At 32.0% G+C, this 41,586-nt stretch carries 27 protein-coding genes and 1 riboswitch (1 of these 28 running past the window's edge); of the genes, 3 read left to right on the plus strand and 24 right to left on the minus strand.

Translation table 11 applies throughout. The features are described 5' to 3' along the window. The 23 genes from OREMA_RS18190 to uvrA all read right to left on the minus strand — a co-directional run. Positions 1 to 1,608 carry the 5' portion of an alpha-amylase family glycosyl hydrolase gene (locus OREMA_RS18190; RefSeq protein WP_018247928.1) on the minus strand. Its footprint begins 1,344 nt before the window's first position, so 1,608 of the gene's 2,952 nt are visible here — the first part of the coding sequence; the start codon lies at positions 1,606 to 1,608; its stop codon lies beyond the left edge, outside the window. 88 nt (positions 1,609 to 1,696) lie between these two features. Next, entirely contained in the window at positions 1,697 to 5,026 is a 3,330-nt protein-coding gene (locus OREMA_RS18195) for an alpha-amylase family glycosyl hydrolase (protein ID WP_018247929.1), read from the minus strand. Between the two features lie 227 nt (positions 5,027 to 5,253). Then, positions 5,254 to 6,903, minus strand: a complete 1,650-nt coding sequence (locus OREMA_RS0103670) for an Ig-like domain-containing protein (RefSeq protein ID WP_018247930.1) — start codon at positions 6,901 to 6,903, stop codon at positions 5,254 to 5,256. Between the two features lie 210 nt (positions 6,904 to 7,113). Continuing rightward, positions 7,114 to 7,199, minus strand: a riboswitch (cyclic di-GMP riboswitch). A gap of 162 nt (positions 7,200 to 7,361) precedes the next feature. Beyond that, positions 7,362 to 9,182 (minus strand): alpha-amylase domain-containing protein, encoded by a 1,821-nt coding sequence (locus OREMA_RS0103675; RefSeq protein ID WP_018247931.1) that lies wholly within the window; start codon positions 9,180 to 9,182, stop codon positions 7,362 to 7,364. A gap of 112 nt (positions 9,183 to 9,294) precedes the next feature. Beyond that, a complete protein-coding gene (locus OREMA_RS0103680) occupies positions 9,295 to 11,430 on the minus strand; it encodes a starch-binding protein (RefSeq protein ID WP_018247932.1) in 2,136 nt (711 codons plus the stop codon). A 331-nt stretch (positions 11,431 to 11,761) separates the two neighbouring features. After that, positions 11,762 to 15,334: a pullulanase-associated domain-containing protein gene (locus OREMA_RS17110; RefSeq protein WP_018247933.1), complete on the minus strand. Its 3,573-nt coding sequence runs from the start codon at positions 15,332 to 15,334 to the stop codon at positions 11,762 to 11,764. Between the two features lie 457 nt (positions 15,335 to 15,791). After that, on the minus strand, positions 15,792 to 18,176 hold the full coding sequence (locus OREMA_RS18200; protein ID WP_018247934.1) for an alpha-amylase family glycosyl hydrolase: 2,385 nt from the start codon (positions 18,174 to 18,176) through the stop codon (positions 15,792 to 15,794). A gap of 951 nt (positions 18,177 to 19,127) precedes the next feature. Then, entirely contained in the window at positions 19,128 to 20,729 is a 1,602-nt protein-coding gene (locus OREMA_RS0103695) for a carbohydrate porin (protein WP_018247935.1), read from the minus strand. An 884-nt stretch (positions 20,730 to 21,613) separates the two neighbouring features. After that, on the minus strand, positions 21,614 to 22,081 hold the full coding sequence (locus OREMA_RS0103700; protein ID WP_018247936.1) for a HutP family protein: 468 nt from the start codon (positions 22,079 to 22,081) through the stop codon (positions 21,614 to 21,616). A 50-nt stretch (positions 22,082 to 22,131) separates the two neighbouring features. Beyond that, the gene (gene hprK / locus OREMA_RS0103705; RefSeq protein WP_018247937.1) at positions 22,132 to 23,049 is read right to left on the minus strand and encodes an HPr(Ser) kinase/phosphatase; all 918 of its coding nucleotides are present in this window, start codon (positions 23,047 to 23,049) and stop codon (positions 22,132 to 22,134) included. A 72-nt stretch (positions 23,050 to 23,121) separates the two neighbouring features. Beyond that, a complete protein-coding gene (locus OREMA_RS0103710; RefSeq protein WP_018247938.1) occupies positions 23,122 to 23,436 on the minus strand; it encodes a PTS lactose/cellobiose transporter subunit IIA in 315 nt (104 codons plus the stop codon). 80 nt (positions 23,437 to 23,516) lie between these two features. Then, entirely contained in the window at positions 23,517 to 24,485 is a 969-nt protein-coding gene (locus tag OREMA_RS0103715; RefSeq protein ID WP_018247939.1) for an ROK family protein, read from the minus strand. Between the two features lie 58 nt (positions 24,486 to 24,543). Then, entirely contained in the window at positions 24,544 to 25,251 is a 708-nt protein-coding gene (locus OREMA_RS0103720) for a DUF624 domain-containing protein (protein WP_018247940.1), read from the minus strand. Positions 25,252 to 25,421: 170 nt separating this feature from the next. Next, positions 25,422 to 26,462, minus strand: coding sequence for a nicotinate phosphoribosyltransferase (locus tag OREMA_RS0103725; RefSeq protein WP_018247941.1), 1,041 nt, complete (start codon positions 26,460 to 26,462; stop codon positions 25,422 to 25,424). A 127-nt stretch (positions 26,463 to 26,589) separates the two neighbouring features. Beyond that, positions 26,590 to 27,609 (minus strand): alpha-hydroxy-acid oxidizing protein, encoded by a 1,020-nt coding sequence (locus OREMA_RS0103730; protein ID WP_018247942.1) that lies wholly within the window; start codon positions 27,607 to 27,609, stop codon positions 26,590 to 26,592. A 208-nt stretch (positions 27,610 to 27,817) separates the two neighbouring features. Further along, entirely contained in the window at positions 27,818 to 28,618 is an 801-nt protein-coding gene (locus tag OREMA_RS0103735) for a Cof-type HAD-IIB family hydrolase (RefSeq protein ID WP_018247943.1), read from the minus strand. Between the two features lie 231 nt (positions 28,619 to 28,849). Beyond that, positions 28,850 to 29,251, minus strand: a complete 402-nt coding sequence (locus tag OREMA_RS18205) for a SoxR reducing system RseC family protein (protein WP_018247944.1) — start codon at positions 29,249 to 29,251, stop codon at positions 28,850 to 28,852. Between the two features lie 43 nt (positions 29,252 to 29,294). Then, positions 29,295 to 29,567 carry a metal-sensitive transcriptional regulator gene (locus OREMA_RS0103745; protein ID WP_018247945.1) on the minus strand — a complete coding sequence of 91 codons (273 nt, stop codon included), beginning with the start codon at positions 29,565 to 29,567 and terminating at the stop codon, positions 29,295 to 29,297. Positions 29,568 to 29,710: 143 nt separating this feature from the next. Continuing rightward, entirely contained in the window at positions 29,711 to 29,917 is a 207-nt protein-coding gene (locus OREMA_RS0103750) for a heavy-metal-associated domain-containing protein (protein WP_018247946.1), read from the minus strand. 459 nt (positions 29,918 to 30,376) lie between these two features. After that, entirely contained in the window at positions 30,377 to 31,867 is a 1,491-nt protein-coding gene (locus OREMA_RS0103755) for a DUF3794 and LysM peptidoglycan-binding domain-containing protein (RefSeq protein ID WP_018247947.1), read from the minus strand. A gap of 178 nt (positions 31,868 to 32,045) precedes the next feature. Next, on the minus strand, positions 32,046 to 32,384 hold the full coding sequence (locus OREMA_RS0103765; RefSeq protein ID WP_018247949.1) for a phage holin family protein: 339 nt from the start codon (positions 32,382 to 32,384) through the stop codon (positions 32,046 to 32,048). A gap of 28 nt (positions 32,385 to 32,412) precedes the next feature. Further along, positions 32,413 to 34,227, minus strand: coding sequence for an excinuclease ABC subunit UvrC (uvrC, locus tag OREMA_RS0103770; protein ID WP_018247950.1), 1,815 nt, complete (start codon positions 34,225 to 34,227; stop codon positions 32,413 to 32,415). Positions 34,228 to 34,534: 307 nt separating this feature from the next. Continuing rightward, positions 34,535 to 37,348, minus strand: a complete 2,814-nt coding sequence (gene uvrA, locus OREMA_RS0103775; protein ID WP_018247951.1) for an excinuclease ABC subunit UvrA — start codon at positions 37,346 to 37,348, stop codon at positions 34,535 to 34,537. Between the two features lie 525 nt (positions 37,349 to 37,873). Here uvrA and OREMA_RS0103780 point away from each other — a divergent pair. From OREMA_RS0103780 to OREMA_RS0103790, 3 genes are all read left to right on the plus strand, one after another. Further along, the gene (locus OREMA_RS0103780) at positions 37,874 to 38,185 is read left to right on the plus strand and encodes a late competence development ComFB family protein (RefSeq protein WP_018247952.1); all 312 of its coding nucleotides are present in this window, start codon (positions 37,874 to 37,876) and stop codon (positions 38,183 to 38,185) included. Positions 38,186 to 38,419: 234 nt separating this feature from the next. Next, positions 38,420 to 38,680 carry a YfgJ family double zinc ribbon protein gene (locus OREMA_RS0103785; protein ID WP_018247953.1) on the plus strand — a complete coding sequence of 87 codons (261 nt, stop codon included), beginning with the start codon at positions 38,420 to 38,422 and terminating at the stop codon, positions 38,678 to 38,680. Between the two features lie 62 nt (positions 38,681 to 38,742). Continuing rightward, positions 38,743 to 39,906: an iron-containing alcohol dehydrogenase gene (locus tag OREMA_RS0103790; protein ID WP_018247954.1), complete on the plus strand. Its 1,164-nt coding sequence runs from the start codon at positions 38,743 to 38,745 to the stop codon at positions 39,904 to 39,906. A gap of 77 nt (positions 39,907 to 39,983) precedes the next feature. Here the strand turns inward: OREMA_RS0103790 and OREMA_RS18210 are convergent, their stop codons facing one another. Then, complete coding sequence (locus tag OREMA_RS18210) at positions 39,984 to 41,444, minus strand: outer membrane protein assembly factor BamB family protein (RefSeq protein ID WP_018247955.1); 1,461 nt, start codon at positions 41,442 to 41,444, stop codon at positions 39,984 to 39,986. Between the last annotated feature and the right edge of the window lie 142 nt (positions 41,445 to 41,586).

Raw genomic sequence — 41,586 nt, forward strand, 5'->3', positions numbered from 1 at the left:
TATCTCTCCAGTGGCATAATTGTATTTTGTAGCAAAATCATAGAAAGGCATAATCTGTACATGAGTAACTCCTAGCTCCTTTAAATGGTCAATTCCAGTTTTAACACTAGAATAGCTAGTACCTTCCTCTACAGCTCCTAAGAATTTACCCCTTTTGTCAGAGCTAACACCAGAAGTACTATCAATCGTAAAATCCCTGATACTCATTTCGTAGATAATAGAATCTTCTCTTTCCTTAAGTTCAGGTCTTGGTGACCAATCAATATCGGTTCTAGATAAGTCCATAACAATATTTACACTACTACCTACATTAGTCCTAATACTAACACCTTGTTCCTGACCTTCTTTTCCTTCATTTCCATTGGCTAATTCGGCATCATATTTAGCCATTACCCCATAAGGGTCTCTTACTGGCTGACCATTAATCTTGAATTGATATTCCTTAAGATGCAAATCGCCTTTTACTGTTACACCATAAATATTACTATATCCATCCACACTGACTGGCTGACAATCATACTCGTCTCCATCTACTTCTACCGTAACATTACTAGAATCAGGCGACCAGATTCTAAAGTCTGTTGCTGTTCTAGAATATACTGCTCCTAGTTTAAATGGATGTTCTCTACTATTATTCTCGATCTTTGAAAACTCATAGCTTTGACTCATCTCACCTAGATCATTTTCTCCATATAATCTAAGAGTTTTGATCTCACCGGCAGACATATTCTCGCCAATAGTAATCGTATCTCCATTACTATAATCAATTCCATCAGTAGCTGGATTACTACCATCTAAAGTATATCTACTTACTTCTATATCACTTCCACTAACATATAAAGTTATTTCTTGGCTATCTAGAAATTCTGCACCAGCTGGATCAGCTGAAACTACTACTTCTTGTGGTTCTCTTTCCCATTTTTCAATAATCTTTAAATTGCCTGCTACACCTAGATCTATTGGATCGGTAATAGTAAGTCGTCCAGGGAATATACTAATTTCCCCTGCTTTTCTTAATATTTCTTCTCCACTACTATCAAACAGCTGAACCACTAAGGTGTAATCGTTAGCAAGAATCTCTTGATCTAATACTGCTTGATCATTAATAATTTCTGCTTCATACTTTGAATTAATTAATTTTACCGTTCCTGAATCATAATCAAGATCAGTGTCAATATTAACCTCTAAAGAATCAGCAGTTAATAACTTCAAATCAACAGGGACAATTGTAACTTCAGACTTAGAAATTGTTGCAACATTACTTCCTTGATATACATCATAGCCAGGTTCATCTAAAGCCTTAACCTCTACATCATATATATTTCCTACAGCTAATTTATCAATGTTAAAGATAACACTACCTGAAGAAACCTTTTGGCTCTCTGTATGAACATCATCAGGATCATTCTGATTAGTAAGTTTAACTTCAACTGTTTCAACTAATGCATCGGTTATAGCCAATGTAGAAACAGGTACAGGAATTTCTAATGTTAATTTACCAGTTTTATTAAGACTACTATTGTTTCCATCACTACTACAAGCTGTCAACAAAATCAACAACATAAGTAGCCCTATAAATAAAGAGCTTCTTTTCTTAATTAAGCTCATAATGCTCCCTTCCTTTCTAATATAATTTCCTATTATTTAGAATCTCGGGAAGACATTAATGTCTTCCCTACATTAAATATTGAAATTACTAATTTACTGCTTCAATTAAGATAACTCCGTTATCAAAGTCAAACTCTACTGTACTATTACTTACTGTAGCAGTATCACCATCGTAAGCATCTCTTACTTGGGTTCCATCAGCAAAGATTCCTTCTACATTTACACTTGTAGTTCCACTTCCACCAATTGCAATTACAACTTTATCTTCCATAGCATTTCCACTATAAGTTCTACCATAAGTGTTATTTCCTAGATCAGTTTGTTGACCTGCACCTACAGCAGGATGGTCATGTCTAAATTGACCAACTTTCTGCCAATGGGCTAAAATATCTTGATTAGTGTTCCATTGATAATCTGATCTTGTAGGCTGATTTGCATCGCCATCAACCTCTGGTCCAAGCTCTCTAGAGTTCTCATCTCCATAATAAATCTGTACTCCACCAGGCAATAATAGTAGCATTGTTCCCATATCTTTATTAGTATCATACCAATTATAGGTATCCCTAGCATCATGAGAATTAATATAAGTTAACACATTCCAATCTCCATTATTAATCCGATTAGCATAATCCTGCCAAACATCTCCTACATTAGATATTGATGGAGGATTCTGGTTGAAAGAAAAATTAATTACTGATTCAAAGTCCTGTGTACCATCTCCATCATTATCATTGAAATAATCACTTCTACCTACACCATGACCAAAGTCTTCAGCAGTCATCCAAAAATCTTCATCCCATTCTGCTCCTGGGGCATTAGAATTCTCAGCCCTCCAAGTATCTAATGCATCTTCTGCGGCACCTTTCAATTGTCCCCATCGCCATTTTTCAACGTGTTTAGCAGTATCTACTCTAAACCCATCAATTCCAAACTCTTCTACCCACGCAGCTAACCATTTGATAATATAGTCAGCTGGTGCACTATTATTTAAATTCTTTCTTAACTCTTCAGCAGCTGGTACAATCCATTGATCATATCCACTTTGTTCCATTGACCATTTAGTCTCTAGTATTGGTGCTAATCCAATACTATTAGTTATTTCAGTTTTAATATCAGGCAAACCAGAATCAGGAAGCTGTTTTAAAGGTGGTTCCCCAAGTGGTTCATATCCAGGTAAACCTGCTCTAACCCAACCATTCCACCAATTACTCCAAGCAGATTTATTATCATAATCAATATAATGATCATGGTAACTGTGCCAATTCTCACCGGAAGATGGTCTCCAACTCATTACTTCTTCTTCACTAGCATCTATTCCACCAAATCCATATTGTACTCCATCCAGCATAGTGTTATAACCTGGATGATTCATTACAACATCCATTACAACTCTAATCCCTTGACTATGAGCAGTATTTACAAAATCCCTAAACTCTTCTATTGTACCCATATTTTTATCCATCATCGTCCAATCAAGCGCATAATAACCATGGTAACCATAATGAGGGAAACCTCCAGAACCGCCACCACAAAAACCATGCATCTGTTCATATGGAGCAGTAATCCAGATTGCATTAACACCTAAGTCTTCAAAATATCCTTCCTCTAACTTTTCAGTTAATCCAGCAATATCTCCCCCATGGAAAGTTCCTGTATTTAACTTATCACTACCATAATCAGTGATCCGTCCATAAGAATTATCATTACTTGGATCTCCATTAAAGAATCTATCGGTCATAACAAAGTAAACACTTGCATTATCCCAAGTAAACTTATCAACTACCGCTCCATCATCTCTAGTGTAATCATAGCTTACTTCAGTTGTTCCTTCTGAGTTAGTAGCACTTGCTGTTAAAGTACCCTTCTCACCATCAGCTACATAGTCACTTATTTTAATTTCAGTAATTTCAGTAGTAGAAAGTGTAAATGTTTCACCAGCAAATTCACAACTACTAGAAGTTATACTAGCACCACCATCATCAATAGGTCCTACCTCAATTACTGTATCTCCTTTATATGTTCCACCTTTAGGAGATACTGGAATCTTTGGTTCAGATGGACCATTAAGATTATCTGTTGTCCAATCACTTCCATCCCACCAGTATTGGCCTAAATCCTTAATTTCAGTATCGCCACCAGTTAATTTATTTCCACCATTAGCTGAATCTGTAATTATTATTCCAAAGCTAATTCCACTTTCATAATTATTTAAATTATCTTTACTTATAGTTAATTTATACCAACCATTGCTTTCTGAGTCCATAGCAGTTTGATTATTCCAACCACCAGTAGGCTCATACTTAGTTCCATCAGTACCTGTATACCAGCTATAAACATATGGTGTAGCACTAGAATCAGATTTAAAGTGTAAAGTAATTCCCTCTGGCGCTGGAGTAGTTTCACTAACTGAATCACTTAAATCACTAGCCAAAGCATCAGCATCATAGGCTCTTACCCAGTAATAATAAGTTGTGTCACCTTGAACATCTGTATCACTATAATTATGAGTAGTGATCGCTTTCTCCATTAAAGGAAGCTTCTCTGCCTCACTTGTTCCTCGATAGACTAAATACTTATCTGCACTATCATCCCAAGTTAAGTCTATTGCACCAGTACTTTCATTATATTTAGCAGTTAATCCAGTTGGAGCTTTAGGAGCTAACTGCCAAGTTACATTAACTTTTAATTTTCCTCCAGAAGTAGTATTCTCTAAATCAACACTAACATTCTCAGCACGACCTGGTAAAGCTTCAAAAACTTCAGTAGCTTTATCTACAATTAGATTCTCTTCACTATCATATAACTTGACTTTTGCAGCATATTCACCAGCTGGAGTAGAACCAAAATCAGCTTTTGCTTCAGCAACATCTATCTCAGCCTCTAATCCAACCTCTTCTGGTACTATAGTCACTATTCCACTAGCAGCCTCTGCTGGCATATTCTCAAAATTCATAGTTAAATTCTTAGTAGCTTGAAGTTCTAATGTTACTGTAACTGTAGACTCATCATCATTTGTAACTGCTGTTGTATCTTCAGGCGATTTGTAAGCTACAATTTCTTCATCTCCATCTACATAGATCCCCTTGATAATTATTTTATATTTAGCATTCTTTTTTAAGTTTTTAAACTCAAGACCGACTTCTGTAGTCCCTTCCTCAATTTTAGCTTCACTTTCATGAATATCATTGCTATCATTTACATTAATTACTTTTCCTTCTATCTTCTTTAAATTAATATCTAGTTTTTGAATACTTGCCCCGTCTTCTTGACTCCCAGGCAGCTTAACTGTAACTCCTAACTTTGATTGATTACCAGTTAGTTCATCGCTCCCCCCATTACTACTACATCCAACTAACATGAATAAAGTAATTATACTTAGTAATAAGGCTAATTTTTTTCCTCTTAATTTATAAAACATAAAATCCCACCTTTCATTTAGGTTAACATTAATAATTTATCATCCAAATTAGGCAAGTAAAACTTATTAAAATCTAAAATATAACCCATTATAATATTTGATAAATAAGTTCACTTGCCAGATATAGATTTAAAGTTTTTAATCATCAATTAATCTAGAAGACAATTCTACTTTATAGAATCCCTTCCATTGGACTGATGAATTTAATCATTACTATTATCTCTTCATTATTGAGCAGCATAAGTTACTTCAAGTGCTTCACTTAGATCACTTCCCAAAAATCCTCCATTACTACTCTTTCTATAAGAAACAACCCAGTAATAATAAGTTGTACCTGCTTCTACATTTTCATCAACATAAGTTTTAGTATCTGTAATTAAACTATATGTTAAAGGAGTTTTTTCGCCAGTTACTTCTGTACTACGATAGACTAGATAGCCTGCAATACCTTCTTCACTATCATCCCAACTTAGAGTTATAGCTGAATTATCTAAAGTTGATGATAAAGATACAGGAGCTTTTGGAGCTGTTTCCCAGTCTACTTCAATTCCTATTTGTGCAGACTCATCAATTACTGTTAAAGTAAATCCTACTGTTAATTCTGTTCCTGCTGTACTTCCTATAAACTCATAAGTTCCTGCTACACTTGTATCTACTATTCCATTCTCAACTATATTCCCATCGGAATCTTCCCAAGTTAAATTCACTTCTTTTGTAGTTCCGTCACTCATTGTTGCTGTTCCTGTTGCTGCTAAAGTATATTCTTCACCTACACCTACTATTGCTTTTGAAGGATTAACCGCTAAATTTTCAATGAATATTCCTTCCTTAACTATTAACTTGAAATTCACTGTTAATTCTGTTCCTTCTACACTTCCTATAAATTCATAAGTTCCTGCTACACTTGTATCCACTTCCTTATCCCAGATTATATCTACTGTTTCTTCACTTCCATCATTATAGCTTGCAGTAGCTGTTGCTGGTAGACTATAATTACTTCCAACTTGAACTGTTGCTTCTTTTGGATTAATATCTAAACTCTCAATAGTTCTTTCTTCCTTAACTATTAACTTGAAGCTTACTGTTAATTCTGTTCCTCCTACACTTCCTATAAATTCATAAGTTCCTGCTACACTTGTATCCACTTCCTTATCCCAGATTATATCTACTGTTTCTTCACTTCCATCATTATAGCTTGCAGTAGCTGTTGCTGGTAAGCTATAACTATTCCCTACCTCTACTGTTGCTTCTTTTGGATTAATATCTAAACTCTCAATAAATCTTTCTTCATCAGTAACTATTAACTTGAAGATTACTGTTAATTCTGTCCCTTCCACACTTCCTATAAATTCATAAGTTCCTGCTACACTTGTATCTACTTCCTTATTCCAATTCACTTTTACCGTTGATGCGCTTCCATCTGTCATTGTTGCTGTTGCAAACTGAGGTAATTCATATGTATCTCCTACTGATACTGTTATTTGAGAAGGATCAACACTTAATTCTTCTATCTCTACTGCTGTACTCTTTTTAGTTAACTTTGGAATAACAGGCATAGGGTCATCAGCTTTAACTATATAAGATCTACTCCATTTTTCATATCCTGTCGCTGTTACTTCAACATTATAAGTACCAGGCTTAAAATCATACTCTCCACCATCATTAATTTCATCAATTGTTTTAACTATAGCCCCATCACTATTTATAATTTCTATAGTATAATTAGCTATAATTTCACCTGTTTCAGCATCTTTAGGCACATTGATCTTTAGGATTCCTAATTCTGAACCTCCACCTCCTCCACTACTACTTGAACATCCAACTAATCCAATCACTAAAATTAAAAGTACTAATAAATAAAATTCCTTACTCCTCAAAACTACCATCTCCTTGAAATATATTTTTTATAAGAAAAAATAAAAACATACCCAAGCAATAATAAAATGCTAGATATGTTCTCTTATAACCTTATATACTTTTTTAAACTTATCTCTCTGTTCTAAACTTTTGACACTATTAATTTAAAAACTCTTATTAATTTTATAGTTTATAATCTTATTTAAAAATAAAAACCCCACCCTTATTATAAAATACAAGGGAGGGTTCACCATTAGCTCAATATAGACAATAGGTGACCAATTACAGTCTATACATCATTGCTTCCTGAAGAAGATTATTTTTATTTTTAGTATTATTTATTTTATATAAAAATAATAACATATAATGGAATTTAATTCAAGTTATTTTTTTAATAAATCAAAAATAATATAAAAAAAGGTATAAATCAGATTTTCTAATCCAATTTATACCTTTAATATATTAAGATAAAGGTTCATTAATTAGCTGGTACCCAAACACTCCAACCTTCATCAATAGAATTTTTCACTTTGAAATCTCCATACCCATCTGCATCAGTCTTAACCGTTCCTTTAACATTAGAAGTAATATCATAGAACTCAGTATTAGACTTACCTGAGTCGATTCTCTTAGTAGTTAAATCACCAGAAGTACCTTGGGAAATCATCATGACTAATCCCGTTCCTGGAACATCTGACAGACCTCCTCTAACATAAGAATAAGTATTTACATCATTAGTCTTAACCTCTCGTCCAGGACCATAAGCAAAATATCTTCTTGCCTTTAGTAATTTATCTAGTCCTACTTTCTTTCCATCTTGGTAATAATCTTTCCAATAAACCATAGGCAATCCATCTTCTCTCATTAAAATATAAGTATAAGCTTGATACTTTCTTATATTAATTGGTGCTTTATACTCTACAATATCTCGACCAGTATCATGATTATCTATAAAAGTAACTGTTTTATCAGCAAATTTCCTCTTATTAACCATACCGGCCTTACTTAGAGTAGACATATTTAAATTCCCATTTCTTAATGTTTCAAAGGTTTTTCTTAATGGAAAATCAAACACATGTAAATTAGGATTATTTACATCATACATATAAAAACTTAGCCCCATTGTATTCTCTACCCACGCTTCTCCTACAAAGAATACATCTTTAGCTGTATTTTCTTGAATACTACTTATCCATTCATCAATAAATTTAGAATCAACATGTTTAACTGCATCAAGTCTAAATCCATCAAAACCAATATCATTTATAATCCAACTTCCCCATTCCTTTAACTCATCTTTAACATTTTCATTTTGATAATCAACATCTGCCCCTAATAGATAATCCTTCTCAAAAGTATCATCCCATGTCTTCCCTTTGAAATTTTGTGGTGCTATATTCCCTAAATTAGCAGCATAATCTACACCATCGAAGGCCTTCCAATCCCATTTCCATTCATCAGCTTTACTATAATACTTCTGTCTTCCTTTAAGTGGATAAAATTTAGTATAAGTTTCTGCTTTCTGACCAGATGCTAAGATAGAATCCCCTATATTTTCATAACCAGCACCTAATCTATGATTTAATACTGCATCATAATAAACTTTAATTCCTTCTTGGTGAAGGTCAGCTATAGTTTGCTCCAACTCTTCTTTAGTTCCATATTTAGTTCTAACTGTGTTAACCTGATTAAATTCTCCCAAATCCCACAGATCATAAGTTCCATAACCTTCATCTTGTTGCTCATGAGCTTTATTAGCTGGTGGTACCCAAACAGAAGTAATCCCTATTTTAGCTAAATCATCTGAACGTTCAGAAAGTAGTTTCCATAGGTTTGATTCTTTTGGATATTTTTCTTTATACTTACCTTTATTCATTTCCCAATAGAAAGTTTGCATCAGAGTCTCATTAGGATCTTTAATTTCTGGATAACTTCTACTAGTAGTAAAATCAGTTTTAGTAGATAGCTCATTTCCTGTGCTAGACTTAATATTAGTAACTAGCTGGTAATTTGTTTTGGCTTCTAATTTTAAACCTGTTAAAGTAACTACATTTCCTTCTACATTAGTCTCAATTTTAGATTTACTATCCCCTTGGACTAAAGATACTTTTGCTCCAGCAACCTTTTCATTAAACTCTAGTTTAAACTCCCCTAAAGTATAATCTACACTATTAAGATTATAATCTGTTAAATCAGAGGAAACTAGAGCAAACTCATCTCCAGTTGATTTACAACCTGTTAATGTTACTGCTAAAATTAATATAGATAGTAAAGCATACAAAGTAACTCTTTTTCTCATTATCTACTTCTCCCCTTTCTTTATCTTTACTTCTAATTTTATATTCTCTAATGATAGCTATTTTCCTGCAATTATAGAATTAATTCATATATAATCAATAACTAATTTTGAGCTAATTCCTATCTTGTCTGGTAAATGTAACTTCTCTACTTACAGTACCTATTTGATTGCTAGCAGTTATAGTCAACCTACCAGTCTCCTCATTTTCTAAATAATCAGCAAGTCTTATATCTGCTTTATCTACAATATCGATTCTTTTACCATTAAATTCACAGATTAAATCTATAATCTTATCTCCATTATCTTTAATAGATAAAGTAATACTTTTAGTTCCTAAATAAGTACCAGCTGGAGTATCTATTATAATTTCAGGTTTAGATACAAATTTTCCATCTTTATACCACCATTCACCAGCTTCAATTCCCATTATATTTCCTGTATCACCACTATCCCAATTAATCTTTGCATTTAATTCTTCAACCTCAATATCTATTAGACTATAGCTATACCATCCATCTTCTTCCTCTAACATAGGTGTACCTGGCCATACACCAGTAGGCTCAATTTTAGCTTCACCTTTTCCTTGCCATAGATAAATATTTGGCACTTTCTTGTTATTATTCTTAAAATGGAATGTAAAATCTCTATTAGTATTATCTTTTTTATTATCAGTATCTCCTATTGTAAATCTAGCTGTTTTTGTAATTGTTGCTATATCATTCACTACTGTTACAGAAAGTTCTCCACTTTCATTCTCTTTAAGATAATCACCTAAAAGCACAGTAGTTTTATCTACATCTTCTCCACTAATATTCAAACTAATATCTTGGTTATTAAATCTAGCACTTGTCTCTATAATATCTTCTCCACTAATAGATATCTCCAGTTGAGTCTCAGAGTCATAAGAACCAGGTTCTAAATCAAACTCAATTTCTGGCTTAGCTGGCTTATCAGGATTATAGGAGTACCATCGACCTTCCTGATACCACCATTCATTTTCTCTTCTATGCAAATCTTCGAATTTTCTTCCATCACCAGATACAAAAATGATATTTATATTTCTGATCTCTGGAAACTCAGCAACATACCAATCATTAGCTTCTGATTTCATAGTTTCCATATCTTCTAAACTGCCTGATAATTCTATTTTTTCTTCTTGTTCATTTAGATACCAAGTATATATTTGAGGAGCTTTCTGAGCATCACTATCTTTAAAGTGTAGCTTAACACCATCATACTTACTAGGAATAGCAGTGGCACTAACCTTGGTAGATAACTCACTATTTAGCCCAGCTTTATCAATTGCTTTAACCCAATAATAGTATGTATCACCTGCCATTGCAGTTCTATCTTTGTAATAATTATTTGTACTCTCTTCTAAGGGAGTTTTAGAACTCTTATCTGATCCCCTATAAATCATATAATTAGTAGAATTATCTTCCCAATTGAGCAAAATACCTGACTCTGTTGCTAAAGCAGTTAGCCCAGTAGGAGCCTTTGGTGCTACTGTAGATAACCAAGTAGTATTAACTACCTTCTCTTTAGCTAAGTCATACTCTATTTGGGTAACTCTTCCTGGTAAAATCTTAAGGTCATTAACCGTTTTTTCATAAATTGAGTTATTATCTGAATCAAATAAATCTATCTCTAATAGATATTTATTAGCAGAAATTTCATTAAAGCGAGCCACCTTATTGTCAATATTAATATCTGTTTTCAACCCATTAGAAGGAGTTAAAAATACTTTTCCTGATTTAACTTCTGAGATTAAATTACTTAGCTTAATCACTAATCCTTTAGCATCTGTTAAATCTTCTTCACCAAATGAAACTGTAAGTAGATTATCATCACCATTGATTGTAGTAGACTTATCATTATCTTCATAGACTATATAACCATCTTCATCCTTAACAGCTATATCAAGCTCATATGTACTCCCTCTAGATAAGTTATTGAAGTTTAAAGAAACACTACTGCTACTGCCTTTAATCTCCTTAGTTTCACTGTCTTTATCATTACTATTATTACGATTTACAATTGATACCTCTACCTTTTTCACGGTAAATTCTTCTTCAATCTTATCTGTTGCTTCATCTGTATCTTTCTTGGGAACTTTAACGGTTACTTTTAAATTGGAACTACCACTGAGGGTATTAGTTCTAGCACCATCACTACATCCCAATATAGTTAAGAGTAATAAGAATACCATCACTGATATTAATACTCTCTCTAAAGCAGATTTAAACATTAATCTCACAGCCTTTCTATATCTTAATAATCATAATATAATTTATCATCTTTCTAATTATTGCTTTATTACTTACAAAACTTGAACTGCGATCTATAACATAATATAAAATTAAATTTTATAAATTACTATTTCTACTACAAGAAAATATTTCCTTCATTAATAATTATATAAATCAAATCCTTTACTATTTCATAAATAAAGTTTTAAAGGGATTTAAAACTTTATTTATGAAATAGTAATTCAACTTAGAAAATTCTATAATATATAATAACATATATATATAAAATGAGGCAACTATATAGTTGCCCCATTTTTAAACTAAATTAGTTTATTTAATTGTATAAGTTTGATAAGTTAATTCTTGATCTACTGTTGGATCAACTAACTTATCATCAAAAGGAGCATCAATGATATTTGTAACCTCCCAATAACCATTCATCATTACTGGTAAGATTCTTATATCATCACCAGCTTGAAGTCCTAAAGCACTAAGAGAATAACTTACTTCTATAATGCTTCCATCTGCAGAACGGTTATACTCAGCTACTGTATCATCTTGAACCTCTGTACCTAACCAAGTGAAGGCACCATATCCAGGATTACCATCACCATCTAAATATGTGTAAAGAATACCTTCGAAACTAGTATCATCACTATAAACTATATTCTTATCTCCCCATGTCCAGCTTGTGTTAGCTCCAAGATCACTGATACCTGTGCTATCAGTTGTATTATCAATCAAAAACATAGCATCTGTACCCCAACTACCATCAGCTAATTCCACTAACATATATAAATTATCAGTATCATTAGCTACATAAATATTTTGAACATCCATTCCTGCTGGATCAGCTATATTATCTCCAGTGTCAGTTACCCAAGCATCTGCTGTAGCATCAGTATATTTATCAGCTATAGAAGTATCATCCCAAGCTACGTCTTTATTTCCATCTACAACTATTGAATCAGATGCAGGCTCTACTTTAATTACTGCTACAGATAATGGATCTACAGTTACTGTATCAGCAGTTACTGTTACACCAGATACAGTTGATACTGCAGTAGCACCAGACTCATCATTATCTACAAGAACTGTAGCACTTGTCAAGTCTTCTTTTACTGCAAAATCTCTTTCAATTGTATCTCCATTAATGAATACATAGTATTCACTTAGATCTGTTGCTGTAGATTTATAAGCAATAATTTTATCTTCAGCATCTTCGGCAGGATAAATAAGCTTTACATTAGAATCAACTAAAGATTTATCACCTAATCTAAAGGCATCTGTTGATCTTCTTAGTTTAATAAGACCTTTAGTATACTCCATAGTCTCATTTTGAACTGTATCTCCAGTTGCTGCATTCCAATCAAATGCATTAATTACATCAGATGAATCATAAGAGTTGTGAATAAATACATCTCCTGTCGCTGGTACTTCTGTATCCTCACCTTCAGGACTTCCTGTACCCTTCCACTCTTTAGTTCTACCATATTCTTGACCACCATGTAAGAAAGAAATTCCTTGACTTGTTAAGATAATAGCATTTCCAAGTCTAATTCTCTTTTGAATCTCTTCCTCTGAATCAGCAGGTGATTTCTCAATAGATTGAGCAATCACATCATGTAAAGTTAAGTTATCATGAGCAGCAATATACTGAACAACATCGCCTGGGTCATCAGCAGTAAAGTTACCTGGCTGAGCTTTAATATTGTTAAAGATTGTTTCGATAGGTCTATCTCCACCAGTAATAAACATCGGTTGACCTTCACTTCCATAACCAGATTTTAAGTTATTTCTAATTTCATCAGAGAATACTGCTACATCATCTGTGCTAGAAACAAAGTCTTGATCAGCACCTTCAGTACCTTCAGGACCAGTATACATTCTCCATCCTTCACCAATAAATAATGTATCAGGGTTTACTTTTGCTACAGCATCATAGGCTGATTGTATTGTCTCACTATCAATTAATCCCATTAAGTCAAATCTAAATCCATCTACTTTATACTCTTCCGTCCAGTAAACTAATGAATCTACAATTAATTTTCTCATCATAGCATGAGTAGAAGCAGTATCATTTCCACATCCAGAACCATTAGCACCTTCTCTAAAGTAATAACCTGGATTAATTCTATCCATAATATCTGTTGCTGCCATATGATTATAAACAACATCAAGAGTTACTGCCATACCTGCATCATGAATAGCTTGAACGAGATCTTTTAACTCTTTAATTCTTAATTCAGGATCTGTAGAATCTTCTGAATACATTCCTTCTGGAGCAAAATAACTATGTGGATCATAACCCCAATTATAATTATTTCCACTAGAATCATACTCTGTTTCTCTTGTTCCTGACTGTGACTCATCTCCAAAGTAATACGACATTACAGGAAGTAATTGAATATGGGTTACTCCTAAATCTTTTAAATAATTTAATTTCTCGGTAAATGCCGCATAAGTTCCAAATTGATTTGTTAGACTAAGTCCTTCTTGAGAAGTAAAGTCTCTAACATGAATCTCCCAAATAATAGCATCCTCTCTCTTTTCAAATCCATCTACATTAGCAAAATCAAGTGTTGGTCCTACAAGAGAAGGATCTACTATAGCAGCTTTACCAACAGTATCATCACCATTACCATTAGTATCTACAGTAAATTCTGCCATTGACTTAGCATATGGGTCTAAAGCTAATCTTGTTTCACCATTTATTGTTACACTATATTGATAAAAATAACCTCTTAAATCACTAATACCAGTATTATCACTATTTAAAGTAACTCTCCATACACTTCTTGGATCCTTTTCCATAGTAACTCTAGTAACCTCTGTATTTTGGTCAGCTTTATCATAAATAACAGCTTCTACTTCAGTTGCTTTTGGTGACCATAAATTTAATTGTACAGTACCATCACTATTATAAGTAGCACCTAAATCATCTCCATCATAAGCAGTCAGAGAATCTTCATACCTTGCTCCAGTATCTGCTACTACTGTCTTACCATCATAAGTAATCTCATAAGGTTTTTGATTATCAACATCTAAACTACCTGTTAATACTAATGTTGTGCCATCGACTACATCTAAACTATCAATTGTTACCTCATTACCGTCTTTATCTACTACTGCTATTTCCGATTGAGCAATTCCCATAGTATCTGTAAAGACTACTTCAAGTTCTGTTGGACTAACAACTTCAGCAGAGATTAGACCTTCAGGAACTTCTTTATCAGAACTAATGTAGACAGTGTCATCTCCTTCGAAAATCCATAATTCATTATAATCTCCCAAGAATTCAAATAAATGATCTCCACCATCTTTACTAGAATCTCCCACTTCTTCATCAACAGGTACTAATCCTAAATTACTCCCTTCCCCAGTTAATGGGACATAATAATAAGCACCAAAATCGTCTACCCCAGATTTTTGTAACCCATGTGGCCAATCTGTTGTGTTTTCTACACCATCTCCCCATAGCCATAAGGTATAAGTATCATAGTCATCCGCATTTCTTTGATAATGAACCAATGCCTTTCCTTCAGGTATATAGGTTCCACTTTGATCAATAGTTACTGTTACATCTGTAGTATCTTCTCCAGCAGTAACAACAACTTCTGTTTCACCATAATATTCTTTAGTTCCATCAACTATTGAAACTCTTAATGTATAGTTGCCTGCCTCTACATTCTTAATAGCTGTATCTAATGACCCTTCCTTACCAGCCACAGTAACTATAGCTGTACTAAGATCAAGATCTAAATCACTAAAAGAATCAGTGTTGATGTTATCGCTACTAACTAATATATTACCAACTTTTCCTGGACCATCATCATCACTCGAGCAAGCTACTAATCCTAAAGCTAAAGTTAAAATCAATAATAAACTAAATATTTTCTTCAATTAAAACCCTCCTCTAATCAATTAAATTTTATATAATCACAACAAAATTTCTCAATTCATAATTTTTTCTTATTTCATCTATCACCTCCAAACTGACATCTGTAATTAACCATAACAAAAAATAAAAACATATCTGAAGATATAAAATCTCCCTAGATATGTTTTCTTATAGTCTTATATTATTATCTATTGTTATTGTAAATCTAAAATTAAACAACTAGCTGTTAACCATATTTATACTTATTGTAAATAATATGTTAATCAGCCAAAAATTATGCTCTTATAATGTTATTTACTCTATTATTATTTATACACAAAATATAAAAACCCTTCTTTAATTGTGTTTTTTTATTAAAAATTCAATATTATTATTATATGTGAGGTAGTGATAATTAACAAACCACTATTTACTTATCACTACCCATTTGATATTCAGAAAAATATAATCCAAGATCAACTACTGCACAAGTAAGAATCTTCCTGTTAATCCATCTACAGGAATATCATAGTCTCCAGAACCAGTTATCTCCTCACCTGTCAATAGATCAACTAACTTAGTTCCACCTACATTAGAAACTGAGATTGTAGTTTCACTTGTTCCTGTATTCAATACATAAACTATCTCTTCTCCTGTATCTAAATCTGTTTTAAGATCAGCATATTTAGTATTTTCAGCTACTAAATTACTTCTCTCACCATTCCATAATGCAGGATGATTCGCTCTTATCTCCATTAATTTAGAAACATAATTTTTCAAGTCAAGCTCAGCTGTTGTAAACCCTGAAATTTTACCTTCACTCCGTGCAACATTATCGTCATAAACATCAGCAATGTCATTATCATTCACATAACCTTCTCTTTCATCTCCCCATTCATCACCATAATAAAGGGTAACTGGACCTGTATAAGCCGCCATAAAGCTAAATGCTGCCTTATGTCGTTTCCAATAATCAGGATTCTCTGTACCATAACCTAAATGAGGTGCTCTTTGAATTAAGTCTCCAAAGCGAAGTAAGTCATGGTTAGTTAACATCAAGTTAGGTTGTGCATAATCTTCATAGACATTATGAGTTTCCAGTCCTTCGTTTAAAGCCGATGCATCTTTCCCTCCAGAACCACTTTCTTCAGCCGCTAAGACTTGAACAAGTCTATATCGCATTGGGAAATCAAAAGCTGATCTTAATCCATTTTGACTATATCCTGTATCATTAATATCATTCTCACCTTTCCAAATCTCACCAACCATATAACCTAAGGTTCCCCATTTTTCTCCTGCTGCTTTACGTTCTGCAGTTACTTCTTCTACACTTCTTCTAATCTCATTCCAATAATTATGACCATCTTGATACAATTGATATGCTTGATCTAATCTCCAACCATCAATCTCAAACTCTTCAATCCAATAGGTAGCAACCTCTTTATAAAAATCCAAGCTCTCTGGATAATCTACTGGATCATTTGGACCTGAAGGAGTATACCCTGATGGTGAAGCAGGTATGTTAATATCTTTGTGATGACCAAAAACTCCATCGAGGAATACATATAATCCTCTGGCATGTGCTTCATCAATTACTTCCTTCAATTTAGTATTGCCACCCCAATTATCATCTACATTAAAGTAATCCTTAGCAAAATAACCTGTTGCATCTAATTTACTTTCTCCATCAGACTCAAAGACAGGAGTCAACCAAATAGCATTCATCCCCAAATTTTTAATATAATCAAGAGAATCAATAACACCATCTAAATCTCCATAAGCATCAGCATTCCCCCATACTTCAGGGAAATTTTCCTTACCATCACCATCTAAGAAGGTCGCTACAAAGATCTCATAAATTCTTAAATTATTAAACTCTTTAACTTTAACAAGCTCTTCCATAGAATACCTAGAACCTATCGCCGCCTCTACAGACTTACCATCATAAGTTATATTATAAGGAGCTTGATTATCAGGATCTAAAGTAGAAGATACTAGAGTTAATATCTTGTCATCAACAATCTCCAAAGAATCAATAGTAATCTCTGATCCAGTTTTATCAGTTACTGATATTTCAGATTTAGCAATTCCCATAGTACTTAAAAATCTGGCTTCAATTTCTGTTGGACTAATAACCTCAGCAGATACTATTCCCTCAGGAAAATCTTTATCTGCACTAGTATAGATATTAGTATCACCTTCAAAGATCCACAACTCACTATAATCACTTAATAACTCAAATAGATGATTCCCGCCATCCTTATTTTCATTAGTATCAACAGGAATTAAGCCAATATTATTACCTCCATCTTCTGCTAAAGGAATATAGTAATACGCACCAAAGTCATCTTCTCCAGATTTTTCATAGCCATTGGGCCAATCATTTTCACTATCAGAATCTACTATACCATCTCCCCAGGCCCATAAAGTATAAGCATCATAGTTGCCGTCATTTCTTTGATAATGAATTAAAACTTTTCCTTCTGGTACAGATGTTTGCTTTTGATCAATAACTATAGTTCCAGCATAATTATCCTCTCCTGCTGTAACAGTAATTTCTTTTTCACCATAATATTCTATACTACCATCTACCACTGAAATAGTTAAATTATGAGTTCCCTCTTTAATATTACTTATAGTCTCATCTAACTTACCTGTTTTGCCAGCAATCTTTACCTCAGCTGATGTAAGATTTAGTTCATTAATACCAAGGTTAGGACTAACTGTAACATTTGAACTTTTGACAATTACATTACCAATGTTTTCCGATTCACTATCATCACTACTACATCCTGCAAAGACTCCTAAAGTTAATAAGAGTACTGTTAATAGGATGATTTTTTTCTTATTTAAGATCTTCAGCATAAAATTCTACCTCCATTGAATTGATTATTTCTTAGTTTATTAAAGACTTAAAAACTTTTTCTACCACGAATTTACACCAACCTCCACTAGTGAAACATTAATACATAAACTACTATTAATTTAATCATTATCTTAATTCTTTTTTCTCTTGCTCTTATCCGTGTACATTCGTGTTCATCTGTGGTTCCAAATATCTTTTGCCTTTGATTAGTAATTTTAAGAGCTTAAAAGCTTATTTACCACGGATTAACACGAATTAACACTAATAAAACCTTTAGAACCCTATTAGCTATAAATATCTCTAGACTTTATTCTTTTTTATGATCTTATTCGTGTACATCCGTGTTCATCCGTGGTTCCAAATATCTTTTGAACTTTATTAGTAATTTCAAGAGCTTAAAAACTTTTTTACCACGCGCCCTGAAGACATAGTCTGAAGAAGTAGCCTTGGGCTGAATCCACACAGATTAACACTAATAAAACCCTATTAGCTATAAATATTTCTAAACTTTATTCTTTTTAATGATCTTATTCGTGTTCATCTGTGGTTCCAATATCTTTTGACCTTGATTAGTAATTTTAAGAGCTTAAAAACTTTTTTACCACGAATCCACACAGATTAACACTAATAAAAACTTTAAAACCTTATTAATTATAATGTTCTAGATCTTATCTTTTTAATGACCTTATTTGTGTACATCCGTGTTCATCTGTGGTTCCAATTCCTTTGACCTTAATTATTTTCTACCTAAATAGTTATAAATTAATATAAGTCCAATAATTTTAAGTTATAATAAAAAATAAACAACCCCGATATGCAAATAATAAACAATGCACATCGGGGTTGTTTTTAGAAAACATTGCCCTTTAATTCTTAAAACTCTAATTTCTGTAAAATAATCTAAAAAAGGATAAAGACCCTATGTTAGACATAGGGTCTTAAAGTGGTTTCTACCACCAAAGTTCAGCTTGAACTCCGTAAGCCATACCACTATCATCATCAGCATATGGTTCTGGCAAAGAAGCATTATCATTAACACTTGCATAAGTTGCAAATACTCTTAATTCTGGTCGTCCCCAGAAAGAATTGCTTAACTTAAGAGTCGGAGCAACAGTAAACTTGTGTAGTTTTTGATCCTCTACCCAACCATTAGTTTGGTCATAACTCTCAAATCCATATTCAAACTGCATAGAGAAGTTATTAGTGATATATCTAACTGCTCTAGCACCAATCATCATTCTAGTTTCGTCTTCTGGATTATCTACACCATACTTATCTGAGTAAGTTTCATAGATAAATTGAGGCATAATGTCCCAATTTTCATTGATATTAGCTAATCCATAAGTAATAAATGACATAGCAGAAGCATCCTCACTAGTGTAACCAATTGCATTACCTAAGTCAGCACCAATGCTGTCACCATACTGTACAATAGCTTTACTGAACCCATCTGCAAAACCATAGAAGTCAGTACGACTATAAATGAAATCTAATTCATAACCTGTTACATCATTACCATTAGGAACATCAGTTTGCCAAGCATATCTAGCTTCAACTTCTAAGTTACCACCTGGTACTACGATATCCTTAAATCTTAAATCAATATTTTTCTGAACTTTTTCACCAAGATCAGGTTGAGCATTTAATCCATCATCAGTTCCACGCACAAGAAAAGCAGCATCTAAAGTAGTAGCTCCAAGCTTAATACCTTGAGCACCAGCACCAAATGCATCTAACTCTCTCCAACGATTATCAGTAATATGGATATCATCTCTTCCATAATATCTCTCACCAACCCAGAAATTAACATCTGGTGCAACATCAAATCCTCCACCTTCTACATAAGCTTGACGAAGTGTAGATTTTTGTCCAGCGTCATTTCCATAAGTTTGATAGTCTAACTTTTTGTTAGCTAATAAAATATTAGCTTTCATCCAAGAACCATTATCTCCAGTAAACTTCTTACTAAATGTTTGTTCTACATAAGTATCATTTTCGTTTCCTAGTCTCCATCTAGAATAGTAGTCAGCGAATAATCCCATATGACTATCTAATGCTCCACCTTCTCCAGACAATAAAACTCCAGCACGAGCATATCCACTGTAGTTGAATCCAATATTAGTTACTGCCATTTGCTTCTCTAAAGCAATAACACGAGAAGCTAAACCAGCATTAGGATCAGCGATTACAACAGAGTTTTGTCCACCGAATCCATCAGCTGCAAAACTTGCTGCTTGATCATCTTTGATCCATTGAAGCATTCCACCACCATATACAGTAAATTTGTATTGGTATTTACCTTTCTCTAATTGTGTAGTTAATGTCCATACACCATTTTCTTTCTTCATCTTGTAAGTTGGGAAATTTGGTAACCAGTTGTTGAATTCCCCAGCTACATAAACTGCGTTTGCATCAGGATTTCCTGCATAAGTAAATGTTACTTCTACTTTTCCATCTTCTCCAGGTCTAACTGAAGTTTTTGCAAAAGCTGGTAGTGCAACTAATGCAACCATTAATGCTACTGTTAAGAATAAACTAAATCTTTTCTTCAATTCAATACCCCCCATAAATTTTTTGAGTTTTAATTTAAATTATAAATAACTCCAACTTCTAAAACCTCTAACCTAAACAACTAGGCTATCACCCCCTTAACGGAATGAAGTTTATATTGATTCCCATACTTGATAGCTCTTCCATCTGCTACAAATAATATTAGTGTAGCCAGATATAGTATTAAAGATATAAAGAAGATCCAACAGCATGGATATAATCAACTAAAATTAATAATAAACTCTACATTATAATATATTACAAAGATAAATATAATATAACAAAAAAATAATTTTTATGAAAATGAAACAATTAAAAGTTTCACATGATAATTATACCATAAAATATATTTTTTTCAACAGTTATAGGTCATTTTATTTGAAATAATATATTTTTTAACAAAAAATACCCAGAATAAATAATCTTAACAGAAAGAAGATCATTTAAAACATGGGTATTATTGACAATTATATTATTATCCCTATTTACTTGTTAAAATATCCTAACTTAATAAAAAAATAATATTTCTATATGTTTAGGTCTGAACAACATTTATAAAATTCAAAACTTGTCTACTTCTTAATTATACACTTATGTAATTAATCTTATCTATATATTACTAATTAGACAACTCTATAGAAATTCCTGCTTAATTTTTAAAAAATAATTATTTAATATAAATTTATTCTTATAATAAATATCTTGTATTATTATAGTTCTAGTTTTTATATAGAAATCCTTCTTTAATTTTTAATTTTTATATTATTCTTTATTTAAAGGTATTTTAGTAGTTTTATAATAGACAGAAAAATAACCTAATAGCTAATTAAAAAAATCCTAGTTAATAATTATTAACTAGGACCCTACTTAAAATTTATATAAAATATTAATTATTCACTAAACCATAATAATGGACACCAAGTCCAGAGATTTCATGATCAATATCTAAACCAGGAATTCCTATCTTTCCATGAATTGCTACAGCTAAGTGAGCATCTTGCTTGACAATACCAATCTTAATTCCAGCACCAGAGATACTACTCATTGGTCCATTTAAACCTACCAAGGCTCTCTCTACGCATCTGGTTAATACTCTGCGATCTTGAATACCATCATCTATAACTCCACCCTTTACTGCAGCACCAAGAGCATTTCTTAATACTTTGTTCTTAAGATCTTCTCCTTTACCACCAGCTCTTGTAATAACTGCTCTAAATCCTTCTTCAATAACTGCTTCAACTATTGTATCGTCATGTTGGTCATCTACCATAGAAAGAACTGTTGCAATTTTACCTAATTCTCTATCTCCATCAATTCTAATAATATCTTCTACTGTAAAATCAGTTAATTTCACTTATCTTCACCCCATTATCTTATTTTTAAATTATAGGTAAGTATACCATCTTATTCAGATTTTAACTTTTCCTCTAATCTCTTAGTAAAATCTTCTGCAGCATTATAACCACTTCTCTTTAACCTGTAGTTCATAGCTGCCACTTCCATAACCATAGCTAAGTTTCTACCAGGTCGAACCGGCACAGTAACCTTAGGTATTGTAACCTTTAAAATTTCTTCCTTTTCTTCTTGAATACCTAAGCGATCATAATTTTTGCTTTCATCCCATTTTTCTAATTCTACAATTAAATCTATCGATTGTTCATCTCTTACAGCTCCTGCACCAAATAGAGTTCTAACATTAATAATACCTAATCCCCTTAACTCCATATAATGCTGAGACAACTCTGGGGAGCGCCCCACCAATGCTCCTCTCATAAATCTTCTAATAATAACTGCATCATCAGCTACTAATCTATGACCTTTTTTTACTAAGTCTAATGCACTCTCACTCTTACCTATACCACTATGACCTTTTATGAATAAACCTACACCATATACTTCAACTAATACCCCATGCTTAGTAATCTCTGGTGCAAATTTTTCTTCCAAATAATCTGTTAACCTACTTATAAAACTCGTAGTTGAATAATCTGTACTCAATAGTGGGATTCCACCTTGTTGAGCTGCTTCTACTAATTCTTCAGGTGGCTCTAAACTCCTACTAATTATAATACATGGTATATCATAACTACATAATTTTCTAAGCCTTTCCACTAATAATTCTTTTGGTAATTCCTTGATAAAAGATAATTCTGTTGTTCCAAATATTTGCACTCTTTCTGGAGCAAAGTAATCAAAAAATCCTGCTAATTCCAATCCAGGTCTTTTAACATCACTAACGGTGACTATACTATCGATTGGAGCATCATTAAGTTGTTTTAATTTGAACTTATCTACTAGCTTTTCTACATCTATAGTTTTCATTCTTCCACCTCATAGTTTAGTCTTAAGTCCAAAAAACTTTGCCCTTTTTACATAAAAAGGGCAAAATTAAAATTAATCTAATTTCTTGTGTAATTCAATTAACTCTTTGATTAGAGTAATCTCTGTTCTAGCAGCCATTAGATGATCCTTTGCATGAACTAATAATAATGTAGGAACAATTCTATTATCTTTATCATCTTTTTGCATAGCTTTAGACTGTACCTCATGACCTTCATTAAACTCTTTTTCTGCTTCTTCCAATAAACTTTCTGCTTTTTCAAAGTCAGACTCTTTAGCAGCTACCAAAGCATCATGGGCTAAATCTTTTGCATTACCTCCATGCAAAGTAATTTGAAAAGCAGTCTTATCCAAGTTTATAGTTTCCATATTATCCCTCCTCAAGGAAATATATAATTATATTTATTTTAAATCAGAGAAAATATTATATTCCCTGAAATATAATCAACTTACAATAAGTTTAACTCAGCCAAAGCAGCAGCAATAGCACCCAAAACTCCTACATCATTACCTAATTCTGCAGTAACTACCTCAACATCTTCTACTAAAGATTCCATTGCTCTAGCTTTAATAGTGCATATCACTTTATCTTCAAGCAAATTCCAAGATTGTGATACCCCACCACCTATAACAACAGTATCAGGGTTGAAGATATTAATTAAACTAGCTATTCCTATTCCTAAATAATCTGCTAAGCGATTAATAATCTCCTGTGCCACTTTATCTCCTTTAGTAACAGCTTCTGCTATAGTTGCCCCATTAATATCTGATAGATTATCGACTAAATCAGCAATTAAAGTATCTTGATCTGATTTTACAGCTTCTCTTCCCATACGGCTTAAAGCAGTACCAGAAGCTAAAGCCTCCCAACATCCATAATTGCCACACCCACATTTAACATCACTATCAGGAATAAGAGTAATATGTCCAATCTCTCCAGCACCACTATTTGCTCCATGATAAATCTCATTATTTAAGATAATACCTCCACCAATGCCTGTACTTACTGTGACATAAATTAAATTTTTAGCACTCTTTCCTGCTCCAAACCATTTTTCACCTAAGGCAGCTGCATTAGCGTCATTTTCCAAAAAGATAGGTATATTTAAATCTGATAGCTCTTCCACAATATTAACATTATCCAAATCTAAATTAGGAGTATGTTTAATTATCCCACTCTCTATATCTAAAGGTCCAGGACAACCTAAACCAATACCTTTGACTTGTGATAAATCAAGATCAGCTTTTTTAGCTACCTCATAAACTGTATCTTTAAGCCTTTGTATAACTATATCTTTACCTTTATTGGCTTCTGTATCTTTTCTTACTCTCTCTATTATATTACCTTCTAAATCAGCTATTGCTGTTAAAATCTTAGTTCCACCTAAATCAACACCAATCACATATTCTTTTTCCAACTTTTTACCCCCTTGAAACTACTTTGCTAATGCTAAAAATTTAAGATTGAAGTATACTCTATTCAAACTGATAGGGTCCATTAACTTCTGTTTTAATATTATGCTTTACTAATAGATTAACTGTAGCATTATTTGCAAATAATGATATTCCACCAATAAATAAGACAGGTAAGGCTATTACTAGAAAAATATTTACTAGACCAAAAGTTATTAAATGTAAGAAGATCAATAGAGTATATACCATATTTTTAAAAACTAAAACAAATGCATACTTAAATAAATTAACAATAGAATTTTTTTCTCCTAATTTAGATAACTCTATCATCAAGGGAAAGATATACATCACTAACATTGCCAAAAAAATCAATATGTAAATATAAATAGGTATCAGTACTTTCCCTAGCTTACTTTGAGATTGAAGAAAGAAATTAAAATCAACTGTTATAATACCTACTATAATACCCAATAACCAAGTAATAGCTATTGACTTAAAAAAATATTTCTTTAATCCATCCCAAAAATCTACAAACCTAATTGTATGATAATTTATAATCTTGTTAGTAATATAAAAAGCTTGAGCAGTAACTGGTCCAACTACAAATAATGCAATTATAATAGGAAAGTAAAACTTGGCTTTAATCCCAATATAACTAGCAATTATAGATATTCCTGCACTAAAAAACCACAAAGTACTAACAGCGATTATTGAAAAAATATTCTTATATATTTCTTTATAACTCTTCTTGATTAATTTCCAAATAGTCATAATCTTTTCATCCTTTATAGAGACTATATTTCTATATTATCTAGTATTCCAATTTTAAATCAAACTGTCAAAAACTATTATATGATATTTTAAATATTTCTACATAATCTACTCTAATCCTGCAACTTACTTACTTTTATTTAAATATGTATTACATTTAGAGTATAAATTTATAATACTCTTTTTAATTTCGGATTATCAGTTTTACCTGGAATTCTACCCCTTTTAGCAATAGGTTGACCATTTATTTCTTTTAGATCCATAGTCATATTCATTGCTTCAGCACCAGAAATATAACTACCTACACCAAATCCATTTACACCTAACTCTTTTAGATCTATAATTCTTTCTGGAGTTAAACCACCAGATACAAAAATATTTACATAATCAAATCCAGCTTGATCTAATCTAGCTCTTACTTCCTTTACTAAACCTGTTGTTACTCCACCACGTTCAGAAGCTGTATCTAAACGAATACCATCTAGTTTTTCTTCTAATGCTTCTGCAAGTCTTAAAGATTCCACAGCTTCATCTTGGAAAGTATCAACAAGAATAATTCTAGCTGCATCATCAGGCATAATTTCATCATAAGCTTGAGCAACCTTTAATGTATCTCCAATAGTTAAGATTAAAGCATGAGGTACAGTCCCTGAAGGTTTACGACCAGCTAATTTGGCACCTAAAATACAGCTTGCTCCATCAGCTCCACCTATTATAGCTGCTCTTTCCATTACAGGTGCAACAGCAGGATGTAAGTGTCTAGCTCCAAAGCATAACATTGGTATATCTCCTGCAGCTTCTTTACACTCTTTGGCAGCTGTAGCCCAACCACTTGAGCTAGCTAAAGTTCCTAAAATAGCTGTTTCAAAGATTCCAAAATCATTATAAGAACCTTCAATTCTCATTACTACCTCTTTCTTATCTACCTCAGTACCTTCTTCTAAAGCCCAAACCTTAACATCTTTCTTCTTTAATAAATTTAATGCTTCATCAATCCCAGCTAAAACACCAGCTGATCCTGTAAATACCTCTGCAACAACAGATGTATCCTCTAATTCTAGCTTTTTTAAAATCTCTCTAGTTCTAATAAAATAAATATCTGTTGTAGCACCAATCTCAATTTCTTCATGAGTTGCAGAGAATAAATCTCTCCCATTATCTACTTTAAAGTTACTTACATCTTCTAAGTTCATTAATTCCTTATCAGCCATTACTCCTCTTCCTTCCTAATCTAAGTAATTTATAATTTTATCTTTATTATTATCTATACATATAGTATCTTACTTCTTTAATTTCTAAATTAATTTCTATTATCCTGCTTGAAAATAAAAGTTAATTTTAAACTTTTCTCAAAATATTTCCATCTATGTCATCAATACTATTACATCCTGTTAAAATCATAGCCTTTTTCAATTCAATAGTTATCTTATCTAAGACCATCTTAAAACCTTCTTTTTCACCACCAAAAGCAGCAATAATTAATGGTCTAGCAAGCAATATTGCATCTGCACCTAAAGCTAAAGCCTTTAAAACATCCACTCCTGATCTAATCCCACCATCAACCAAAATATTTATTCTATCTCCCACTTCACTCACTATTTCCGGTAATACATCTGCTGTTCCAGGAGTACTATCTAAGACTCTACCTCCATGATTAGAAACAACAATGGTATCTATTCCTATCTCTGCAGCTAATCTAGCTTCATCTAAAGTCATAATCCCTTTCAAAATAAAAGGAAGTTCTGTACTATTGACTATTTCTTCTAATTCTTCTTTAGTTTTAGGTCCAACTGGTTGCCCTTTTAGTGCCATAGTAATCAAACCTGCTCCATCTATATCTACTCCTACTGCTTGAGCACCTACTTCTTCTGCTAGTTGAATCCTTCTGATGATCTCCTTCTGCTTTCGAGGCTTAATAATAGGAATTCCAAATCCACCAAAATCCCTAATTGCCTCTAAACCGGAATTATACATACTAGGGTCTGCTCCATCACCAGTCATAGCAATAGTACCAAACTCTTTACTGGCTCCTACAACTATATTAGCATATTCTTCTTCTGTAAGAGAACCTCCCATATTATAAGTGCTTCCTGTTACTGGCGCCTTAATAATTGGAGTAGTTAATTTCTGTCCAAATAACTCTAACTCCGTGTTAGGATCCTTTGCCTGATGGATAGTCCTCATTTCTAATTGATACTTGCGCCAAGCAGCTAAATTTGCTTCAAAAGAAGCTCCTCTTCCTGCACCTCCCATACCTGGCACTTCACCGCGACAGGCAACTCCATTACAAACTGGACACACCCGACAATAACCTTTCATCTTCTCTCTAGCACTATTATAGACTTCAGCTAACTCCATTATCATCGCTCCTATATAAAAATATTGAAATAATTTAAAAATGATCATTTATAATGTATAATTAAAAAATCAAATTCTTAAAAAGATTAATTTAATAATAATTAGTAGAGGCTTTATATTTCTTTTTAGCTATTTCTACTTAATACTCTTAATTATAAATTATCAATTCTAAATTATACATTAAAAAACTGATACTTTAAAATACCTACTATAGAATAACCTTTTCTATTAATTCTGCTACACCCTCTTCATCATTAGACTGGGTAATATAATCTGCTCTATTCTTTACTTCTTCTCTGGCATTAGCAACAGCTACTCCTAATCCAGCATATTCTATCATCTCTAAATCATTAAAACTATCTCCTACAGCAACAACCTCATCAGCACTAATCCCTAAATTATTAGCCAACCTTGATAATGTAGCCCCTTTTGAAACATTTTTATCCATAATTTCTATAAAATTAGCTTTTGAACGAGTTATATTTAGTATATCACCAAAAGTATTTTCTAATCTTGCTTCTATCTTATCAGCTTTCTTAACATCCTCTTCTACTATTAATAATTTAGTAGATGGTTGATCTAAGAAATTACTAATATCACCTTGAATTAAGACTGATTTTACTCCTGAAATCTTTTCATAATATTCAGCTCCAAAACCTAACTTGTTAACATATAAGATATCATTAAGATATATATTAATATGTAAATCTTCTTTCTTTACAATCTCAAAGATTTTATATGCTGCTTCTAAATCAACTGGTTGATGATCTATTATTCTTCCAGATCCTATCTCTTTAACTAAAGCCCCATTATATGTAATAACTTCATCAGTTAAACCCAAGTCAATTAAATGAGGTAAGGCTGAAGAAAACATTCTTCCTGTAGAAATTACCACTTTTATCCCTGCTTTTTCTGCATCTTTAATCGCTTTTTGTGTTCTATCCGAAACAGTTAATCCTTTAGATAATAAAGTATCATCCATGTCAATTGCTAGTAATTTATATTTCATAATATATAATTCCTCCTAAAATGTTATAATATATAAACTGATAAAGATTTCATATTCTATGTCTATAATTTGAATTTTTATAATTCTTTAAGAACTAAAAAGCAAAAGAATTATTATACTTATCAGAACTTAGCCAATGAAAATCAGTATCAAAAAAATGTTTTTAAGAACTTAAAAATAAAAACATAACAAGATTTAAATTCTTTTTCCTCTTCTATATAGTTATAAAACTTATTGATTCAGTATTCCTGTAACCTTCAAATTATACTCATCACTCTTGGCTTTACCAAAAATTCTTGCTAGCATAAAAGCAAATAAAAATAATAAGAACCCTAAACTAATCCTTGATAATTCACTATCTAATCCAATTGCTACCCCTACTATATATCCTACTACTAATCCTATTAATGGGAAAAGATAAATATATAGAGCAGCATTTAAAAGTTTACTTCCTTTCATCTCTAAAATAACCATATCTCCTATCTTAGCACCTAAAGTATTTTCAACTACTAACTTCATATCATCTGCTTCATGACAGCCACCACACTTACCACAAGCTGAATGTTTTTTAATAACAACCTCAGCCTTATTTCCCCCACTAGAAGTAGATACAACTTGAGCAAATTGTCGCATAACTATTACCCCTTTATTTATTGTTTTTCTTGCAAAATAATTATCATTTAGTAAATTTAAATATAACGTCCATTAATTCCTTGATTATTTTATCTCCTTCTTCATTTGATACAGCATGCTTCACACAACCATGGGTATGCTTTTCTAAAATATTCATTCCTACTTTATTTAAAGCACCTTTAACAGCTGCTATTTGAGTTAGAACATCGACACAATATTTTTCATCATCTATCATTCTCTGTAAACCTCTTACTTGTCCTTCTACTCTTTTCAAACGATTAATTAGTTGGTCTTTTTCACTTCTGTAGGAAACCATTATTTACCTCCTAAATATCTATATATTCATCTATATAAAATTATACAATATAATTAATTAAATTTAAAATTTTGTTTAATGACTGAGTTGTTATCTGATTAATTCTAAGAATCCCCTTCCTAGATATCTAGGAAGGGGATTCTTTATTTCACTTCATAACCAGCTGCCCTAATTTCATCTTCTATTTCTGTTAATTTAACTTCTTCTTGATCAAACTTAACATCTACTTCCCCTGCCTTTAAATCTACCTTCACCTCTTTTACGCCATCTAAGGATTTAACAGCAGATTCTACAGCTTTTTGACACTTTTCACAAGACATACCCTTTACTTCAATCTTTTCTTCTTTCATTTTCTACCTCCTCTATTAAAAAGTAAATACTGACCGCAATTAAAGTTATTATAACTCAAATTGCTTTTGTACATTAAATTTTCAATTAGGAATTCAACCTATATTTAGTGGTGAGGAAGATGGATAAAGGGAGAGTTTATAATTGAGATTAAAGTCAAGTTCAAAGTCTCACACCTCACCCCCTTAATCCCCCTCTCCTTAACTAATGAGAGGGGGGCAACTATTATTTTTTGTTTTGTTCCCTCTCCTAAGAATAGGAGAGGGTTAGGGTGAGGTGTGAAAATGTCTCTTTATACTTATTATCCCACATTACATAATTAAAAATAAAAAAGGGACCACAAATGTGGTCCCTTTTTAGGATAATGATATTTTTTACTTGGAGATGCAAGCTATCACCCATTAACGCCTACTAATATTATCTACAAAATAGTTCATCTTATACATAAATATAATTATTTTTTATCCAGGAATTAATAATTGCTGACCTACCTGCAATTGTGAATTAACATTAATATTATTCAACTGAGCAATTCTTTCTACTGTAGTATTGAAGCGTCTCGATATTAACCATAGAGAATCTCCACTTCTAACAATATATCTTCTATACCCTTCATCAATTTCTTCTTGCTCTTCTCCACCATTTACATCTACAATAACTGGAATCCTAACTAATTCTGTCACTATTATCTTTGCTTCTAAAATAATTCTACTGCTAATTGTTCTTTCATCTTCCAATTCAAAGCTTATTCTATCTACCCGCACTTCAACATAGACCCTATTATTCTCATCTAAACCTGGAATATCAATAAATTGGTCAAAACTAAATTCATCTCTTGCAGCATAAACTGGTTGATCAACTTCTGCTGATGCATATAAGAAAGTCAATTCACCATTACCTTCAATTATAATTCCATCATCTAAGCGATTAACTTCTACCTCTCCAATTTGTGCTGAACCTCTAATTACATTAGAAACATCTCTGGAAGTTGTAGTCTCTTGAGATACTAGAAATTTAGTTTTCTCTTCCCGAATAGATCTTTCTACTAAAATATATTCTTCTACCGGATATAAGTCTGTATCTATAACTTCAATAGGTAATTCTATTTCTTCTTCTGTAATAACTAATATATTAAATAATACATTATATTCTAATTGTAATCTATCTCCTCCTTGAAAAATACTTCCTTCTTGTAAGATAGTCCCTTCTACATATGCCTCCATATCATCTCTAACACCACTAATATTTATTCTTTCATCAAAATAACTATTTAAATTTCTACTAACTATCCGTCCATTACTTGTTACATAGATAATAGTTGTAATAATCTCACCTTTAACGATAACTACATTCCTTCGTGTTTCAACTGTATTAACAATTATCTCAGATTCTAAACTTAATATATCTCCAGAGTTTTCTATTGCTTCAGGTAAGCTTTTTACTCTTTTAATTCTTACTTCCTCTTCTTCCTCAATAATACCCTTTTGAATTTTATAGGGTTTAGTAATTAATGTATAACCATCTTCTTTTACTATATACTTAATATCATCCTGTCTAAAGACCTGAATTCTATAGACAACAGGAAAAGTAATACTTATTCTTCTATCTCCTAAAATTTGACTACTAACTCTTCTCGATATAACATCAACATCAACTTCCATACCTGTCCTAGCTTCTTCAAAAGGAATTACCTCATCAAAATCAACTGTACGTTGATAAGTTATAATTCTAGTAAAATCATCTGCAGGCCGGTAAGAAATAAACCATTTCAAAACTCCATCTAACTTTACTTCTCCATTTCTAGCTGTAGAACGTATAATATCTAATTGAGCACCAACATCAATAATTTCATCTATATCCGGTAAATCTGTAGGTAAAGTGATTGTTCTTGAAATTTCCCTTCTAAATTCTTTACTTTCAACCAGTTCCTCAATTGGAATTCTGTTGTTCATCTCGTTTATTCACCTCTTCCTTTTGAAGGTGAATTATCCTTTTGATTAAATTAGGCCTAAAATTCATCTTTCTTTTTCCCATGCTGCTTCCTCCTTTCTAATGTTATTAATATCATATGTAGTAAACAATAATATTGATAAAAAAAGAGGTAGACACCTTTGTGTCTACCTCTAAAGATTAATCATTTAATACATCTAACATAAAACTATTAATAATACTCAAAATAATGGAACCAAATATCGCTGCTAATAAACCAGAAACATAAAAATCATTTACCATACTAGCAGTAAGTAATAACATTAGCCCATTAATTACAAATAAAAATAGTCCAAAACTAAAAATAGTTAAAGGTAAAGTAAAAATAGTCAAAATAGGCTTAAGAAAAACATTAACTAATCCTAAAATTAATGTAGCCCAAAATCCAGCTCCTATACTTTCAATTCTAATTCCAGGTACTATTTTAGCAGTTAAAATTAAAGCTAACATAGTTATTAATAACCTTGCAATTCTTTTCAACTCTTTATACCTCCCTATAATAGATATTTTAAGGTTGAATATGTTCGTCTAAGTAACTCCTAATCTTGCTAGCAACTTTATCACTAATCCCACTAACTTCAGCTAGTTCTTCAATTGATACATTCTTAATTTCACCTAAAGATCCAAAATACTTTAGTAAAGCTTCTCTCCTTTTAGGTCCAATTCCAGGAATTTCATCTAGCATTGAATGAGTTAAACGCCGAGAACGAAGTTTCCTATGATAACTAACAGCAAAACGATGTGCCTCATCTCTAACTCTTTGGATTAAATATAAAGCTTGAGAATCTTTTGGTAATATCACTGGATCACTTTGACCAGGTAAGAAGACCTCTTCTTCTCTCTTAGCTAAACCAATCATCTGCTCTCCTGGCCTCCCTAACTCAGATATTATTTCGACAGCAGAACTTAATTGACCTTTTCCTCCATCAATCAAAATCAAGTCAGGAAACTTCTTTCCCTCTTTCAATAACCTCGAATATCTACGGGTAACAACCTCTTTCATGGAAAGAAAATCATTATTTCCTTGACCATGGTTAATCTTAAAGCGACGATAATCACTCTTCTTAGGCTGACCATTTTCAAAAACTACTAAAGAAGCAACTGTGTCAGTACCTTGCACATGGGAGATATCAAAGCCTTCAATTCTATAAGGCATCTCTTCTAACCCTAAATATTCTTGTAATTCTTTAACTCCTGTATTTGCTTTTAAAGAATTAAATTTATTTTTAAATCTATATTCTTTAAGGTTATAACGTGCATTACGATAAGACATTTGAACTAATTCTCTCTTCTCCCCTATCTTAGGAACCTTTAATTCTACCTTACTTCCTTTTTCCTCGCTTAACCACTGATTAATCAATTTTAAATCATCAATTTCAAGTTCTAATAAAATTTCTTCAGGTATATAATAGGCATTATCATAATATTGTTGCAAGAAAGCAGTCAAAGTTTCTTTCAAATCATTAGCTTCAGTAAAGATGAAGTTTTCCTTACCTATTAAACGTCCACTTCTAACTATTAATAATTGTACACAAATATCATTATCAGTTTGAGCTAAAGCAATAATATCTTGGTTAATTAATCTATCTGAAATTATCTTCTGTTTTTTACTAACCTTATTAATGGCTCTAATCTGATCTCGTAATTTAGCAGCATCTTCGAAATCTAAACTTTTGGAAGCTTCTTGCATCTTTTTATCCAATTCTTTGATTAAAGTATCTTCTTTTCCCTCTAAAATCATAATTGATTTTTCTATTAACTTATTATATTCTTTAACACTAATTTCGTTAATACAGGGAGCAGAACATTTATCTATATGAAAGTTAAGACATGCCCGCTCTTCCTTCTTTTCTGTTAAATCCCTTTTACAAGTTCTTAATTGGAACATATCATATAATAATTCTAAAATATCATTAACAGCCTTAACATCAGTATATGGTCCAAAATATCTCGCACCATCATTTTTAACTATTCTAGTTTTGAAAATCCTTGGATAAACTTCCTTTTCAGTTACCTTGATATAAGGATAAGTCTTATCATCTTTAAGCTGAATATTATATTTGGGATGATATTTTTTTATTAAGTTATTCTCTAGGATTAAAGCTTCTACTTCTGTATCAGTTATGATATAGTCAAAATCCACAATATTCTCTACTAATACCTTAGTTTTAAATCTCTGGTGTTTAGAGCTTTGAAAATAAGATCCAACCCTACTTCGCAAAGATTTGGCCTTACCTACATAGATTATCTTTCCTCTCTTATTTTTCATTAGATAAACACCTGGTTCTTTAGGGAGGTTTTTTACTTTTTGTCTTAGTTTCATCTTAATCATCCTTTGAGTTCAGTAATTATTGATGATTTTATCAACCTTTTTACTTAACCATAATTCAAGTTTCGCCTGAAAGGCGACTTACCTTTTTTCCATAGATAAAAAAGTAAGCAAAAAATCATTTAAAAAATCAAACTCAATAAGCAATTATAATTGTACAATAAATAGTTAAATTAAAGCTCTGCTGAGAGCTTTAATTTAACTCAAAATTTAGATTAAGATTTGCTTATTTCAAACAGTAATTTTTTATTTTAAGTTCAAAAGACTTAAAAATTCTCAATTCCACATTCTCAATTTTCAATTATTTAAGTATCTTTTTAAGAAACTGTCCTGTATATGATCCTTCTACTTCTGCAACCTCTTCTGGAGTTCCAACAGCAACAACTTCACCACCATTAATTCCACCTTCAGGACCTAAATCAATAATATGATCTGCAGATTTGATCACATCTAAATTATGCTCAATAACTAAAATAGTATTTCCACCTTCTTTTAATCTTTGTAGAACCTGTAATAATTTATTTACATCTTCAAAATGCAGTCCAGTCGTAGGTTCATCTAAGATATAGATAGTATCCCCTGTACTTCGTTTACTTAATTCTGTAGCCAGCTTTATTCTTTGTGCCTCTCCTCCAGACAGTGTAGTAGAAGGTTGTCCTAATCTAATATAGCTTAATCCAACATCATATAAGGTCTGTAATCTTCTTTTGATTGTTGGTATATTCTCAAAGAATTCTAGAGCTTCTTCAACAGTCATATTTAAAACATCAGAAATTGTCTTCCCTTTATACTTAACATCTAAAGTGTCACGATTATAACGTTGTCCATTACATACCTCACAAGGTACATAAACATCAGCCAAGAAATGCATTTCAATCTTAATAATCCCATCACCTTTACATGATTCACAACGCCCACCTTTTACATTAAAGCTAAATCTACCTTTTTTATATCCTCTTTCTTGAGCTAAAGGAGTTTTTGCAAATACATCACGAATATAATCAAAGACCTTGGTATAAGTTGCAGGATTAGAACGAGGTGTTCTACCAATCGGGGATTGATCAATGTTTATTACCTTATCTACATAGTCTAATCCTAGAATTTCATCATGTTTACCAGGTCTTAATTTAGATTTATAAAACTCTTGCATTAATTTTCGATTTAAAATCTTATTAACTAATGTACTCTTACCAGAACCTGATACACCAGTAACACAAGTAAATAATCCTAAAGGAACTTTAACATCAATATCCTTTAGATTATGTTCTGCTGCCCCTTTTATCTCTAAATAATTACCATTAGCTTTATTTCTTTCTTTAGGTATTTCAATCTTTCTCTTCCCAGATAAATATTGTCCAGTTATAGACTCTTCTACTTCCATTACCTCTTTAGCTGTGCCTTGGGCTATTATCTTGCCACCATGTCGTCCAGCACCTGGTCCAATGTCTATAATCTGGTCTGCTGTGCGAATAGTATCCTCATCATGTTCTACCACTAAAACTGTATTACCTACATCTCTTAAGTGTTCTAAAGTATTAATTAAGCGTTCATTATCTCTTTGATGCAAGCCAATACTAGGTTCATCTAAAATATAAATAACTCCTACTAGGCTAGATCCAATTTGAGTTGCTAGTCTAATTCTTTGGGATTCACCACCTGATAAGGTCCCTGCTTTCCGGTTTAGATTTAAATAACCTAATCCAACATTTAGTAAGAACTTTAATCTAGCTCTAATCTCTTTGAGTATCTCACTACCAATTACCTTCTTTTGCCCCTCTAATTCAAGCTTATCAAAGAAATCATAAGCATCATCAATAGATAAATTATTAATTTCTGCAATTGATTTATCTTCAATTGTAACAGCTAAACTTTCTGGTCTTAAACGATCCCCTTCACAATCAGGGCAAGGACGAATACTCATATAATTTTCTAATCTTTTACGAGCACTTTCTGATTTACTCTCTCTTACTCTCCTATGAAATAAACTGATTAAGCCTTCAAATTCAGTTTCATGCATTCTAGTTCTACCACGACGATTTGTATATTCAAACTTTAGATATCCTGTATCTCCATAAAGTAATTTATCTATAAAATCCTGATCAACCTCATTTAATGGAGTATCTTGATTGATATTATATTTATTAGCTAATGCCGCAACAATTTGTGGATAGTAACGACTACTTGAACCTTGCCATGGAATAATAGCACCATTATTTAGAGATTTATTATAGTCTAAGATTAACTCAGGATCAAATTCCCTTTTACTACCCAGTCCATCACAGGTAGAACAAGCACCATAAGGACTATTAAATGAAAACATTCTTGGTGATAACTCTTCTAAACTTATTCCACAGTCTGGACAAGCAAAATTTTCACTGAATAACATTTCTTCACCATCAATAATATCTATAATAACTAATCCTTCAGCTAAGTTCAGTGCTGTTTCTAACGAATCTGCTAATCTAGATTCTAAACTCTCTTTCATAATTAAACGATCTACTACTACTTCAATTGAATGTTTTTTATTCTTGTCTAGATCAATCTTCTCTGCTAAATCTATAACCTCCCCATCAATTCTAACCCTTACAAATCCCTCTCTTTGTATTCTAGCTAAAAGCTCCTTATATTCACCTTTTCTCCCTCTAACAATTGGAGCTAAGACTTGAAATTTCGTTCTTTCTTCCAATTCCATAATTTGATCAACGATCTCTTGTACTGTTTGAGAAGATATCTCTTCTCCGCAATTAGGACAATGTGGAGTACCAACTCTTGCATACAATAGTCTCAAATAATCATGAATCTCTGTTACGGTACCAACCGTTGACCTAGGATTCTTACTGGTAGTCTTTTGATCAATAGATATAGATGGTGATAAACCTTCAATATACTCTACCTTTGGCTTCTCCATCTGCCCCAAAAACTGACGAGCATAAGCAGATAAACTCTCTACATATCTTCTTTGACCTTCAGCATAAATGGTATCAAAGGCTAAAGAAGATTTTCCTGAACCACTTAACCCAGTCATAACTACTAATTTATCGCGGGGTATCTCTACATCTACATTCTTTAAGTTATGTTCTTTTGCTCCTTTAATTATAATCTTATCTTTGGCCATCTATTTTCCACCTCTTTTATTTAATCATTATTTATTATCATAGCAAGCTAGCAGATATAATCTTTATACAAGATTTATTATAGCATAAGTAAATCATTATTAGTATTATCCTTTACTATTATATCAGTAACCATTACTGATTACAACTTTTGCTATTATTTAGATTATTAAGCTATTAAATTTTAATAAGTTTTGGGCTTTAGGTGTTAGGAGTTGGGAATTAGTTTTTCCTAATAGCTATTACCTATTACCTATCTCCTAGCGCCAAAACTTTCGCTTTATCTATCTACTTTATAAATTGATATCAGTAGAAAATATAATTATAACTTCTTAATCAGTTAAAATTTAAATTTATAAATGAAAAAATAATCTATTTCTGTTATTATATTAAGTAAACATCAAAATACTAATATAATAAGAGAACATATATAAATAAAACCTCTTAAATAATTAATAATTTTATTCAATATCCAAAACTATATTTTAAAGCTCATAATAAATATAAATTAATAAGGAAGTGAAATAATGCTAGAAAAATTACAAAAAATAAAGGAAGAAAGACTAAACAATTTTCTAGAGGATATTATTTTAGAAAAGATTAATGAATTATTAAAAGATGATAGTTTTGCTGATACCTGTACCTGTGAGCAATGTCTATTAGATATAGCCTCTTACACTCTTAATCAGTTACCTGCTAAATATACAACTAGTAACAAAGGAAATGTAATGGCTCGTTTAAAAGATTTTGAAGAACAATCACAAGTTGATCTAAATTTAGTGGTAATTAAAGCAATTAAAAAAATATCTAAAAACCCAAGCCACAGTTCAAGTAAATAATAAATACAAATTACTACTTAGTATTATCAATAAATTAATTATGGCTTATAAGATATTATTGTTAAGAATATACTTTCTAAATATTTAGCTATAACTTTGAACAATAATAACTTATATCTAAAGTCTATTTTCTTCTAGCCCCTGTTATTTTTTTGCTATTTGGCATCTTCTCTATCAAAAGATATATTAATTATTAAATCAAACTAAGACTTTATACTATTAGAGGTGAAATTTATGAAAAAAGCAATCTGTAAAAAATGTAATAAAATCATGAGAACTGAATTTGATGCAGGAGAAAAGAAATTTTTCTGTAAATACTGCAATGAGTATAGTAATTATGAAATAAAGAATGTTAAGAATTTTTGTGACAAATGTGGTGAAGAATTAGAACTTATTCAAGGTTGTGGTAGTGTAAGTTTCTTCTGCCATAACTGTAATGAGGTACGATCAAAAAGTGTAGTAGATACTAGATACCTAGATGTTGAAAATGAATAATTAGTTAAAATAGTATATCTTAGAATGAAATATATATAAACATTAATAAGGAGGAATTGATAATGAATAATTTTAATTTTAACAATCCAACTGAACTACTTTTTGGTAAGGGGAAAGTCAAAAAAGTAGGAGAAAAAGTTAAAGAATATGGTAATAAAGTATTAGTAGTTACAGGTGGAGGTAGTGTTAAAAGAATAGGTTTATATGATAAGGTTATCGCTTCATTAAAAGAAAATGATTTAGAGATATATGAACTTTCAGGAATTAAACCTAACCCTCGAGTTAGTAGTGTTCGAGATGGTGTAAAACTTTGTAAAGAGAATGATATCGATCTTGTCTTAGCAGTTGGTGGAGGAAGTACTATTGATGCTAGTAAAGCAATTGCTGGGGCTGTCTTTTATGATGGGGATGCTTGGGATTTATTCGCTAAAGGGATCAGAATTGAAAAAGCCCTTCCTGTAGGTACAATCTTAACTCTAGCTGCAACAGGATCTGAAATGAATCCAAATTTCGTTGTTTCCAACTTAGAAACAGAGGAAAAAATGGGTGCTGGTAGCCCGTTACTTTATCCTAAATTTTCAATCTTAGATCCTGTTAATACCTTTACAGTACCAAAAGAACATACTGTTTATGGAATTATAGATATAGCAGCCCACGTCTTTGAACAATATTTCAGCCATACCGAATCTACTCCTATACAGGATCGATGGGCTGAAGGTATACTAGTAACTTTGAAAGAGGAAAGCATGAAAGTCCTTGATAATCCTGAAGATTACGATGCTCGAGCAAATATAATGCTAGCAGGAACGATGGCATTAAATGGTCTAATATCTATTGGTAAAGAAACAGATTGGGCTAGCCATGGTATCGAACATGCTGTCAGTGCAGTTTATGATATTCCTCATGGTGGTGGGTTAGCAATTATCTTCCCAAATTGGATGAAATACGTTTTAGATCAAGGTACAGATAAGTTTGTACAATATGCTACAAGAGTTTGGGATGTTGATCCAACAGGTAAGTCTGACAAAGAAGTTGCTCTAGAGGGAATAGAAAAGACTAGAGAATGGTTTAATAAAATGGGAGCACCTTCTAGTTTAGCCGACTATGATATAGGCGATGATAAGTTAGAAGTAATGGCAGAAAAAGCTACAGCTAAAGGTACTAGAGGTAGTTATAAAGTCTTAGATAAAGATGATGTAGTAGAGATCTATAAGATGAGTTTGTAAGCAAACATCTTCAATAGAATAAGTTTAGATAAAGAAAGAGCAGGTAGATTAATCTACCTGCTCTTTCTTTGAAGTTATTAATTTGCTCCATTTGTACGTCTTATATTATTTCTATACATTGGCCAAGGAGTATCTGCTAAATTGACATTTCCCCCTTCCAAAGCATATAAATAATCACTTCCTGCATAAATAGTTCCGTCATTAGCTATTACTGGAGAACTCATTCCTGCAGCTACAAAACTCCATTCCTCAGTTCCATCTTCTGCATTAATAGCATACATTATTCCAATTTTAGAATTTTCATAGCCATCTTCAATATTAATGCCACTTCCAATATAAATTAGCCCATCATTCCCTAGTGTTAGTGGGGTAAACAAATCCATTCTCCCAGAAAAAGTCCATTTTATACTCCCATCTGGATTTCTTGCTGATAAATTAGTACCTGAAGTGTAAATAGTACCATCTTCTCCTATTGCTATGCCAATAATATATTCTTCATCTACCTTAATATCCCATTTCAATGTTTGATCTTCCATGTCTATTGCACCAAGCCTGGTAACATTATTATCATAATCATTCATACTAACATATAATGTATTATTTGCCCCTATCGCTGGAGGAGAATACCAATAGTTGCCTGAAGATTTATCAATTAATACTTTCCCTATCCCGTCTGGATTTACCACATATAGACTAAAGCCAGTTACATAAATAGCACCATCACTTCCTATTGTTACACTACTTGTATAAAGGTTTGAATCATTACTTAGTTCATAACTCCACTTTTTACTCCCATCTTCTGGATTAATCGCATATAAAAATCCTTGATCTACAATTCCATTATCATTTGTATCCAAATTAAATGTAGTATAAATAGTACCATCTTCACCTATTGCAGGAGTTTGATTAGTAGACATAACCTCTGTTCCCAAAATCCATTTTTCACTTCCATCAGAATTTATCGCATATAATTTATCTCGAGCTGCAAAATAAACTGTATTATCATTATCTATTACTGGACCATAGATATACTTGGTTCCAGCTTCTGTTTGGTAGACCCACTTTTCACTTCCATCTGGATTTACTGCATATAAGTTATCATCACCAAAGTAGATTGTACCATCACTACCTACTGCTACATCACTAACTAATTTTCCTTCAGAACCTGTAAATTCCCATTCTACTGCGCCTATCTCTTCTGGAATTAATTCTGGACTGATTGTTAGTGTCTGACCTGCAACTACATTACACTCATTATTAACCCAATCCTCATAGCCACTAGCTGTTACTACTACTTTATATGTTCCCGCTGTCAAAGTATGTTCGCCTACTCCTTCTACTACAACCTTATTATTTTCATCCTTTATTTCAATTGTAGTATTATCCACTTGATTTTTAGTTGCTTCTTCTACAGGATTCTTTATACATAAAACTCCTGTCTGAAGACTAGAATTCTCGTTTTCACCTCCTGAATCTGAGCAAGCAACCAAAGTCAAAATTAGAACTATTATTAAAAATAAAAAACTTAACCGTTTCAATTATCTCCCTCCTCTAATCCTCTTATTAATTAACCTTAAAATATAAATGCTTCATTGTAAAATCAAATTGAACAAAATAAAAATAGCCATAGGGCACCAAACTGTAATATAATTAAATCACCACAAAATAACCAGTTACAGG

It is taken from the genome of Orenia marismortui DSM 5156 (genome assembly GCF_000379025.1).
GTDB classification, from domain to species: domain Bacteria; phylum Bacillota; class Halanaerobiia; order Halobacteroidales; family Halobacteroidaceae; genus Orenia; species Orenia marismortui.

What these genes read in the sequence shown, in the direction of transcription:
- uvrC (WP_018247950.1), bottom strand. Translation starts at nt 34,227, where the DNA reads ATGAAACTAAGACAAAAAGTAAAAAACCTCCCTAAAGAACCAGGTGTT.
- OREMA_RS0103720 (WP_018247940.1), bottom strand. Translation starts at nt 25,251, where the DNA reads ATGACTATTTGGAAATTAATCAAGAAGAGTTATAAAGAAATATATAAG.
- hprK (WP_018247937.1), bottom strand. Translation starts at nt 23,049, where the DNA reads ATGAAAACTATAGATGTAGAAAAGCTAGTAGATAAGTTCAAATTAAAA.
- OREMA_RS18195 (WP_018247929.1), bottom strand. Translation starts at nt 5,026, where the DNA reads ATGTTTTATAAATTAAGAGGAAAAAAATTAGCCTTATTACTAAGTATA.
- OREMA_RS0103780 (WP_018247952.1), top strand. Translation starts at nt 37,874, where the DNA reads ATGCTAGAAAAATTACAAAAAATAAAGGAAGAAAGACTAAACAATTTT.
- OREMA_RS0103790 (WP_018247954.1), top strand. Translation starts at nt 38,743, where the DNA reads ATGAATAATTTTAATTTTAACAATCCAACTGAACTACTTTTTGGTAAG.
- OREMA_RS0103745 (WP_018247945.1), bottom strand. Translation starts at nt 29,567, where the DNA reads ATGGTTTCCTACAGAAGTGAAAAAGACCAACTAATTAATCGTTTGAAA.
- uvrA (WP_018247951.1), bottom strand. Translation starts at nt 37,348, where the DNA reads ATGGCCAAAGATAAGATTATAATTAAAGGAGCAAAAGAACATAACTTA.
- OREMA_RS0103735 (WP_018247943.1), bottom strand. Translation starts at nt 28,618, where the DNA reads ATGAAATATAAATTACTAGCAATTGACATGGATGATACTTTATTATCT.
- OREMA_RS18200 (WP_018247934.1), bottom strand. Translation starts at nt 18,176, where the DNA reads ATGCTGAAGATCTTAAATAAGAAAAAAATCATCCTATTAACAGTACTC.
- OREMA_RS0103730 (WP_018247942.1), bottom strand. Translation starts at nt 27,609, where the DNA reads ATGGAGTTAGCTGAAGTCTATAATAGTGCTAGAGAGAAGATGAAAGGT.
- OREMA_RS18205 (WP_018247944.1), bottom strand. Translation starts at nt 29,251, where the DNA reads ATGCGACAATTTGCTCAAGTTGTATCTACTTCTAGTGGGGGAAATAAG.
- OREMA_RS0103675 (WP_018247931.1), bottom strand. Translation starts at nt 9,182, where the DNA reads ATGAGAAAAAGAGTTACTTTGTATGCTTTACTATCTATATTAATTTTA.
- OREMA_RS0103785 (WP_018247953.1), top strand. Translation starts at nt 38,420, where the DNA reads ATGAAAAAAGCAATCTGTAAAAAATGTAATAAAATCATGAGAACTGAA.
- OREMA_RS0103750 (WP_018247946.1), bottom strand. Translation starts at nt 29,917, where the DNA reads ATGAAAGAAGAAAAGATTGAAGTAAAGGGTATGTCTTGTGAAAAGTGT.
- OREMA_RS0103710 (WP_018247938.1), bottom strand. Translation starts at nt 23,436, where the DNA reads ATGGAAACTATAAACTTGGATAAGACTGCTTTTCAAATTACTTTGCAT.
- OREMA_RS0103725 (WP_018247941.1), bottom strand. Translation starts at nt 26,462, where the DNA reads ATGGCTGATAAGGAATTAATGAACTTAGAAGATGTAAGTAACTTTAAA.
- OREMA_RS0103755 (WP_018247947.1), bottom strand. Translation starts at nt 31,867, where the DNA reads ATGAACAACAGAATTCCAATTGAGGAACTGGTTGAAAGTAAAGAATTT.
- OREMA_RS0103680 (WP_018247932.1), bottom strand. Translation starts at nt 11,430, where the DNA reads ATGTTTAAATCTGCTTTAGAGAGAGTATTAATATCAGTGATGGTATTC.